The organism is Streptomyces echinoruber, assembly GCF_014651135.1.
Classification (GTDB): Bacteria; Actinomycetota; Actinomycetes; order Streptomycetales; family Streptomycetaceae; genus Streptomyces; species Streptomyces echinoruber.
This window is the reverse complement of the sequence record NZ_BMWH01000021.1, coordinates 57,672-115,094: the sequence shown is the minus strand read 5'-3', so window position 1 is coordinate 115,094 and position 57,423 is coordinate 57,672. Positions and strand designations below refer to the sequence as shown.

The 57,423-nt window shown below is 74.1% G+C and carries 47 protein-coding genes, 5 tRNA genes, 1 other RNA gene and 1 pseudogene (2 of these 54 running past the window's edge); 27 read left to right on the top strand and 27 right to left on the bottom strand.

What is annotated here, in order from left to right; all coding sequences use genetic code 11:
• The 5 genes from IE225_RS22920 to IE225_RS22900 form a co-directional block, all read left to right on the top strand.
• Positions 1 to 444, top strand: partial view of a response regulator transcription factor gene (locus IE225_RS22920; protein WP_190059478.1) — the 3' portion only. It extends 297 nt beyond the left edge of the window; only the last 444 of its 741 coding nucleotides appear in the window; the start codon falls outside the window, past its left edge; it ends in the stop codon at positions 442 to 444.
• Positions 441 to 2,228, top strand: coding sequence for a HAMP domain-containing sensor histidine kinase (locus tag IE225_RS22915; RefSeq protein ID WP_229879915.1), 1,788 nt, complete (start codon positions 441 to 443; stop codon positions 2,226 to 2,228). Before IE225_RS22920 ends, IE225_RS22915 begins: the two co-directional genes overlap by 4 nt.
• A gap of 14 nt (positions 2,229 to 2,242) precedes the next feature.
• Entirely contained in the window at positions 2,243 to 3,826 is a 1,584-nt protein-coding gene (locus IE225_RS22910; protein ID WP_190059477.1) for a bifunctional glycosyltransferase family 2/GtrA family protein, read from the top strand.
• Positions 3,823 to 6,192 carry a glycosyltransferase family 39 protein gene (locus tag IE225_RS22905; RefSeq protein ID WP_190059476.1) on the top strand — a complete coding sequence of 790 codons (2,370 nt, stop codon included), beginning with the start codon at positions 3,823 to 3,825 and terminating at the stop codon, positions 6,190 to 6,192. The genes IE225_RS22910 and IE225_RS22905 overlap by 4 nt, the downstream gene beginning before the upstream one ends.
• A 225-nt stretch (positions 6,193 to 6,417) precedes the next feature.
• Positions 6,418 to 7,149, top strand: a complete 732-nt coding sequence (locus IE225_RS22900) for a DUF7873 family protein (protein WP_190059475.1) — start codon at positions 6,418 to 6,420, stop codon at positions 7,147 to 7,149.
• Between the two features lie 638 nt (positions 7,150 to 7,787).
• Here the strand turns inward: IE225_RS22900 and IE225_RS22895 are convergent.
• A complete protein-coding gene (locus IE225_RS22895; protein ID WP_190059474.1) occupies positions 7,788 to 8,261 on the bottom strand; it encodes a PPOX class F420-dependent oxidoreductase in 474 nt (157 codons plus the stop codon).
• Between the two features lie 206 nt (positions 8,262 to 8,467).
• A complete protein-coding gene (locus tag IE225_RS22890) occupies positions 8,468 to 8,848 on the bottom strand; it encodes an STAS domain-containing protein (RefSeq protein WP_308432541.1) in 381 nt (126 codons plus the stop codon).
• Positions 8,849 to 9,176: 328 nt separating this feature from the next.
• Here IE225_RS22890 and IE225_RS22885 point away from each other — a divergent pair, with 328 nt between their 5' ends.
• Together IE225_RS22885 and IE225_RS22880 are read left to right on the top strand one after the other, a co-directional pair.
• Complete coding sequence (locus IE225_RS22885) at positions 9,177 to 9,917, top strand: ANTAR domain-containing protein (RefSeq protein WP_190059498.1); 741 nt, start codon at positions 9,177 to 9,179, stop codon at positions 9,915 to 9,917.
• 190 nt (positions 9,918 to 10,107) lie between these two features.
• Positions 10,108 to 10,845, top strand: a complete 738-nt coding sequence (locus IE225_RS22880; RefSeq protein ID WP_190059473.1) for a GAF and ANTAR domain-containing protein — start codon at positions 10,108 to 10,110, stop codon at positions 10,843 to 10,845.
• 88 nt (positions 10,846 to 10,933) lie between these two features.
• Here the strand turns inward: IE225_RS22880 and IE225_RS22875 are convergent, their stop codons facing one another.
• From IE225_RS22875 to IE225_RS22865, 3 genes are all read right to left on the bottom strand, one after another.
• Entirely contained in the window at positions 10,934 to 11,755 is an 822-nt protein-coding gene (locus IE225_RS22875; RefSeq protein WP_190059472.1) for a YceI family protein, read from the bottom strand.
• Positions 11,756 to 11,858: 103 nt separating this feature from the next.
• Complete coding sequence (locus tag IE225_RS22870) at positions 11,859 to 14,366, bottom strand: MFS transporter (protein WP_506004985.1); 2,508 nt, start codon at positions 14,364 to 14,366, stop codon at positions 11,859 to 11,861.
• A gap of 100 nt (positions 14,367 to 14,466) precedes the next feature.
• Entirely contained in the window at positions 14,467 to 14,949 is a 483-nt protein-coding gene (locus tag IE225_RS22865; protein ID WP_190059470.1) for a MarR family winged helix-turn-helix transcriptional regulator, read from the bottom strand.
• Between the two features lie 206 nt (positions 14,950 to 15,155).
• Between IE225_RS22865 and IE225_RS22860 the strand changes: the two genes are divergently transcribed.
• A complete protein-coding gene (locus IE225_RS22860; protein ID WP_190059469.1) occupies positions 15,156 to 15,347 on the top strand; it encodes a hypothetical protein in 192 nt (63 codons plus the stop codon).
• Between the two features lie 460 nt (positions 15,348 to 15,807).
• On the opposite strand, the gene IE225_RS22855 is transcribed toward IE225_RS22860, so the two are convergent.
• The 8 genes from IE225_RS22855 to IE225_RS22820 form a co-directional block, all read right to left on the bottom strand.
• A complete protein-coding gene (locus IE225_RS22855; protein ID WP_190059468.1) occupies positions 15,808 to 16,713 on the bottom strand; it encodes an RNA polymerase sigma factor SigF in 906 nt (301 codons plus the stop codon).
• A gap of 463 nt (positions 16,714 to 17,176) precedes the next feature.
• Positions 17,177 to 18,184 (bottom strand): RNA polymerase sigma factor SigF, encoded by a 1,008-nt coding sequence (locus tag IE225_RS22850; RefSeq protein ID WP_190059467.1) that lies wholly within the window; start codon positions 18,182 to 18,184, stop codon positions 17,177 to 17,179.
• Between the two features lie 219 nt (positions 18,185 to 18,403).
• Positions 18,404 to 18,697, bottom strand: coding sequence for a Dabb family protein (locus tag IE225_RS22845; RefSeq protein WP_190059466.1), 294 nt, complete (start codon positions 18,695 to 18,697; stop codon positions 18,404 to 18,406).
• A complete protein-coding gene (locus tag IE225_RS22840; protein WP_190059465.1) occupies positions 18,694 to 18,873 on the bottom strand; it encodes a hypothetical protein in 180 nt (59 codons plus the stop codon). Before IE225_RS22840 ends, IE225_RS22845 begins: the two co-directional genes overlap by 4 nt.
• Positions 18,874 to 18,940: 67 nt before the next feature.
• A tRNA-Ser gene (locus IE225_RS22835) sits at positions 18,941 to 19,025 on the bottom strand.
• Between the two features lie 126 nt (positions 19,026 to 19,151).
• Positions 19,152 to 19,622, bottom strand: coding sequence for a tRNA adenosine(34) deaminase TadA (gene tadA / locus IE225_RS22830; RefSeq protein WP_190059464.1), 471 nt, complete (start codon positions 19,620 to 19,622; stop codon positions 19,152 to 19,154).
• Between the two features lie 18 nt (positions 19,623 to 19,640).
• The gene (locus tag IE225_RS22825; RefSeq protein WP_190059497.1) at positions 19,641 to 20,156 is read right to left on the bottom strand and encodes a tRNA adenosine deaminase-associated protein; all 516 of its coding nucleotides are present in this window, start codon (positions 20,154 to 20,156) and stop codon (positions 19,641 to 19,643) included.
• 405 nt (positions 20,157 to 20,561) lie between these two features.
• Complete coding sequence (locus IE225_RS22820) at positions 20,562 to 20,768, bottom strand: hypothetical protein (RefSeq protein ID WP_190059463.1); 207 nt, start codon at positions 20,766 to 20,768, stop codon at positions 20,562 to 20,564.
• Positions 20,769 to 20,924: 156 nt separating this feature from the next.
• Between IE225_RS22820 and upp the strand changes: the two genes are divergently transcribed.
• Positions 20,925 to 21,560: a uracil phosphoribosyltransferase gene (upp, locus tag IE225_RS22815; RefSeq protein ID WP_190059462.1), complete on the top strand. Its 636-nt coding sequence runs from the start codon at positions 20,925 to 20,927 to the stop codon at positions 21,558 to 21,560.
• Between the two features lie 63 nt (positions 21,561 to 21,623).
• Here the strand turns inward: upp and IE225_RS22810 are convergent, their stop codons facing one another.
• The 3 genes from IE225_RS22810 to IE225_RS22800 form a co-directional block, all read right to left on the bottom strand.
• Positions 21,624 to 22,283 carry a LytR C-terminal domain-containing protein gene (locus tag IE225_RS22810; protein WP_229879914.1) on the bottom strand — a complete coding sequence of 220 codons (660 nt, stop codon included), beginning with the start codon at positions 22,281 to 22,283 and terminating at the stop codon, positions 21,624 to 21,626.
• A 171-nt stretch (positions 22,284 to 22,454) separates the two neighbouring features.
• Positions 22,455 to 22,751, bottom strand: a complete 297-nt coding sequence (locus IE225_RS22805) for a type II toxin-antitoxin system VapB family antitoxin (RefSeq protein WP_190059461.1) — start codon at positions 22,749 to 22,751, stop codon at positions 22,455 to 22,457.
• 478 nt (positions 22,752 to 23,229) lie between these two features.
• A complete protein-coding gene (locus IE225_RS22800) occupies positions 23,230 to 23,589 on the bottom strand; it encodes a hypothetical protein (protein WP_190059460.1) in 360 nt (119 codons plus the stop codon).
• 368 nt (positions 23,590 to 23,957) lie between these two features.
• On the opposite strand from IE225_RS22800, the gene IE225_RS22795 reads away from it, so the two are divergent.
• Positions 23,958 to 25,952, top strand: a complete 1,995-nt coding sequence (locus IE225_RS22795) for a copper resistance CopC/CopD family protein (protein ID WP_190059495.1) — start codon at positions 23,958 to 23,960, stop codon at positions 25,950 to 25,952.
• Between the two features lie 188 nt (positions 25,953 to 26,140).
• Here IE225_RS22795 and IE225_RS22790 read toward each other — a convergent pair whose 3' ends face one another.
• From IE225_RS22790 to IE225_RS22775, 4 genes are all read right to left on the bottom strand, one after another.
• Entirely contained in the window at positions 26,141 to 27,019 is an 879-nt protein-coding gene (locus IE225_RS22790; protein WP_190059459.1) for a DUF72 domain-containing protein, read from the bottom strand.
• A gap of 63 nt (positions 27,020 to 27,082) precedes the next feature.
• The gene (locus IE225_RS22785) at positions 27,083 to 28,921 is read right to left on the bottom strand and encodes an ABC-ATPase domain-containing protein (RefSeq protein ID WP_229879911.1); all 1,839 of its coding nucleotides are present in this window, start codon (positions 28,919 to 28,921) and stop codon (positions 27,083 to 27,085) included.
• A 259-nt stretch (positions 28,922 to 29,180) separates the two neighbouring features.
• Entirely contained in the window at positions 29,181 to 29,378 is a 198-nt protein-coding gene (locus tag IE225_RS33920; RefSeq protein WP_190059458.1) for a hypothetical protein, read from the bottom strand.
• A gap of 486 nt (positions 29,379 to 29,864) precedes the next feature.
• Positions 29,865 to 31,397, bottom strand: coding sequence for a lipase/acyltransferase domain-containing protein (locus tag IE225_RS22775; RefSeq protein ID WP_308432539.1), 1,533 nt, complete (start codon positions 31,395 to 31,397; stop codon positions 29,865 to 29,867).
• Between the two features lie 19 nt (positions 31,398 to 31,416).
• Here IE225_RS22775 and IE225_RS33375 point away from each other — a divergent pair, with 19 nt between their 5' ends.
• From IE225_RS33375 to IE225_RS22760, 4 genes are all read left to right on the top strand, one after another.
• Positions 31,417 to 33,723, top strand: a complete 2,307-nt coding sequence (locus tag IE225_RS33375) for a P-loop NTPase family protein (protein ID WP_229879908.1) — start codon at positions 31,417 to 31,419, stop codon at positions 33,721 to 33,723.
• On the top strand, positions 33,720 to 36,227 hold the full coding sequence (locus tag IE225_RS22770; RefSeq protein WP_229879905.1) for a WD40 repeat domain-containing protein: 2,508 nt from the start codon (positions 33,720 to 33,722) through the stop codon (positions 36,225 to 36,227). The genes IE225_RS33375 and IE225_RS22770 overlap by 4 nt, the downstream gene beginning before the upstream one ends.
• A 393-nt stretch (positions 36,228 to 36,620) precedes the next feature.
• Positions 36,621 to 37,331, top strand: coding sequence for an RES family NAD+ phosphorylase (locus IE225_RS22765; protein ID WP_190059456.1), 711 nt, complete (start codon positions 36,621 to 36,623; stop codon positions 37,329 to 37,331).
• 697 nt (positions 37,332 to 38,028) lie between these two features.
• Positions 38,029 to 38,412 carry an XRE family transcriptional regulator gene (locus IE225_RS22760; protein WP_190059455.1) on the top strand — a complete coding sequence of 128 codons (384 nt, stop codon included), beginning with the start codon at positions 38,029 to 38,031 and terminating at the stop codon, positions 38,410 to 38,412.
• Positions 38,413 to 38,592: 180 nt separating this feature from the next.
• On the opposite strand, the gene IE225_RS22755 is transcribed toward IE225_RS22760, so the two are convergent.
• Together IE225_RS22755 and IE225_RS22750 are read right to left on the bottom strand one after the other, a co-directional pair.
• On the bottom strand, positions 38,593 to 39,006 hold the full coding sequence (locus tag IE225_RS22755) for a cytidine deaminase family protein (RefSeq protein ID WP_190059454.1): 414 nt from the start codon (positions 39,004 to 39,006) through the stop codon (positions 38,593 to 38,595).
• A 118-nt stretch (positions 39,007 to 39,124) separates the two neighbouring features.
• Positions 39,125 to 39,523, bottom strand: coding sequence for a cobalamin-dependent protein (locus tag IE225_RS22750; RefSeq protein ID WP_229879902.1), 399 nt, complete (start codon positions 39,521 to 39,523; stop codon positions 39,125 to 39,127).
• Between the two features lie 59 nt (positions 39,524 to 39,582).
• Here IE225_RS22750 and IE225_RS22745 point away from each other — a divergent pair.
• Positions 39,583 to 39,741, top strand: a pseudogene (locus IE225_RS22745) (site-specific integrase); the annotation flags it as partial.
• Between the two features lie 66 nt (positions 39,742 to 39,807).
• Here IE225_RS22745 and IE225_RS22740 read toward each other — a convergent pair.
• Positions 39,808 to 39,892 (bottom strand) — tRNA-Ser (locus IE225_RS22740).
• Between the two features lie 72 nt (positions 39,893 to 39,964).
• On the opposite strand from IE225_RS22740, the gene ffs reads away from it, so the two are divergent.
• The 6 genes from ffs to IE225_RS22710 all read left to right on the top strand — a co-directional run bounded on the left by ffs (position 39,965) and on the right by IE225_RS22710 (position 49,347).
• An RNA gene (gene ffs, locus IE225_RS22735) (signal recognition particle sRNA small type) lies at positions 39,965 to 40,063 on the top strand.
• Between the two features lie 49 nt (positions 40,064 to 40,112).
• Positions 40,113 to 42,437: a DNA polymerase III subunit gamma and tau gene (locus tag IE225_RS22730; protein WP_190059453.1), complete on the top strand. Its 2,325-nt coding sequence runs from the start codon at positions 40,113 to 40,115 to the stop codon at positions 42,435 to 42,437.
• A 233-nt stretch (positions 42,438 to 42,670) separates the two neighbouring features.
• Positions 42,671 to 43,957, top strand: a complete 1,287-nt coding sequence (gene purD / locus IE225_RS22725) for a phosphoribosylamine--glycine ligase (protein WP_190059452.1) — start codon at positions 42,671 to 42,673, stop codon at positions 43,955 to 43,957.
• A gap of 376 nt (positions 43,958 to 44,333) precedes the next feature.
• On the top strand, positions 44,334 to 46,433 hold the full coding sequence (locus IE225_RS22720; protein WP_190059451.1) for a hypothetical protein: 2,100 nt from the start codon (positions 44,334 to 44,336) through the stop codon (positions 46,431 to 46,433).
• A gap of 351 nt (positions 46,434 to 46,784) precedes the next feature.
• A complete protein-coding gene (locus tag IE225_RS22715) occupies positions 46,785 to 48,290 on the top strand; it encodes a N,N-dimethylformamidase beta subunit family domain-containing protein (RefSeq protein WP_190059450.1) in 1,506 nt (501 codons plus the stop codon).
• 157 nt (positions 48,291 to 48,447) lie between these two features.
• The gene (locus tag IE225_RS22710; RefSeq protein WP_190059449.1) at positions 48,448 to 49,347 is read left to right on the top strand and encodes a phosphoribosylaminoimidazolesuccinocarboxamide synthase; all 900 of its coding nucleotides are present in this window, start codon (positions 48,448 to 48,450) and stop codon (positions 49,345 to 49,347) included.
• 127 nt (positions 49,348 to 49,474) lie between these two features.
• Here the strand turns inward: IE225_RS22710 and IE225_RS22705 are convergent.
• From IE225_RS22705 to IE225_RS22690, 4 genes are all read right to left on the bottom strand, one after another.
• Positions 49,475 to 49,550, bottom strand: a tRNA-Gly gene (locus IE225_RS22705).
• A 208-nt stretch (positions 49,551 to 49,758) separates the two neighbouring features.
• Positions 49,759 to 49,831, bottom strand: a tRNA-Gly gene (locus IE225_RS22700).
• An 80-nt stretch (positions 49,832 to 49,911) separates the two neighbouring features.
• Positions 49,912 to 49,983 (bottom strand) — tRNA-Gly (locus tag IE225_RS22695).
• Between the two features lie 169 nt (positions 49,984 to 50,152).
• On the bottom strand, positions 50,153 to 50,470 hold the full coding sequence (locus IE225_RS22690) for a histone-like nucleoid-structuring protein Lsr2 (RefSeq protein ID WP_190059448.1): 318 nt from the start codon (positions 50,468 to 50,470) through the stop codon (positions 50,153 to 50,155).
• A gap of 338 nt (positions 50,471 to 50,808) precedes the next feature.
• Here IE225_RS22690 and purS point away from each other — a divergent pair, with 338 nt between their 5' ends.
• The 6 genes from purS to purF all read left to right on the top strand — a co-directional run.
• The gene (purS, locus tag IE225_RS22685) at positions 50,809 to 51,081 is read left to right on the top strand and encodes a phosphoribosylformylglycinamidine synthase subunit PurS (RefSeq protein ID WP_190059447.1); all 273 of its coding nucleotides are present in this window, start codon (positions 50,809 to 50,811) and stop codon (positions 51,079 to 51,081) included.
• Positions 51,078 to 51,758: a phosphoribosylformylglycinamidine synthase subunit PurQ gene (gene purQ / locus IE225_RS22680; RefSeq protein ID WP_190059446.1), complete on the top strand. Its 681-nt coding sequence runs from the start codon at positions 51,078 to 51,080 to the stop codon at positions 51,756 to 51,758. The genes purS and purQ overlap by 4 nt, the downstream gene beginning before the upstream one ends.
• A complete protein-coding gene (gene purL, locus IE225_RS22675) occupies positions 51,755 to 54,013 on the top strand; it encodes a phosphoribosylformylglycinamidine synthase subunit PurL (RefSeq protein ID WP_190059445.1) in 2,259 nt (752 codons plus the stop codon). The genes purQ and purL overlap by 4 nt, the downstream gene beginning before the upstream one ends.
• A gap of 550 nt (positions 54,014 to 54,563) precedes the next feature.
• Entirely contained in the window at positions 54,564 to 55,805 is a 1,242-nt protein-coding gene (locus IE225_RS22670; RefSeq protein ID WP_229879895.1) for a hypothetical protein, read from the top strand.
• A 10-nt stretch (positions 55,806 to 55,815) separates the two neighbouring features.
• Entirely contained in the window at positions 55,816 to 56,613 is a 798-nt protein-coding gene (locus IE225_RS22665) for a maleylpyruvate isomerase family mycothiol-dependent enzyme (protein ID WP_190059444.1), read from the top strand.
• Positions 56,614 to 56,865: 252 nt separating this feature from the next.
• Positions 56,866 to 57,423, top strand: partial view of an amidophosphoribosyltransferase gene (gene purF, locus IE225_RS22660; RefSeq protein ID WP_190059443.1) — the 5' portion only. Its footprint extends 969 nt past the window's final position; 558 of the gene's 1,527 nt are visible here — the first part of the coding sequence; the start codon lies at positions 56,866 to 56,868; its stop codon lies beyond the right edge, outside the window.

The window sequence follows — 57,423 nt, the reverse complement described above, 5'->3', positions numbered from 1 at the left end:
AAGGACGCCGTGGAGGACCGGATCGCCGGGCTGACCGCCGGCGGCGACGACTACGTCACCAAGCCGTTCTCCCTGGAGGAGGTCGTCGCGCGGCTGCGCGGGCTCATCCGCCGGTCGGGTGCCGCCGACCGGCGGTCCGACTCCGTGCTCGTCGTCGGTGACCTGATGCTCGACGAGGACAGCCACGAGGTGTCGCGGGGCGGGGAGAGCATCCACCTCACCGCCACCGAGTTCGAACTGCTGCGCTTCCTGATGCGCAACCCGCGGCGGGTGCTGAGCAAGGCGCAGATCCTGGACCGCGTGTGGTCGTACGACTTCGGCGGCCAGGCCAACGTCGTCGAGCTGTACATCTCCTACCTGCGGCGCAAGATCGACGCGGGCCGGGAGCCGATGATCCACACCCGGCGGGGCGCCGGTTACCTGATCAAGCCGGCGGGCTCGTGAGCGGGCGGCGACGGCCGCGTACGCAGAGGCGGCGCCGACGGCAGCCGCGCACCCTGCGGACCCGGCTGGTCGTCGCTTCCGTGGTGCTGATCGCCGTGGTGTGCACGGTGATCGGCACGGTGACGACGCTCGCGCTGCGCTCCCACCTGTACGAGCAACTGGACGGCCACCTGGGCGAGGTGGCGGCGCGGGCGTCGGGCATCTTCCACCCGCCGGGCAAGCTCGGGCAGACCGGAAAGACCGGGCAGACCGGGAAGACCGGGAAGACCGGTGAGGGTGGGGAGACCGGGGGGACCGGCGGCGGCAGGTTCGGGCAGCGGCAGGGCACGGGGCCCGACCTGGGCGAGTTCGTCCGGCAGGGCCCCCAGCCGCCGGGCACGATCGCGGCGAAGGTCGAGGACGGCGGGATCACCGACGCGAGGATCGGCGAGAAGTCGAAGGACGACAACGACATCCCGCAGATGAGCGTCAAGAAGCTGACCTCCGCCGAGCGGCGGGCGCTCGGCGCCGTCGCCAGGGACGGCCGGGAGCACACGGCGGAGATCGCGGACCTGGGCTCGTACCGGGTGAAGTACGCCACCGGCCCGAACGGCAGCTATTACGTCGCCATTCCGACCAAGGACGCCGACGGCACGATCAGCACGCTGATCCTCGTCGAGGTCAGTGTCACCGCCGCCGGACTGATCGCGGCCTCGCTCGCCGGTTCCGTGCTGGTCGGCATCGCCACCCGCCCCCTGCGCCGCGTCGCCGCCACCGCCACCCGGGTCTCCGAACTCCCCCTGCACAGCGGCGAGGTGACCCTCGACGAGCGGGTGCCGGAGGCGGAGTGCGACCCGCACACCGAGGTCGGCCAGGTGGGCGCCGCGCTCAACCGGATGCTGGACCACATCCACGGCGCGCTGCACGCCCGCCAGCAGAGCGAGACGCGGGTACGGCAGTTCGTGGCCGACGCCAGCCACGAGCTGAGAACCCCCCTCGCCTCCATCCGCGGGTACGCGGAGCTGACCCGGCGCGGGCGCGAGCGGGTCGGCCCGGACACGCGGCACGCGCTGGGCCGCATCGAGTCCGAGGCGAGCCGGATGACGCTGCTGGTGGAGGACCTGCTGCTGCTCGCCCGGCTGGACGCGGGCCGGCCGCTGCGGTTCGAGCGGACCGACCTGGTGCCGCTGGTGGTGGACACGGTCAGTGACGCGCGGGCGGCCGGACCGGAGCACGTGTGGCGCCTCGAACTGCCCGACGAGCCCGCACTGGTGGCGGCGGACGCGGCCCGCCTGCAGCAGGTTCTCGTCAACCTGCTGGCCAATGCCCGCACCCACACCCCGCCCGGGACGACCGTCACCGCGCGCGTGCGGCACAGCGGGCCGTGGGTGTGCGTGGACGTGCAGGACAACGGCCAGGGCATCCCGCCGGATCTGCTGCCGCACGTCTTCGAACGGTTCGCGCGGGGCGACTCGGCGCGCTCGCGGGCCACCGGGTCGACGGGCCTGGGCCTGGCCATCGTGCAGGCCGTGGCGGCCGCGCACGGTGGTGCCGTGACCGTGGACAGCGTGCCGGGGCGGACGGTGTTCACCGTGCACCTGCCCGCGCTGGTCCCGCAGATCCGGGAAGTGCCGCGGGTCTCGCAGATGCCACGGGTCTCGCAGATGCCACGGGTCTCGCAGGTGTCGCAGGTCTCGCAGGTGCCGCTGGCCCCGCAGGTGCCGCGGCCGGTCCCCGAGGCCGGCCGGCGGCCGCGTTCACAGGCACGCCACAGCGTCAACACACGGGCGCGACAGGGCAGTTGACGAGAGTCGGCGCCATGCGAACCGACTCTTCTCCCGGCACCCTGCCGGCGCGGGAGCCCCTCCCGGCCGCAGGCGCCGGCGCACCCGTCCTGGATGTCGTGATCCCCGTCCACAACGAGGAGAAGGACCTCGAACGCTGCGTGCGCAGACTGCACGAGCACCTCACGCGCACCTTCCCGTACGCGTTCCGCATCACGGTCGCGGACAACGCCTCCACCGACACCACCCCGCAGGTGGCGGCCCGGCTGGCGGCTCAGATCACCGAGGTGACGTCCTTCCGGCTGGAGCAGAAGGGCCGCGGCCGCGCGCTGCGCACCGTCTGGTCGGCCTCGAACGCCCCGGTCCTCGCCTACATGGACGTCGACCTGTCCACCGACCTCAACGCCCTGCTCCCGCTGGTCGCGCCGCTGATCTCGGGCCACTCCGACCTGGCGATCGGCTCGCGGCTGACCCGCAGCTCCCGGGTGGTGCGCGGACCCAAGCGGGAGATCGTCAGCCGCGCCTACAACCTGATCCTGCGCGGCTCGCTGCAGGCCCGGTTCTCCGACGCGCAGTGCGGCTTCAAGGCGATCCGCGGGGACGTCGCGCGGGTGCTGCTGCCGCTGGTGGAGGACACCGGCTGGTTCTTCGACACCGAGATGCTGGTGCTCGCCGAGCGCGCGGGGCTGCGCATCCACGAGGTGCCGGTCGACTGGGTCGACGACCCCGACTCCACCGTCGACATCGTCAGGACCGCGATGGACGACCTCAAGGGCGTGTGGCGGGTCGGCAGGGCGCTGGCCACCGGCTCGCTGCCGCTGGACCGGCTGGCCCGGCCCTTCGGCGACGACCCGCGCGATCGCGAACTGACCGACGTGCCCAAGGGGTTGGCCCGCCAGCTCGTCGGCTTCTGCGCCGTCGGCGCCCTGTCCACCCTCTTCTACCTGCTGCTCTACAGCGGCTTCCGGACGTTCACCGGGGCGCAGCCCGCCAACGCGCTGGCGCTGCTGGTCTCCGCCGTCGCCAACACCGCCGCCAACCGGCGCCTGACCTTCGGTGTGCGCGGCCGGCCCGGCGCGGTCCGGCACCAGGCGCAGGGCCTGGCCGTCTTCGGCATCGGCCTGGCACTGACCAGCGGATCGCTGGCGGCCCTGAACGCGGCCGGAGCCCACACCGCCCACTCCACCGAACTGGCGGTCCTGGTGGCCGCCAACCTCGCCGCGACCGTGCTGCGCTTCCTGCTCTTCCGCGCCTGGGTCTTCCCCGACCGGCGCGACGGCGACCGCGGGCGGTCCGCCGTGGCGGCCGGGCACACGCCGCCCTCGCCGCCGTACACCACCGCTCCGGCGATGGCGCGGCAGCGCGGCGAGCACGGCTCGTACGGCGAACACGGCCCGTACGGCGGGCAGAGCCTGTACGGCGGGCAGAGCTTGTACGGCGAGCACGGCAGCCCGTGCGGCGAGCGGAGCCCATACGGCGGGCAGAGCCCATACGGCGGGCAGAGCCCATACGGCGGGCAGAGCCCGTACACGCGTCAGGGCAACAGCGCCTGGCGGGAGTCGACGATGCGTCTGCAGCCGGTGCACCCGCACGACACCGACCCGAGGGATCAGCGATGAGCACCCACCACGAGCAGTCGACGCACCCGGGGAGTGCGGGTCCCGGCATCTGGGGACCGCCCCAGGCGCCGCCCCCTGCGGCGACCCCGGCGCCCTCGGCGCCCTCGGCGCCCCCGGCGACCCGGATGACCCCGGTGGACACGCACACCGCCGAGCCGCAGGCGCTCGCGCTCGCATCCGCACCTGCATCCGCACCCGCGCCCGCACCCGAGGCCGGTGAGCCCCGTCGGCCGCTGCTCAGGCGGCTGTGGCGGGGCCGGCCGCAGGATCCGCGCTGGGCGCGTCCGGCCCTCCTCGGTCTGCTGCTGGCCACCGGCCTGCTCTACCTGTACGACCTGAGCGCCTCCGGATACGCCAACTCCTTCTACTCCGCGGCCGTTCAGGCCGGCAGCAGGAGCTGGAAGGCGTTCTTCTTCGGCTCGCTGGACGCGGGCAACGCCATCACCGTCGACAAGCCCCCGGCCGCCCTGTGGCCGATGGCGCTGTCGGTGCGGATCTTCGGCCTGAACTCGTGGGCGATCCTCGTCCCCGAGGTGCTGATGGGCGTCGCCACGGTCGCCGTGGTCCACGCGGCCGTCCGCCGCCGTGTCGGCCCCGCCGCCGGTCTGCTCGCGGGCGCGGTGCTGGCGCTGACGCCGGTCGCGGCGCTGATGTTCCGGTTCAACAACCCGGACGCGCTGCTGGCGCTGCTGATGGCGCTCACCGTGCACCTCGTGGTCCGCGGCGTGGAGGACGGGCGCACCAGGTGGCTGGTGTGGGCCGGTGCCGCGGTCGGCCTGGCGTTCCTGACGAAGACCCTGCAGGCCTTCCTGATCCTGCCCGCGCTCGCCGTCGTGTACGGCGTGTGCGCGCCGGTGAGGCCGCGCAGGCGGCTGGCGCAACTGGCCCTGGCGGCCGTCGCGATGGTGGTCTCCGGCGGCTGGTGGGTGGCGATCGTCGAGCTGTGGCCCGCCGCGTCGCGGCCGTACATCGGCGGCTCGCAGCACAACAGCTTCCTGGAGCTGACCTTCGGCTACAACGGCCTCGGCCGCCTCAACGGCGACGAGACCGGCAGCGTGGGCGGCGGTGGTGCCGGCGGCACCGGCAGGTGGGGCGAGACCGGCTGGGACCGGATGTTCGACGCCGAGGTCGGCGGCCAGATCTCGTGGCTGCTGCCGGCCGCGCTGATCCTGCTGGCCGGTGCTCTGGTGCTGACCAGGAAGGCCCGGCGCACCGACGCGACCCGCGCGTCGCTGCTCGCCTGGGGCGGCTCGCTGCTGATGACGGCGGTCGTCTTCAGCTACATGGCGGGCATCTTCCACCAGTACTACACGGTCGCCCTCGCCCCCTACGTCGCGGCCGTCGTCGGCATGGGCGCGGCCCTGCTGTGGGCGCACCGCGACCGGACGTGGGTGTCGCTCACCCTCGCCGCGGCCGTCACGGCGACCGCGGCCTGGGGCTACGTCCTGCTCCACCGCACCCCCGCCTACCTGCCCTGGCTGAAGTGGCTGGTCCTCGTCGGCGGCCTGGCCGGCGCGCTCGGCCTGGTCTTCGCCGCGCGGCTCGGCCGGCGGCTCGCCCTCGCCACGGCGGCCGTGGGCGTCGCGGCCTCGCTGGCCGGCCCGACGGCCTACACCCTGAGCACGCTGCGGCAGGGACACACCGGCTCCATCGTCACGGCCGGCCCGGCGGGCGCGAGCATGCGGGGCGGTCCCGGCGGCCGGGGCGGCATACGGGGCGGCGCGGGCGGTTTCGGCGGTGGCCTGCCGGGCGGTGGGAGCCGGCAGAACGGCGGCCAAAGCTTCCCGGGTGGTGGCCAAGGCTTCCCGGGCGGCGGTCAGGGCTTCCCGGGCGGCGGCGCGGGCGGCTTCGGCGGCGGCCTGCCGGGGCAGCAGAACCAGCCGGACCAGCCGAACGGCAACGGAAACACCCCGGGGCAGCAGAACGGCCGGTCCTTCCCGGGCGCCGACCGGACGGGCGGCGCGGGCGGCCCGGGCGGCGCCGGCGGTCTGCTCAACGGCGCCCAGGTCGGCTCCGAGGCCAGGAAACTGCTGGAGAAGGACGCCGGCACGTACACGTGGGTCGCCGCGTCCGTCGGCTCGCAGAACGCGGCGAGCTACCAACTGGCCACCGGCGACCCGGTCATGGCGCTCGGCGGCTTCAACGGCACCGACCCGTCCCCGACGCTCGCCCAATTCCGGAAGTACGTCGCCGAGGGCAGGATCCACTACTTCATCGCCGGCGGCGGCAGAGGAGGCGGCAGGGGAGGCGGCGGCACCGGCACCGCCGCGCAGATCACCTCCTGGGTGGAGAAGAACTTCAGGAAGGTGACGGTCGGTTCGGCCACCTTCTACGACCTCACGCGGAAGACGTCCGGCAGCGGCTGACGTCCGCCGACGTCGGCTGACGTCCCCAATGTCCGTCGACGTCCGCCGACGTCCGTTCACCGGTTCGCACGGCGGGGCGGTGGCCCGGGGTTCACCCGCCCCGGGCCACCGCCTTCTTCGTCCGGGACCGCGGGCGGCCCGGGACCGCGGGCCGCGGCGGTGAAAAACCGGAGGACCCGACGGTGCCGGGTGGGATACGTTTCCGGCGTTCGAAGGGGGACCGCAGTGGCGAAGCTGAACCAGATCATCGCTGTCGAGAAGGGTGTCAAGAGCAAGGCGCTCCAGGACATCACCGCGGCGCACCACAAGGTGCAGAAGCCCGCGCTGCTGGCCGGCATCTCGCGCACGTACCGGCCGAAGGACGAGGAGGGCGAGCAGCTGCCGCCCGAGTCCACGCGGGTGCAGGTGCAGGCCGAGGACGTGCTGCGGGAGATGGCCGCCTCGCTGACGCGGCTGTTCGACGTGACCGCCACCAAGGACTGGGCGAACCGCACGGCCCGCGCGGACGTCACCGTCGACGGGCGGACCGTCCTCGCCGACGTCCCGGTCAGCTACCTCCTCTTCCTGGAGAAGCAGCTCGCCGACCTGCACGCCTTCGTCAAGAAGCTCCCCACGCTCGACGCCGCCGAGTCCTGGACCCTCGACCCGTCCACGGACTGGTGGAAGACGGACCCGGTCCGCACGATCCGTACGAAGAAGGTCCCCCGCAACCACGTCAAGGCGGAGGCGACCGACAAGCACCCGGCGCAGGTCGAGGTGTACTACGAGGACGTGCCCATCGGGTACTGGACGACCGTGAAGTTCTCCGGAGCGCTTCCGGCGCGGCGGGTCAACGAACTGGTGGAGCGGGTCGAGAAGCTCCAGCAGGCGGTGAAGTTCGCCCGTGAGGAGGCCAACGGCGTCGAGGTCACCGACCAGCGGGTCGGCGACGCGGTGTTCGGCTACCTGCTCGGCTGACGCCGGTCACAGGTGGCATCCACGATCGCCCCCGCGTGCGAGCGCGGGGGTGCGCGACAGGCGCGGGCCGGATGGAGAACCCGGTTCGCGTGAGGAGCGCAAGCTGACACTGAAGCTCAGCCTGAAGAAGCGGTGACAGTGAAGGTTCGAGTCCTTCCCCCGGCACGGCACACCGCCGGGCCGGGGTGGCCCAACACGGCAGAGGCAGCCGCGGTCAGTCTCAGACTCTCGCTCCAGTCTCAGCATCGCCGCCGATCGCCGGACCGACCGAGGCCGGACGGACGCCGTCGGATGCGAGTTCGACTCTCGCCTGCACCTCTCGCACGGTGCGGTAGTTCAAAGGAAGAACACGACGGCCTGACAACTGATCCGTCCTCTTGAACGCGCCGGCGTGCGCATCGGGTGGCATCCCCAGGGGCCCGGGAGCTGGATACGACTCCCGGGCTCCGCCATGCCCGGCGGTACCGCCGTGTCCGGCCGTACCGCCGTGTCCGGCCGTACCGCCGTGTCCGGCCGTACGGCCGTACCGGGCCGGGAAGCGGTGCGGGACGCGGGCGAACCACCGGTCCCCGGAACCACCGGTCCCCGGAACCACAGGTCCCCGGAACCACCGGCTCCCGGAACCACAGGTCCCCGGATCAGTCCTGCTGCTCCACCAGGCGGGCCGGGAAGCCGCCCGTGGCCACCGGGCCCCACCGCTCCGGTGTGACGCGGATGATCGACTTGCCCTGGCGGATCATCGCCTGCCGGTACTCGTCCCAGTCGGGGTGCTCGCCGGCGATGTTGCGGTAGTACTCGACCAGCGGTTCCACGGAGTCCGGCGCGTCGATGACCTCGGCCGTGCCGTCGATCTGCACCCACGGCCCGTTCCAGTCGTCGCTCAGCACCAGGACGCTGACCCGCGGATCCCGCTTGGCGTTCCGGGTCTTGGCCCGCTCCGGGTACGTCGAGATCACGATGCGTCCCGAGTCGTCGACCCCGCAGGTCAGCGGCGAGGCCTGGGGGCTGCCGTCGGAGCGCCGGGTGAGCAGGACGGCGCGGTGGCGGGGGCGTACGAAGTCCAGCAACTCGTCCAGCGTCACGCGGGTGTTCGTCGCGATGTTCGGAGCCATGGCCGCAGCCTAGGACCTCGCGGGGGCGGTGTGGCGGACCCTGCCGTGCGTACCACTGCTGGGGTCGCCCTCGGCGGATGGGGGGCGGAGGGCGGCGGACAGCGGACGGCAGGTGCGGTCGGCGGGCGTGGGCGGCGGGATGTGGTCGGCGGATGTGGGCGGCGGGATGTGGTCGGCGGATGTGGTCGGCGGGCGCGGTCGGCGGCTCAGAGCAGGGCCTCGGCGAGGCTGTCGCACACGGGTACGTCGCGGCGGACCCGGGTCAGTTCCAGCACCCGGCCGGGGCTGCCGTGGGGCCGGGCCGCGACCCGGACGCGGGTGTGCGGGGCCAGCAGCCGGCGCAGGTCCTCGACGAGCCGGGCGCCCTGGGAGTCCATGAACTCGGTTCCGGTCAGGTCCAGGACGAGGACGTCCGGCGGGGTGGTACGGGCGGCAGGGGCCTGGGCGGCGGCCAGGACGGCGTCGCGCAGGGCGTCGGCGTTGGAGAGATCTATCTCCTCGGGCAGCACGGCGAGCAGGACACGGCCGGGCAGCTCGCGCATCCGGCACGGGCCCGGGGTGCGGGGGACGCTCGGGAAGGTGGCCACGGCACTCACCTGCGGAGGGGAGAGGGACGGGGGACTTCGGGATGCGGCCGCTTCCTGACCGGTGGACCACCTCCGGAGCACTGCTCGGAGCGCCGCGCGCAGGACGCGCCGGAGCACCTCCCGGAGGAGTTCCGCGGTCATTCCACCACTGTCGGGGCCGTGTTCCAAGAGGGGGAGCGAGAAGGGGAGGCGGACTTCCGGGGCCGGGCGGCCGAGCGTCAGGCGGGCGTCACCTCGACGCAACGAAGCAGCTAAAGTGGCGTCCGTCCTGTGCTCGCAGTCGGGAATGTGCTGCGGAGCTCTCCTGCGCATGGCCGTACGGCCGTGCATGCCGAAGAGGTTCGTGGTGCCTGCGTCCGACTTTTCTGATGTGCCCCGTTTCGCGGCGGGCCTGGAGCTCGCCGAGGCCCTGACGGCGGCGGCTCGGCAGTTGCACGGCACGGACACCCCCCACGGCACGATGCGCACCGCCGCCCGGCTCGCCGTGGACCTGCTGCCGGGGGCCGAGTACGCCGGCATCTCCGTGCTCGAGCGCGGCGATCAGCGCCGTACGGTCGCCTGGAGCGACGACGTCGTGCGCGTCGCCGAGGAGGCGGACGCGCGGGAGGCGGACGCGCGGGGGGCGGAGCGGTCCCCGTACTGGGCCGGGCTGTGGCAGACCCCCGTGGTGCAGGTGCGGGACAGCGAGGCCGACGACGGCGACCCCCTCCTCGCCGGGCTCGGGCTGCGCTCCGCGCTCGGGCTGCGGCTGCGGGCGGACCGGCGGCGGCTGACCGTCCTCACCGTCTACTCCCGTAAACCGCGCGCCTTCGACGAGACCACCGTCCGCATCGGGCGCCTGCTCACCGTGCACGTCAGCCTCGCCCTCGACTCCACCACCGAGCGCGAGCAGCTCACCGAGGCGATGCGCACCCGGGACCTCATCGGCCAGGCCACCGGCATCCTCATGGAACGCCTCGACACCGACGCCGCCGAGGCGTTCAAGAGCCTCGTCCGCGCCTCCCAGCGCGAGAACGTCAAACTCCGCGACATCGCCCGCCGCATCGTCGACGCCCACAGCGCGACGTGACGCGCCCGCGGGGCGGCCGGCCCGCGAAGGCAGGGAAACGACCGGTTCCGCGAAGGCGTGGAAACGGCCGGTCCGCACCGCCTTCCGAGCCGCACCGCCGCGGCCGGTCCCGGTGCCCGTGGCCGCGCGCGGCGCCGGGGCAGCACCGGGGGGCGGCGTCAATCCGTGGCCGCGGGGCATCCGTACCCGCATGAGCACCGAGACGTCGAAGACGCTGGAGGACGCCCTGGCGGGCAGCGGCGGGCTGGACACGCTGCTGCGGGACCTGACGGACCGGGCGGTGCAGGCGGTGCCGGGGGCCGTGGCGTGCAGCGTGACCGTGCGCCGGGAGGGACGGCTGATGACCCTGGCGGGCAGCGCGGGGCTGCCCAGCGGCCTGGACCTGCGGCAGTACGAGCACGCGTCGGGTCCGTGCGTGGCGGCGGCCGAGGAGAACGCCGAGCAGTACGCGGCCGACCTGGAGAGGGAGACGCGCTGGCCGGAGTACCGGCGCTACGCGCTGTCGGTGGGCGTGCGCAGCGTGCTGGCGGTGCCGCTCGCCGTCGAGGGCGAGACGGGCGCGGCGATCAACTTCTACGCGCTCCGGCCGGGCGCGCTCGATGCGGGCCGGGACCGGGCGCGGGCGTTCGCCGAGCGGGCCGGGGAGGCGATCGGTGCGGCGCTGCGCCTGGAGCGCGCGCAGGCGTCGGCGGCCGACGTGCGCACCGCCCTGCTCACCCGCAGCGTCATCGACCAGGCGATCGGCATCCTCATGGCGCAGGACCGCATCAGCGCCCGTACGGCCATGGAACGGCTGCGCCGCGTCTCCCAGCAGACCAACGTCAAGCTGCGCGACCTGTGCACCGACCTGGTCGCCCGCGTCTCCGGTGCCGGTGCCGGTGCCAGTACCGGCCCCGGTTCCGCCCGTCCCCAGCCGCGCGGCCGCTGACCGCTCACCCCAGCCGCGCGGCCGCTGACCGCTCACCCCAGCCGCGCGGCCGCTGACCGCTCACCCCAGCCGCGCGGCCGCTGACCGTTCAGCCCTGCGGCAGCGACTCCCCCCGCACGGCCTGGATGTCCAGTTCCACCCGCAGTGTGGTGCCGATGGCGGCGATGCCCGCCTGCAGCACCTGGTTGTAGTTCATGGCGAAGTCCTCCCGGCGCAGTTCGGTGGTCGCGCGGAAGGCGGCCCGGGTGCCGCCCCACGGGTCGTCTCCGGTGCCGAGGTAGGCCAGGTCCAGGTCGATTGGGCGGACGACGCCGTGCAGGCCGAGTTCGCCGTGGACGGTCCAGCGGTCGGTGCCGGTCCGCGTCAGGCCGGTGGAGCGGTAGGTGATCTCGGGGAAGCGTTCCACGTCGAGGAAGTCCGCGGAGCGCAGGTGGGTGTCGCGCATGCCGTTGCCGGTGTCGATGGACGCGGCTTTGATCACCGCCTGCACGCGGGACTTGGTGACGTCGTCCGGCGCGATCTCGACGGTGCCGGAGAAGTCGGTGAACCGGCCGTGCACGCTGGAGATCCCCAGGTGCCGGGCGACCGCGGCCACCGAGGAGTGCGCCGGGTCGATGGTCCACGGACCCGGCGGCGGCAGCTCGGTGCCGCCCTGCCGGGCCAGCGTCACCGTGCCCACCTCGGCCCGCCCGCTCGCGGTGACGAGCGCGCCGACGGCAACGGGCGCGTAGCCCACGGCCGTGACGATGACGGTGTACGCCCCCGGTTCGAGCGGTGTCGCGTCCCGCACCGCGCCCTCGGCGTCGGCCTCGGCGCGCAGCACCTGCCCGCCCGCCCTGTCGGTCACCGTGACGACCGCGTGCGACACGGCCCAGCCGTCCCGCGTGCGGATCCGCGCGGTCAGTCCCATCCCCGTCATCTCCCTGCACAGCATCGGAAAGTGGTCGTCGAGAGGCCGGCCCGGGGCGGGGCGCGTCCCCACCGGGCGCGCCCGCCCCGGGCCGGCGGGTGAACTACTCGCTCGGGTGGGCGAGTTCGATGTCGTGGCCGTCCACGCCGGGACCGGTCACCGTCAGCGCGGTGGCCACCGGCGGGTAACCGGTCGCGATGACGGTGTACTCACCGCCGTCCAGGTCGGTGAAGGCGTACGCCCCGTCCGCGCCGGTGGTGGCCGTGCCGACCACGTTCCCGGCCGCGTCCACCAGCGTCACGCGGGCGTCGGCCAGCGGCCCGTGCGGCGAGCGGATCACGCCCCGCACGCGGGCGCCGGGGGCGAGGTCCACCTCGATACGGGTCACGCCGGTGGCGCCGATCTCGACGGGCAGCGCCCGCGGCCGGAACCCGTCGGCGTTCACCGCGACGGTCACCGTGCCCGGCACCAGCTCGGTGAAGGAGAACTCGCCGTGCTCCCCGGTGGTCGCGCCGGCCAGCAGCTCACCGCGCACGTCGGTGACGACGACCATCGCGTCCTTCACCGGCTGCCGCGTCTGCGCGGCCCGCACCACACCGCTCAGCCCGCTGGTGCCGCTGAGCAGGACGTCGTACGACACCGGCTCCCCGCCCACGACCACCGTGGACGCCTGCGGCTGGAACCCGTCGGCGGAGGCGATGAGGACGTACGATCCCGCGCCCGGCGCGTCCAGGGCGTAGGAGCCGTCGGCCTGCGCGACCGAGCGGCCCAACTGGCGCCCGGCCAAAGAGATCAGCGTGACCGCGGCCTGCGGCACGGGCGCGCCCTCGGCGCCGCGGACGAAGCCGCGCACCGGCACCCCGCCGCCCGGCCCGCCGGCCGCGCCGGGGGCCGCCGTCGCCACCGCCGCGAGCCGCTGCGCGCCCTCGGCGCCGGTCCCGGCGGGGCCGGCGCCGGAGGCGGTCGCCGCCGGCACCGGCGCCTGCGCACCGGCCGGCGCGGCCGCGGCGGCGGCCGGGGACTGCGCCTCGGCGACGGCCGGGGTGGCGGCGGTCTCCACCGGCGCCCCCGCCTGCGCGGACTCGGCCTCGGCGGCCTGCGCCAGCGCGCCCTTGGTGCGCAGCGGGACCTCCTTGATGAACAGGGTGACCAGGAAGGCGACCGCGGCGAGGCAGGCGGCGATGAGGAAGACGTCGGCGATGCCGTGGCCGTAGGCGCTCTCCATGACGGTGCGCAGCGGCGCCGGCAGCTTGTCCATGTCCGGCAGGCTGCTGCCGGAGGAGTCGCCGCCGGAGGCCAGTGCCGCGTACTTCGGGCCGAGGGCGGCCAGGCCGTCCTTGACGTAGTCGGTGATCCGGTGGGCCATCACCGCGCCGAGGGCGGAGACGCCGACCGCACCGCCCAGGGAGCGGAAGAAGGTGACCGTGGAGCTGGCCGAGCCGAGGTCGGTGGGGGCGACCTGGTTCTGCGTACACAGCACCAGGTTCTGCATCATCATGCCGATGCCCAGGCCCAGCAGGGCCATGAAGACGGCCGTCTTCCCGTAGGCGGTGTCGTACCGGATGGTGCCGAGCAGGCCCAGGCCGGCCGTCACCAGCACGCCACCGCTGACCAGCCATGCCTTCCAGCGGCCGGTGCGGGTGATGAACTGGCCGGAGACGGTGGAGGAGACGAACAGGCCGCCGATCATCGGGATCGTCATGACACCCGACATGGTCGGGGACTTGTCGCGCGCGAGCTGGAAGTACTGGCTGAAGAAGACCGTGCCGCTGAACATCGCGATGCCCACGAAGAGCGAGGCCAGCGAGGCCAGCGTGATGGTGCGGTTGCGGAACAGCCGCAGCGGGATGATCGGCTCGCTCGCCTTCGCCTCCACGAGCACGAACAGCGCGCCGAGCACGACCGAGCCGGCGACCATCGCGCAGGTCTGCCAGGACAGCCAGTCGTATTTGTCGCCGGCGAACGTCACCCAGACCAGCAGCAGGGAGACGGCGGCGGAGATGAGGAACGCCCCGCCCCAGTCGACCTTCACGTCCCGCTTCACCACGGGCAGGTGCAGGGTCTTCTGCAGCACGATCAGCGCGATCACGGCGAAGGGCACGCCGACGTAGAAGCACCAGCGCCAGCCCAGCCAGGAGGTGTCGGTGATGACACCGCCGAGCAGCGGGCCGCCGACGGTGGCGACGGCGAACGTGGCGCCCAGGTAGCCGGAGTAGCGGCCGCGCTCCCGCGGGGAGATCATCGCGGCCATCACGATCTGCGCCAGGGCGGACAGGCCGCCGGTGCCGATGCCCTGCAGGACGCGGCAGGCGATCAGCATGCCGGGGTTCTGCGACAGGCCCGCGGCCGCCGAGCCGACCACGAAGACGACGAGCGCTATCTGGACCAGGACCTTCTTGCTGAACAGGTCGGCGAGCTTGCCCCACAGGGGCGTGGACGCGGTCATCGACAGCAGGGCGGCGGTGACGACCCAGGTGTAGGCGGACTGGCCGCCGCCCAGGTCGGTGATGATGCGCGGCAGGGCGTTGGAGACGATCGTGGACGACAGGATCGCCACGAACATGCCGAGCAGCAGCCCGGAGAGCGCCTCCATGATCTGCCGGTGCGTCATCGGAGCGCCGCCGGAGGAGCCTCCCCCGTGCTTGGCGTGAGCCCGCACACCGGCTGGTGTGGTCGTTGCCATGGGCTTCCTTTTCTTACGTCTACGTCTGTTACGCGGGTGTACGGGTGGTCATGTCGACTACGGGTGCGGGAGCCGGTGCGGTCCGGCAGTCGCCGAAGCTCTCCCGCAGGCGGGTCATCAGCCGGATGAGCTGGCCGACCTCGTCGTCCGACCAGTCCGCCAGCCGGCTGGCCAGCAGCCGGGTGGTGCGCCGGGACAGCTCCGCGAGCTCGGCCCGGCCCGCGGGCGTCAGGCGCAGGATGCGCGAGCGCTTGTCCGCCGGGTCGGGGGACCGCTCGATCCAGCCCCGGGCGGCGGCGTGCGCGACATGGCGGCTGGTGACCGACAGGTCCACGGAGAGCAGCTCCGCGAGCCTGCTCATGCGCATGTCGCCGTGGCGGCCGAGGAGGGCCAGAACGGTGGCCGAGCCGGCCGGGCACTCGGACGGCAGGATCCGCTCCATGTCTCGTTTCACGGCTCCGACGGCGCTGAGCTGGCGCGCCAGTTCCTCGTACTGCGCCTGCTCGGCCATCCCACCTCCCGTATTCGTTGCTTAGGGCAACCATAGATGAGGTTGGTTGCTGCAGGCAAACAAGTGGAGGGGGGTGGGGTCAAAAACTTGGCAAAGGCAAGTATCGCGGCGGTAAAGGCGCAGGCGGGACGGTCCGCCCCCGGGCCGGGCCGGGGGCCGGTCCCCCACTTGGGCGTGCCCCGGCGGATTCGCTAGTGTCTCGGGCCATGGCTAACACCCAGGGCCCCCAGGGCAACTACGACCCCGCTGGCAGCACCCAGATGTTCCGCGCGTTCGTCGACGAGGCCCCGCAGACCCGCCGGCAGCAGACCTCCTCCGGTCCCCGCGTCGGTCTCGTCATCGGCATCGTCGTCGCCGTCGCGATCGTGGCGGCGGTGGCCTGGCTGGCGCTGAAGTAACGGCACCGCGCGGGGCGGTGTGCGGACGTCAGTCGCTCCCACCGCCCTCGTGGCCGCCGTGGGGAAAGAGACGCGGCGCCCACGGCGGGAACGGCGTCCGCGGCGGCGGCCAGGGCGGCCGCACCACCCGGACCCCGGCTGCCGGGACCACGGAGACGGAGACGGGGAGGGGACCGGACCGCCGCGCCCCGTCCTGCGCAGTCGGCCGTCGGTCACCTGCTTCCGGCGCGGCCGACCGTCCCCGGTCGGCCGCGCCTTCGTGCTCGACGCGGTACGCACACCGACCGCGGCAGCCGCAGCCTGGCGGGCCGTCAGTTCCACGGCCGGGCGGCGAAGGTATTCGTAGTTCGTAGTTCGTGGCCCGCGGCCCGGTGTCCGATGACCGCGGCCCGGCAGGCGGCGACCGCCGGCCCGGCCCCGGAGGGCGGTCCGGCGGCCGTGACGCCGCGCCGGGGAGCGGTCAGTCGTTGATGAGCCCCTCCCGCAGCTGGGCCAGCGTGCGGGTGAGGAGGCGGGAGACGTGCATCTGGGAGATGCCGACCTCCTCGCCGATCTGCGACTGCGTCATGTTGGAGAAGAAGCGCAGCATGATGATGCGCCGCTCGCGGGGCGGGAGCTTGGCGAGCAGAGGCTTGAGGGACTCGCGGTACTCGACGCCCTCCAGCGCGCTGTCCTCGTAGCCGAGGCGGTCCGCGAGGGAGCCCTCGGTGCCGTCCTCCTCGGGGGTCGGCGAGTCGAGCGAGGACGCGGTGTAGGCGTTGCCCACCGCGAGGCCGTCGACCACGTCCTCCTCCGACACGCCCAGTTCGGCGGCGAGTTCGGCCACCGTCGGGGAGCGGTCCAGCCGCTGGGACAGCTCGTCGCTGGCCTTGGTCAGGGCCAGGCGCAGCTCCTGCAGCCGGCGCGGGACGCGCACCGACCACGACGTGTCGCGGAAGAAGCGCTTGATCTCGCCGACCACGGTGGGCATCGCGAAGGTCGGGAACTCCACGCCCCGGTCGGGGTCGAAGCGGTCGATCGCCTTGATCAGGCCGATGGTGCCGACCTGGACGATGTCCTCCATGGGCTCGTTGCGGGAGCGGAAGCGGGCCGCCGCGTAGCGCACGAGCGGGAGGTTGAGCTCGATCAGGGTGTCACGGACGTACGCGCGCTCGGGGCTGTTCTCGTCCAGCGCGGCCAGCCGCAGGAACAGGGAGCGGGACAGGGTGCGGGTGTCGATGGCGTCCGGGGCCGGGAGCGCCGGGACCTCGGCGGCCTCCAGGCTCGGGATGTCGGCCGGGATGTCGTCGAGAACGTCGTGCGTCTCGGGCGCCGCCTCGCTCTTCGTGAGCGTCAGCACCTTCGAGCTGCCCTGGTCTGCGGACATGCCACCCCCTTTGGGTCGCGGGACGGTCGCGGCGCGGACGCTCCCGGGGAGGAACGCGCAGCCTTCACCTGAATACCGGAGCCGAAGCCGCGGCAAACGCACTTCCCGCAGAATGTCACATGTCGGCAACGCGCTGTAGTGACATGTCGACATGCGAGACACGAATCGGCCCTGGAAATCGGGGGTCTGACGGTTATTGAGGTGATGGGTGTCGGCAACGGCGCAGGTCAGCGATTCGCCCGTGACGGTTATCACTCGATCGCCCATGCGACCCTGTGCGCCTGTGTGTTTCTGTGCGCCGATGGTGCAACCGATGCATCCGCCGGCACCGGCCGGCTTCCACATCCCGGTCCGTCGGCTCCCGCATGCCGGTCCCGCCGGCTTTCAGCCCTGAGCCCGGCCGGCCGCTGTGTCTTGCCGGCCGCTGTGCCCGGATACCGGCTGGCCGCTACGCCTCGATCCGCTACGCCTCGATCCGGTTCGCCGACCGCAATCGCTGGAAGCTGCGTGCGAGCAGCCGCGAGACGTGCATCTGCGAGACGCCGAGCTCGGCGCTGATCTGGGACTGGGTGAGGTTGCTGTAGTAGCGCAGCAGCAGGATGCGCTGCTCCCGTTCGGGGAGCTGGACGAGGAGGTGGCGCACCAGGTCGCGGTGCTCGACGCCGTCCAGGGCCGGGTCCTCGTAGCCGAGCCGGTCCAGCAGGCCCGGGAGCCCGTCGCTCTCCTGCGCGGCCTCCAGCGAGGTGGCGTGGTACGACCGTCCGGCCTCGATGCAGGCCAGCACCTCCTCCTCGCCGATGCGCAGCCGCTCGGCGATCTCCGCGGTGGTCGGGGAGCGGCCGAGGGCCGTGGTGAGGTCCTCGGTCGCGCTGTTGACCTGCACCCACAGCTCATGCAGCCGGCGCGGGACGTGGACGGTGCGGACGTTGTCGCGGAAGTACCGCTTGATCTCGCCGACGACGGTGGGCATCGCGAAGGTCGGGAACTGCACGCCCCGGTCGGGGTCGAAGCGGTCGATGGCGTTGATCAGGCCGATGGTGCCGACCTGGACCACGTCCTCCATGGGCTCGTTGCGGGAGCGGAAGCGGGCGGCGGCGTAGCGCACGAGCGGGAGGTTGGCCTCGATGAGCGCCCCGCGCACCCGGTCGTGCTCCGGCGTGCCCGGCTCCAGCTGCTTGAGCTGGGTGAACAGCACCTGCGTCAGGGCCCGGGTGTCGGCACCGCGCCGCTTCTGGGCGGTCTGGGCTTCCTGAGCGTCCTCCGCGTCTTGTGCGTCTTGTGCGTCTTGTGCGCCTTGTACGTTCTGTACGTCCTGTACGTCCTGTGTCTCTTGGGTGTGCTGGGCGTGCTGGGCGTTCGGATCGTTCCGGATGCTCTGGGCGTTCTGACCGTGCCGGGCGTTCTGGCCGTGCTGGGTGTTTCGAGCCGGATTCTCCTCCTGGGGCGGCGCAGTACTGGCCGACACGGTCAACGCCACCTCACTCGTCGATCAACTCGTCCGGCAAAAGCGGTCATAGCATCACAACACAGTGCATCGTGCGCAAGCACCGCATAGCGCCGTGTTGGGTGGCAAATTGCGGCGCAACAGGTCGGGAAAGCACGCCGAAAAGCCCCCCGCCGTCGGGCGGAGGGCTGGGGGCGAGGAGGGGCCGGGACCGTGCGAGCGGACCGCGTGGAGTCAGAAGTGGAGTCAGAACTCGTAGTCGGCGATCACCCACGTGGCGAACTCCCGCCACAGGGCGACGCCCGCCTGGTGCTCGGGGTGCTCGACGTACCGGCGCAGCGCGGCGGTGTCGTCGAAGGCGGAGTTGAGGGCGAAGTCGTGGGCGATGGGGCGGTCGCTGAGGTTCCAGCCCAGCTCCCAGAAGCGGATCTCGGGGATCTTGTCCTTCAGCGCGCGGAAGACCTCGACGCCCTTCACCACGCGCGGGTCGTCGCGCTCGACGCCCTCGTTCAGCTTGAAGAGGACCAGATGGCGGATCACGACTTTCCTCCGTGGGCGACCCAGGTCATGAACTCCCCGATCGCCTTGGCGGCGTCCGAGATGCCCTCGAACACCACCTGGACGTAGTCGGCGGCCTTCGCCGGGTCCGTGATGATCACGTAGAGCACGAAGACGACGAGTGCATAGACCGCGATCTTCCTCGCGTTCACCGCCATCGCGGCCTCCCCTGTGACCGGTTGCTCGCACGAAGGGCCCCGCGCTGACGCGGGGCCCTTCACTCTGCGGTAGCGGAGGGATTTGAACCCTCGGTGACTTGCGCCACACTCGCTTTCGAGGCGAGCTCCTTCGGCCGCTCGGACACGCTACCGAGGGAGACCTTACAGCACGGCGGGCCGTGGTTCTAAATCCGTTTCCCGGCCGCCCGGCATTCCGCGGGTGCCACGGATGCCACGGATGCCACGGGTGCCACGGGTGCCACGGGCCGGCGGCCGGCTCACCGGGCGCGGAAGAAGTCGCTCAGGAGCCGGGCGCACTCGTCGGGGAGCACGTCCCCGATCACCTCGGGGCGGTGGTTGAGCCGCCGGTCCCGTACGACGTCCCAGAGTGAGCCGGCCGCTCCCGCCTTCTCGTCGCGGGCGCCGTAGACGACGCGGTCCACGCGGGACTGCACGAGCGCGCCCGCGCACATCGTGCAGGGCTCCAGCGTGACCACGAGGGTGCAGCCCGTCAGGCGCCACTGCCCCGTCTTCGCGGCGGCGCGCCGCAGGGCGAGGACCTCGGCGTGCGCGGTCGGATCGCCGGTGGCCTCGCGCTCGTTGTGGCCGGCCGCGAGCACGGTCGTGCCGTCCGGGGACAGCACGACCGCGCCGACGGGGACGTCCCCGCCCCGGGCGGCCTGCTCGGCCTCCTCGAGGGCGAGGCGCATCGCGGCCCGCCAGCGGTCGCGTACCGGGTCCGGTGCCATGGCCTGGTGCGGGAGAGGTCAGCGGACGGTCTCGAGCACCTCCGACGCTCCGAGGGCCTCGGCGATCTCGGTCAGCGCGTCGCCGTTCAGCGCGCGCAGTTCCTTCTCGCCAACGCCCAGGTCCTCGAGGATCTCGCCGTCGCCGACCGGGCCGTTCGGGGCCGTCTCGCCGGACGCGGCGTCGGCGCCGTCGTCCTCCGGCTCACCGTCCTCGGTCCCGTCCAGGTCGAGGGCGTCCAGGTCGGTGTCGGCGGAGTCCTCGCCCAGCAGCTCCGACAGCAGGATCTCGCCGTAGGAGCTGCGCGCGGCGACGGCCGCGTTGGAGACGTAGACACGAGGGTCGTCCTCGCCGTCCACGCGGACGACGCCGAACCAGGCGTCCTCCTGCTCGATCAGCACGAGCACCGTGTCGTCGTCAACCGAGGCTTCCCGGGCCAGGTCGGCCAGATCCGTCAGGGTCTCCACGTCGTCGAGCTCTGTGTCGCTCGCTTCCCACCCGTCTTCGGTGCGCGCGAGCAGTGCGGCGAAGTACACCGTGACTCTCCCACTGGTCATAGGCGTGCCGGTTGGGGGTCCCCCCGGCGGAGGTTCTGGGCGGAGAGAGCGCTGGCTCCGAGCCCCACCCACTCGGAATCGTGGCAGAAACAAGGCGTTGAGGGGACATCTTCGGCCCCCTGTGTCCGGCAGTTTTGATCGTGCGTCCGCAAAGGACTCACCAGCGCGCTCGTTGCCGCCACCTGCGGATCGTACGCGGCTTTCGCCGAAGTCCGCGCATGCCCACCCCTCGCAACGCCCCGGTGGCCGGGAAAGCTTCCCGTACGGCGGTACGCGCCACCCTCCGACGGCCCTACGGCGGTCCTCCGACCGCCCTACGGCGGTTCCACGGCGGCTCGTTCGGCCCAGTCGGCCGGTCGGTCCGGTCGGCCGGTCGGTCGGCCGTCACCAGCGGAACGTTCGCATGCGCATCGCATGCCGCAGGCGGGCCACCTTGGCGCGGCGCGGCTGGACGCGGGCGCGCAGTTCCCTCGCCTCGGCGAGTTCCCGCAGGAACTGGGCCCGGCGGCGGCGCCGCTCGGCCTCGCTCTCCGGTTGTCGCCGCTGCTCCGCGGACGTGTCGTCGGACGCGTGAGCGGGCTCGTCAGGCATGGGCACACCACCCCAGTCCGTTCCCTCCGCTTCCCTCCCGCCTTCCCCCGGACGGACGCTTCGATGCCGACACGCGGCGTACGGTCCGGGCCAAGGGATCACGCAGGGTGCCGGTGCGCGCGGGTGGGACTCCGGTCACTGGTTACTGTGGTGCTCATGCGTCTCCATGTCGTCGACCACCCCCTGGTCGCCCACAAGCTCACCACGCTGCGCGACCGCCGCACCGACTCCGCGACCTTCCGCCGGCTCGCCGACGAACTGGTCACCCTGCTCGCCTACGAGGCCACGCGGGACGTGCGCACCGAACAGGTCGGCATCGAAACCCCCGTCGCCCCCACCACGGGCGTCAAGCTGTCCCACCCGCGCCCGCTGGTGGTGCCGATCCTGCGCGCCGGCCTCGGCATGCTGGACGGTATGGTCCGGCTGCTGCCGACCGCCGAGGTGGGCTTCCTCGGCATGATCCGCAACGAGGAGACGCTGCAGGCCTCCACGTACGCCACCCGGATGCCGGAGGACCTCTCCGGCCGTCAGGTCTACGTCCTCGACCCCATGCTCGCCACCGGCGGCACCCTGGTCGCCGCCATCCGCGAACTCATCAGGCGCGGCGCCGACGACGTCACCGCGGTGGTGCTGCTGGCTGCCCCCGAGGGCGTCGAGGTCATGGAGCGCGAGCTGGCCGGCGCCCCGGTGACCGTCGTGACGGCCTCCGTCGACGAACGCCTCAACGAGAACGGCTACATCGTCCCCGGGCTCGGCGACGCGGGCGACCGGATGTACGGGCTGGCCGGCTGACACTCCGTACCCCGTACCTCCCCATACCCCGCACCCCCGTACCTCCGTACCCCGTCCTCCGGCTCACCGGCCGGAGGCGCTCCCGCACCGCTTCGTCTTCGTCCCGCCCGTCGCCGCGGGCTTCGGGTGGGCGAGGGCGGTCAGCGCCCGGTCCGCGGCCGCCTTGTCGGTGAGACGGGTGAAGGCGTCACCGATGATCAGGTCGACGGTGCCGTCCTTGCGGGCGGCGTCGGTGCGGGACTCGGCGCCCGTGAGCTGGGTGGCGAGGACCGGGAGCGAGGTGCGGCGGGCGGAGGCCGGGCCGAGCAGGACGGCGGTGCCCTTCACCTTCTTGTCGTACTCCTTGGTCGCGTTGCCGACGTCACCGATGCGGAAGCCGCGCTTCTTCAGCTCCTCGGCGGTCTTCTTCGCCAGGCCGCTGCGGGGCGTGGCGTTGAGGACGTTGACGGTGATCTGCGCGGGCCGGGGCAGCGCGACGACGCCGGGCGAGGGGCTCGCCTTGGTCGTGCAGGCGGTGCGGGAACCGGTGGCCGCGGCCTTCGTGCCGCCGGTGAAGACGTCGATGAGCTGCAGGGTGCCCCAGCCGAGCACGCCGAGGGCCGCCAGGCAGCAGGCGGCCAGGAGGGCGAGCCTGCCGTGCCGCCGGGGCCGGCGCATCCGCGGGTACTTGTTCCCCGTGATCCGGTACTGCCCACCCATGCCGGGGGGAGTCAGCATGCTCATGAGCGCAGCGTAGTGCGCCCGAGCGGCCATGCCTACTGGATGATCATCGGATGCCGCTCGGTTGCCGCCCGGTCCGACCCGAAAGGGGCAAACCCGTGACGCGCGACCCCGCGTCGAACCCGTGAGCGCGACCCCGCGCCGAACCTGTGACGCGCGCCCCGCCCGGGACCGTCAGTCCAGCTCCAGCACGCGCGCGTGCAGCACCTGCCGCTGCTGCAGCGCCGCCCGCACCGCCCGGTGGAGACCGTCCTCCAGGTACAGGTCGCCCTGCCACTTCACGACGTGCGCGAAGAGGTCGCCGTAGAACGTGGAGTCCTCGGCGAGGAGCGTCTCCAGGTCGAGTTGCTGCTTGGTCGTCACGAGCTGATCAAGGCGGACCGGGCGCGGCGCGACATCCGCCCACTTCCGGGTGCTGTCCCGGCCGTGGTCGGGGTACGGCCGGCCGTTTCCGATGCGCTTGAAGATCACACGGAAAGCCTACCGGTCCCCACGTTCCGGGCGCAGCCATGGCGACGGAGTGCGACGCCGGAAAAGATGGGGCGAATGGGGCCGAACGGGGGAAACGGGGGAGTCCGAGGCGGGCGGCCGCGGCCGCTTTCCGTCCGGCTCGCCCTCCGCCGGCGCGGCGGTTCCGGGCGTGGCGCGGCGTGGCGCGGCGGTTCCGGGCGTGGTGGTTCCGGGCGTGGCGGGGCGTGGCGCGGCGGTTCCGGGCGTGGTGGTTCCGGGCGTGGCGGGGCGGGGCGTACTGCGCACGGCCTCGGCGCGCAGCAGGGCGCGCATGACCGCGTAAGGGTCCCTGGACATGGGGGGCATGGGGGCGTTCCTCGCGTGGGTCGCGTCGTACGGACGAATCGGTGACCTATGACCGGTGACCGGCGCGCAGGCGCACTGGAGCGCGCCGGAGCGCGCTGGGGCGCGCCGGTGGTGCCGGGCGGGACCGGCGTCGTCAGCAGCGCAGAACCACGCAGGCGAGGGCGTGCGAGGCGGACGGGGGCGGCGGAAGCACGGCGGCCGGCCCGGGACGGCCGCTCGCCGCGCGGACGGGCGCCGGGCCGGGGAGGGACGCGGGCCGCAGGCGTACGACGGGGCGCCGCACCTCCCGTGCGGAGGGCCGCAGCGCGGCGTCGAGGAGGTCGGGCCGCTCGGCGGCGGCGCCGGAGTCGCCGGCCGCCGCGGTCAGGGGAGCGGCGTACGCCTCCGCGTGCGCGCCGCCCGGTACGAGCAGCGCGAGCAGCAGCACCAGCGTCCGCAGCCACGCGCACCGGAGGCCGGCGCGGCGGGCGTGCGGGGCGGTACCGGTACTCACGCCGTGACTGTCCCCGCCGCGGCCGCCCGTCCCGCCCGGCACGCCCGAGAACCGCCCGTTCGGGCCACGCCCCGAGGGGCGGGGCGCCGGGGCGTCGCCTCCGGCACCCGCCGTGAGCGATCCGCCACCGGGGTCCGTACGTACCGGGAGACCGGTGAGAGGGTCCGGGACGGAGGAACGACGTGGTCCGACGGGGCAACACAGGAGGCGCGGGAGGTGCGGGAGGCGCGGGAGGTGCGGGAGGCACGGAAGGCGCGGCGCGGGAGGCCGAGGGGCGCGCGGGGCAGCGGGACCGCGGGCGCCGGGCGCGCGGCGGCGGACGCCCGGGGCGCCGGCGGCTGCGGGTCCCGGCACCGCTCGGCCCGTTGCTGGTGCTGGTCCCCCTCGTCCTCCTCGCCCTCCTGGGCGGTGCGGGCAGCGCGTCGGCCCACGCCGCCCTCCGCTCCACCGACCCCGCGGACGGAAGCGTCGTCAGATCCGCGCCCCGCGCCCTGACGCTGAGGTTCACCGAGTCGGTCGGGCTGCTCGACGACTCCGTGCGCGTCTTCGGACCCGACGGCCGGCAGGTGCGCACCGGACCGCCGCAGCACGCGGCGGGCGACTCCGACACCGTCCGCGTCACCCTCCCGGCGCGGCCGGGCACCGGCACGTTCACGGTGGCCTGGCGGGTGGTGTCGGCGGACAGCCACCCGGTGGCCGGCGCGTTCACCTTCTCCGTCGGCAAACCGTCCCCGCCGGTCGCCGTGGACACCGACCGCACCGGGGACCCGGTCACGGAGCGCCTGTACGGCATCGCCCGCTACCTCTCCTACGGCGGCCTCGCGCTGCTCGTCGGCACGGCCGTCTTCCTCGTCGTCTGCCGCCCGCCGACCGCGGCGCCGCTGCGCCGGCTGCTGCGGGCGGGCTGGTGGGCGCTGCTCGGGGCGAGCGTCGCGCTGTTCGTGCTGCGCGCCCCGTACGAGGCCGGGACGGGGCCCACGGCGGGCCTCGACGTCTCCGCCCTGGGCCGTACGGCGGCCGGCCGGCCCGGCCTGGCGCTGCTGGCGCGGCTCGCGCTGCTGCCCGCCGTCGCCGCCGTCCTCGTACGGCTCGTCCGGCGCCGCCCGCCCCACCCCCGGCCGCTGTCGGCCGCCGCCGGTGCGCTGGCCGTGGCGCTGGCGGTGACGTGGGCGTCCGCCGAGCACGCGTCGGCCGGCCTCCAGGTGCCGTTGGCGATGGCGAGCACGGTGCTGCACCTGCTGGCGATGGCCGTCTGGCTGGGCGGCCTGGCCGCGCTGCTGGTCCTGCTGCACCGGCGGGAGGGCGCGCCCGCCGCTGTCGTCGCCCGCTTCTCGCGGCTGGCCTTCGGCGCGGTGACCGTGCTGGCCGTCACCGGCGTCTACCAGTCCTGGCGCGGCCTGGGCTCCGTCGACGCGCTCACCGGCACCTCCTACGGCCGCCTCCTGCTGCTCAAACTCGCCGGGGTGGTGCTGCTGCTGACGGTGGCGGGCTGGTCGCGGCAGTGGACGGCGCGGCTGGGGACGGCGGACGCGAAGGGCGCGGAGGGCACGGAGGGTACGGAGGGTACGGAGGGCGCGGCCGACGCGGAGCACGCGGCGGAGGGGAACCGTGCCACCGAGGCGGCCGTGCGGCCACGGGAACGGGTGCTGCAGCGGACGGGAGGCGCGGCGGCGGCCGAGGGGACAGCGGCGGCCGAGGGGACAGCGGCGGCCGAGGGGACGGTGACGGCCGAGGAAGCGGAGACGGTCGGGGACGCGGAGACGGTCGGGGACGCGGAGACGGCGTCCCGGAGGGAGCCCGCGGACGCGCCGCCCGCCGGTCCCGCCACCGCCCGGCCGCCCCACTCCCCGGCCCCCGAGCCGGACGGCCACCGCGGGCTGCGCCGGGCCGTGCTGGCCGAGGTCACCGTCGGCATCGTGGTGCTGATGCTGTCCACGGTGCTGTCGGGGACGCTGCCGGGCCGGGCGGCCGTCCAGGAGGCGAGGGCCGAGCGGACGGCGTCGGCCGCGGCGGGCGGGACCGGGGCGGTCGTCGCCACGGTCCCGTTCGACGTCGGCACCCCCGGCGCCTACGGCAAGGTGCAGGTCACCCTGGAGCCGGGCCGTGTCGGCGAGAACTCCGTCGAGGCGGTCGTGTACGGGCCCGACGGCGGCCTGTCCAGCGTGCCCGAACTGCGTCTGGCCTTCTCGCTGCCGGCCAAGGGGATCGGCCCGATCGACGCCCGGCTCACCGACCGCGGCGGCTACTGGGCGGCCGACGCCGTCCGGCTGCCCCTGCCCGGCACCTGGACGATGAAGGTGACGGTGCGCACCTCGGAACTGGACCAGGTGACGGAGTCGCGGCCGCTGCGGATCGCGCGCTGAGGACCCCGCCGGGGCGTACCTCGCGGCCCACTGAGCCGGCCCACCGAGCCGCGCGTCGGGCCCGCCCGGGCGCCCGGCCGGGACTCACCGGCCCGTCAGGGGCCCGCTTCGGCTCACCCGGGGGCCGCCTCAACCGGGGGCCGCTCAGCCAGGGCCGACTCAGCCAGGGCCGACTCACCCGGGCCGGCTCAGCCGAAGAGCGTGCCGGACGGTGCGGGCCGCGGCAGGTCCAGCAGGCGGGTCATGTGCGCGGCGGCGCGGACGGCGGCGTCGGCGCAGCAGTTGTTGAACAGCACGTGCAGCCGCTCCACCCGGTCGGCCAGGCGGAGCAGCCGCGGCACCCACTCGGCGAGTTCGTCCTCGCCGTAGTCGTGCCGGAACCGGTCCTCCTTGCTGCCGGTGCCCCAGGCCGTGCTGCGCCCGTGGAAGCGGACCACCGACCGCTCGGGCGAGGTGACCGGCGTGACGGGCGGGATGGAGGTGGGCAGCGTCTGCGTCATGTCCACGGCCACCGCGGCGAACCCGCAGCGGGTCAGCAGCGCCCGCGTCGCCGCCTCCCGCCCCGCGGCCCACCACTGCGGATGCCGGAACTCCACGCACACCGGCCAGCCGGCCGTCCGCTCGGCGCACGCCCGCAGGAACGCCTCCGCGCCCGCCCCGGGCCGGAACCACGGCGGGAACTGGAACAGCACGTTCCCGAGCCGCCCCGCGTGCCGCAGCGGGGCGATCCCCGCGGCGAACCGGGCCCACACCTCGTCCAGCGTCCGCGGGTCACGGGCGTCGCCCGGCAGCCCGTCCGGCAGCGCCCCGCGCCGCACCGGGTGCCCGGTGAGCAGCGCGAACGCCTTCACGTCGAACACGAACCCGTCCGGCGTGCGCTCCACCCACAGGCGGCTGTTGCGCTCGGCGGGCAGGGCGTAGTAGGTCGCGTCGACCTCCACGACGGGGAAGCGGCTCGCGTAGTACCGCAGCCGCCCCTCGGCGTCCCGGCACCCGGGCGGGTACCAGCCGCTGCGCAGCAGCGCCGGATCGGTCCACGAACACGCGCCGACGAGAATCTCGCCCATGGCGGGCGGTTACCCGTGTTCGGCGTCCTCGCACGCGGCGGCCGCGGCCCCCACCCGGTCGCCTCAGCGCCGTACCCGCAGCCCGCGCAGCCGGTTGAGGGCGGCGGCGACCTCGTGGCGGCGGGGTACGGCGAAGTCCTCGTCGCGCACGGACAGCAGGGCGGCGACGCCGTCCGGGCCGTTCGGCCCGGCGCCCGGCTCGGCGCCCACTCCGGTGCCCAGTTCGGCGTCCAGCAGGTCGAGGGCCTCGGCGAGGGTGCGCCGCCCGTCGAGGTGGCCGCGCCGCACCAGCAGCTCCAGGGCCAGGCCGACACCGGTGAGGTGCGGGGCGTCGGCGAGCTGCTCGACGCCGCGCAGGTCGATCTCGTGCTCCCCCAGGACGAGGTGGTCGGTGCCGCGGACGCGGATCCGCGTCCGCCCGCGGGCGCCGGGGTCCGCGAAGGCGGGGTCGGGGCGCCGGTGCATGACGCCGGGGAAGGACTCGGCCTCGGCCCGCCGCCCCGTGGGCCGCGCGGCGATCCCGCGGGCGCGCTCGGTGACGTCGTACGGCCGGTAGCCGTCCATCATCACCACCCGGTCGGCCACGTCGAGGTAGTCGCCGCTGCCGCCCATGACCAGCACGGTGGAGACCCCGTGGTCGCGGTGGAGCGACCGGACGAGGTCCACGAGCGGGGTCAGCGGCTCGCGCTCCTTGGCCACCAGGGCCTGCATGCGCGCGTCGCGGATCATCAGGTTGGTCGCGGCGGTGTCCTCGTCGATGAGCAGGACGCGGGCGCCCGACTCCACGGCCTCGCACAGCGACGCCGCCTGGGAGGTGGAGCCGGAGGCGTTGGCGGTGGAGAAGTCGGCGGTGTCGGCGCCGTTGGGCAGGTGGCCGACGAAGGCGTGCACGTCGACGCGGGTCACCGGCCGCCCGTCCTCCGCGCGCAGCTTGACGGTGTCCCGGTGCGCGACGACCCGCTCCCGCCCGTCGCCGGGCACGTGGTCCCACACGCCGGCCTCCAGGGCGCGCAGCAGCGTCGACTTGCCGTGGAAGCCGCCGCCGACGATCAGGGTCACGCCCTCGGGGACGCCCATGCCGGTGACGGTCCCGGCGTTCGGCAGCTCCACGGTCACCCGCAGCTCCTCCGGCGCCCGGAACGGCACCACGCCGTCCCCGGCGGCGGGCCGGTCGTCGGCCCCGCTGCGCCGCGGCAGCAGCGCCCCGTCGGCGACGAACCCGACCAGCCCGAGCTCCGGCAGCCGCTCCCGCAGCACCGTGGCGTCCTCCACCGTCGCCACGAACTCCCGCAGCTCGCGCAGCCCTTCGTCGTCGTAGGCGGTACGGCACAGCGCGCGCCGGGCGATGTGCTCCAGCCCCTCGCACAACAGCCGCCGCGCCGCCCGCCCGTCGATCCGCCGCCGCGGCCCCGGCAGCGCGACACCCAGCCGCAGCGTCACCGCGCCGTCCGGCGCGACCGTGCACGAGCTGCGCGCCAGCACCTCCTGCCCGCCCGCGTCCACGCGGTACGCGCGCTCCCCGGCCGCCTCCCGCGCCGCCCGCCGCACCAGGAACCCGGCCAGCGCCCGCCGCCGTACCGGCGTGTCCCGCACCTCGGGGGCGAATCCCGCGCGCTGCGCGGGCACGTGCACCGCGACCCGCGCCGGCGGCGCGAACGGATCCGCCTGCGCCCGCACCAGCCGCACCACCACGCCCCCGGCCAGCTCCCAGGAGCCCACGAGCCCCCGGTAACGCCCGTACGGCGCCCCGTGCAGCCGCTCCAGCTCCCGCTCCAGCCCGGGCCGGGCGGCCGCGGCGGCCGCGTCGGCCGTGCCCGCCGCGTCGGCCGCGGCTGCCGCGTCGGCCTCGCCGGCCCCGTCCTGGCGTCCCCGCCGCTCCTGCCGTCCCTGCCGGTGCCTCACGTGGCGTCCCGTCCCGTCCCGGTGCTCCGCTCGATCTCTGCGCACGTCCGCCGGATTCTGCCAAACGGCGGGCCGGGGAAGGACGGTGCCGGGGCGGGCGGGTGCCGAGGGCGGGGTGCCGAGGGCGGGCGGATGCGCGCAGGGGCTCCGGGGGCGACCGACGACGGCCCCGGAGCCCCTGCGCGGATGCTCAGTCCTGCACGTGCTCAGCGCTCAGCGCTCCATGCTCAGCGCTCCATGCGCAGTGTCCAGGCTCGGCTCAGTGCTGCACGCCGGCCTCGGCGTGCACGCCCACCCCCACGCCCTCGGGCGAGACGGAGGTGAAGACGCCGGCGCAGGCGGCGGCGGTCAGCGACCCGGGCACACCGGCGGTGGCGTCGATCGTCGAACCACCGGCGACCAGGTCCAGCTCGGCGTCGGAGATCTCGGCCGTGGCGACCTGCGGAGTGGAGTTCATGACCTGCGTTTCCCTTCGAGTGATCACGTGCCCGGGGGGTGGGTGCGCAGGATCAAAGCACGTGGCGGGAACGGGTGACCAGCCGCCCGGACCCCGGCCGGGGCCCGCGCCGCGGCCGGTCTTCACGGTCCCGACCACGAGGTTCACCGCTGTGCCCGCGCGGTCACCGAACCCGTCGCCCCCTTCACACGCCCTGCGGCCCGGCCGCGCGGGGCGCTTCGCCGCGAACCCCGCATATCCCGACACACGCGTGCGGCGGCCCGCCGCTCCGGCGGGCCGGTCCCGCGCGCGTGTGCAGATTCGCGAAAGGTTCCGGCCCTGGCCCCGACGCCGCCGACGCGCCCGGTCATCGGCTCGGTGCGCGACTCGGTCCGTGGTGCAGCCACCGGCCCGGTCCACGGCCCGGTTCACGGACCGGTTCGCGGGCCGGCCCGCGAACCGGTCCGTAGCCAGATCCGCGGCTCGGTCCGTGGCCCGGTCCGCGGCTCAGTCCTCGGCGGCCGGCTCGTGCGGGCCCGCGAGGACGAGCTGCGTCAGCGGGGCCCCGTCACCGGAGTCGAGCACCACCCGGTACAGGCCGTCCGCCGGCACCCGGACCCGCGCGGCCAGCACATCGTCGTCACCGCCACCGCCACCGACATCGTCACCGTCGTCGGCGCCGTCGTCGGCGGACAGCGCGGCGCGGGTCCGGAACGCCGTCCCGCCGTCCACCGCCTCCACCACGCACTCCAGCCCCGCCGGGCTGTCCGCGCCGTGCACCCGCAGGGTCCACTCCGCGCCGGGAGCGACGTAGTCGGGCACCTGGAGGCCGAGTTCCGGCACCCCCTGGGCCGGGCCCAGGTGCTCGTCCTCCTGCAGGAACGCGGTCACCGCCTCCAGCGCGGCCTCCCCGGTGGCCAGCGCGCCGTGCTGGAGCGCGAACGGCACGGTGACGCGGGTGAGGGACGCCGACTCCCGGTGCACGGTGCCGTCCCCCGCCACGTCGAAGCACCGCGGGACACCGTCCGCGTCCCGCAGGAGTTCGCCGTTGCTGTGGTGCCGGTAGGAGTGCTCGTAGGGGACGACCACCCCCTGACGCAACGTCAGCGACTGCATCGTACGCTGGCCGACGCCGACCACCGCCCGGTGGCCGGGTGGCGTACGGCCGTCGAGACGGGCGTGGAACTCCTGCGCCGCCTGCGCCAGTTCCTTGTCCCCGCCGAGGTCGGCGACGTCCACCGGCGTCAACGGCCGCACGTTCAGGCCCTCGTCCAGACAGGCGAACGTCGGCAACAGGTCGTACAGGCCCGGCATGGCCGACGCCAGCCGCCGCAGCCTGCGGTGCGGCAGCGGAACCGGCGCGCCCCGGCCGGAGTTGAGGATGACGGCGGCGGCGACCGCCCCCCGGAAGGGCGTGCCGAGGGTGAGCACGCCCCGGGTGTCGCGCGCCAGGTCGCCGTCGGGGCCGTCGCACAGCGCGGCCAGTGTGAGCAGACCGCCCATGGAGTGGGCGACGAAGACCAGCCGGCCCTCCCGCTCGTCCACCCGGTGCCGGCGCGCCGCGGTGTGCGCCGGATGCCGCCGCCACTGCTCCAGGTGTCGGCGCGCCGCCTCGGCCAGCAGGCGCGCGTTGACGGCCACGGGCAGCCGCCAGTCGTAGGCGAACTCCAGGACCGCCTCGGGCGCGGCCACGCTTCCGGCGACCGTCCGCACCAGCGCGGTGTACGGCTCCAGACCGCGCAGCACCGGGCACCAGGCCGGAGTGCGCAGCAGCCGCCGGGCTTGTATGCGGCCGGTGCGGCCCTCCCGCTCGTCGGGCGTCAGGCGCAGGTCGCGCAGCCCGCCGGGCGTCGTCCACGCCCGCACCAGCCAGCCGGTGTCGGCCAGGCCCCAGACCACCCGGTCCCGCTCCGTGTCGTACAGCTCGCTGCCCATGATGCCCGGCACGACGACCACGGCGTCCTGCGTGGTGTCGGGCGAGATTCGGGGAAGCCCCTGGAGCAGCGGTGTGGCCGGATACGGCTGCGGGACCTGGTGCATGACGAGAAGAATAGGGAGCATGCAGCGGGGGGTGGAGGACCTTGTCGCGAACGGCGCGAAAGCGACGCCCGGCAACGGCGCGAGAGCGACGCCCGGCAACGGCACGGAAGCGGCACTCGGCCACGCCACGGAAGCGACGCCCGGCGAACGGGCGGCGCGGCGCACGCTGTTGACCGTAGCCGTCCGCGACTACCCGGACGCCGAACCGGAGTTCGCCGAGGGCATCGACGAGCAGCTGGCCGTCGTCACGCAGTGGTGGTGCGGCCCGGACCTTTCCGAGCCGTTCGACCTGGTGCCGCAGCCGGAACTGCGGCAGCGCCACGACGTGGAGCGGTTCCTGCACGAGGCCGGAGTGCGCGAGATGCGCGGGCAGGCCCTGGTCGTCTTCGTCACCGGACACGGCAGGCAGGGCTCCTCCGGCACCCACTTCCTGCAACTGCCGTGCACCGAACCGCGGCGCCAGCTCGCCACGGCCGTACGCACCAGCGAGATCGTCGCCGCCGCGCTCGACTCCCGGGTCGACAACGTCCTGGTCATCATCAACACCTGCTACGCGCGCGGCATCGCCGAGGAACTCGGCAGGCTCTACAAGGAGATCCCCGCGAGCCGGCGCGGCCGGGCCACCCTCGACGTCATCGCCACCTGCGACCACGACCAGGTCGTCCACGTCCGGCGCTTCCCGTCCGTGCTGCGCCGCGTCCTGGACCGGCTCCGCACCACCGCCCAGATCACCACCCCGTGGCTGAGCGTCGGCCACCTGATGACCGAGTTCGCCAACGAACTGGGCTCCGACGCCGAGCGGCGCCGGCACCGGCTGCACTACGTCCTCGACGGCGGCGCCCTGACCGTGCCCACCCCCTGCCTGCCCAACCCCGGCTACCGCCCGCAGCGCACCCTGGTCGGGCCCGCGCGCCGGCAGGTCGCCACCCCCGCCGACGACGTCGACGTGTGGCTCGACCGGGCCAGCGGGCGGCCGGAGGACAGCGACGGTGGCTGGTACTTCAGCGGACGGCAGCGGCTCAACCGCGACCTCACCGCGTTCCTCACCGGCCCCCAGGGCGTGCTGCTGCTGACCGGCACCGCCGGCAGCGGCAAGTCGGCCGTCCTGGGCCGGGCCGTGACGCTCAGCGACCCGCAGTTCCGCGCCAACCCCCGCTACCGGCACGCCGTCACCTCGGCACCGCCCGGCACCGTGCCGCCCGAGGGGGCCGTGTCCGTCGCCGTCCTGGCCCGGCAGCGCACGGCCGCCGACGTCCTGCGGGAGCTGCTCACCGGACTGGAGATCACCCCCCTGCCCGTCGGACCGGCGGACGACCCGGTGGAACGCTGGAGCGCCCAGCTCGGCGCCTTCCTGCGGGAGCCCGGCGACCCGGTCACCCTCGTGCTGGACGGCCTGGACGAGGCGGCGGAGCCGTTCCCCGTCGTCCAGCGCGTCCTCGCCCCGCTCACCGAGCACTGCGGCCCCCTGCCGGGACAGCGCCCGCTCGGCGGGGAGCGCAGACTGCGGCTGCTCGTCGGCGTCCGCAGCAGCCGCCACCGCGCCGGTACGGCCGCCGCCGCGCCGCCCGGGGCACGGGACCCGGGGCTGCTCGCCGCCCTGCGGGAGGTGTTCCCGTGGGCGACGGTGCTGCGCACGGACGAGGACGACAGCCGGGACGACATCGCCGACTACGTCCGCGCGCTCATCGGCCCCCGGGCGCCCGGGGACAGCGCCCGCCGCGCCGCCGAACTCGTCGCCGAGCAGGTGTGGCCGTCCTTCCTGGACGCCCGGCTCGCCGGCGACCAGCTCAGGGACGCGCCCGACCCCGCCGCCCGGGCCGGCGAACCGGACTGGCGCGCCGGGCTGCAGAACGGGACCAAGGGACTGCTCAGGCTCGACCTGGCGGCGGTGGCGGAGGACGGCCTGCCCGCGGACGTGGCCCTGGCCCTGCTGCGCGCCAGCGCCTACGCCCTCGGCGCCGGCGTCCCCTGGTCCACCGTGTGGCCCGCGATGGCCGGCGCCCTCCTGCGGCGGCCGATCCCGGACCCCGACCGGATGATCGACACGCTGCTGCGCGGCAGACTCGCCGGGTACCTGGCCCACGACCACGAGGACGACCGGCTCGTGTACCGCCCGGTCCACCAGCGGCTCGCGGACGTCCTGCAGCAGGACCGGGCGGACGAGCTGCTCGAGCCCCCGGCCGGCCCACGGGGCCGGGAGGGCCGGGAGGGCCGGGAGGATCGGGAGGGCCGGGAGGATCGGGAGGGCCGGGAGGATCGGGAGGGCCGGAGGGATCGGGAGGACCGGCGGGGCGCCGGAACCCGGGACGCGGAGGGCGCCGTATGAGCGACGCCGGGGCGTCCCGCGCGCCGGAGGACACCCACCCCCACCGGCTCATCGCCGAGGCGCTGGCGAAGCTGGTCGCCGAGGACCCGACCATCCCGCCGCACCCCTACCTCAGCCGGCACCTCGCCGACCACGCCTTCCGCGGCCGGGTCCTGGACGACGACCATGTGCCGCCGGCCCTGCTCCCCTGGGAGTCGAGCCGGAACGTACGGGTGCTGCTGCGCCGGGCCCGCTCCGCGGGGCGGACGCAGTGGCTGCGGGCCTGGGCCCGCATCGAGCCGTTCGTCGGGGACGCCGATCCGGAGTCCCGCCTGTCCAGCCTGCACCTCGCCCACCACGCCGCCACCCGCCGCCGGATCCCCCTCGCCGCCGGCTCCCCGCCGGACCCGGGCACGGCGGGGTCGCGCGTCACCCCTCTGTGGAGCGACTGGGCCGCCCCGGACAACGTCCTGGCCGTCACCGGCGCCCTCGTGGAGTCGCTGGCCCACACCACGGCCTCCGACGGCCGCACCCTGCTGGTCGGCGGGGACGGCAACGGGACGATCCGGGTGTGGGAGACGCACGGCGTCCCGGTCGGCCCGCCCCTGCACAGCTTCGGCGGCGCGGTGCAGCACCTGCTGCCCCTCGACGGCGACCTGCTGCTGTCCGGCGGGACCGACGGCGTCGTACGCGTCTGGCACCTCACCCGCGGCCAGTTGATCGGCGAGGCCGTGCACCGCCCCCGCACCTGGGTCAGCGGCCTCACCCTCTTCCGGCCGGCGGACGCACCGCCCCGCGTCCTCGCCGCCCACAGCGACGGCCACCTCACCGCCCTGGACACCGAGACCCTCCGCCCCGTCGACATGCCCCTGCCCGACCTCGACGAGGCCCCCGCCCTGGTGACGGGCGTCGACCTGCCCGAGGAAGACGGCGGCGGCGCGGCACTGGTCGTCGCCCAGGGCCGCCTGCTGCGCCTCTGGCGGCCCGGACAGGACCCGGTCGTCCTCGGCGAGCACGCGGGCGAGGTACGCCACGCCGTGGCCCTGCCCGGCACCGGCCGGTTCGCGACCTGCGACGACGCCGGCTCCCTCCGCTTCTGGGACGCCCGCACCCGCCGTGAGACGGCGGCGGCGACACCGCGGCCCGGCACAGCCGTCCTCTCCCTGACGGCCGCGACGGTGGACGGACACCGGGCCGTGGTCTCCGCCGGCCTCGACCACGCGCTGCGCGTGTGGGACGCCGACACCGGGCGCCCGATCGGCGCGGCCCTGGAGGGCCACACCGCTCCCGCCGTGGCCCTGACCACGCTGCCGCCGGACGGGACGGAGACCTACGTCGTCTCCGCGGGCGGCGACGGCACGCTGCGCCGCTGGGACCTCACCGGGCACGGCGGCCGGCCCGCCCGGCCCGCGCGCCGCCCCGTCACGGCGGCCGCGCTGCCCGGCCGGGCGATCCCCGCCCCCGGGCTTTCCGCCCCCGGCCTCCCTGCCTCCGGGCTCCTCGTCGCCGTGGCCGACGAGACCGAGGCCGCGCTGTGGGACGTGGAGACCGGCCGCCACGTGCCCGTGGCGGCCGGCGAGCGCCCCGTCACGGCCTTCGCCTGGGCCGCCGTCGGGGGCGAGACCCTCCTGCTGACCGCGCACACGGACGCCGGCGTGCAGATGTGGTCCCTGGACGGGCCGGGCGGCGCGCCGCCCGCGCGCCGCGGCAGGCTGCTCAACCACAGCCTGCCCGTCCGGGCCATGGCGGCCTTCCGCCACGGCGACCGCGCTCTTCTGGCCACCGGCGGCGCGGACGGCTCCGTGCGGCTGTGGGACCTGGAGCACCGGCGCGAGGCGGCCTGCTGGGACGACCACGGGCTGGGCGTCAGGGACCTCGCCGTGCTCCGCACCCGGGACGGCACGCTCGTGGTCTCGGCAGGGGCGGACGGCACCCTCCGGCTCGGCGACCCCGCCGACCCCGCCGACCCCGCAGCCCCGCGCCCGGTGATCCACTGCGGCCAGCAGGGCGTCCACGCCGTGGCGGCGGTACCGGCCGACGAAAACGGGTGCGGCGAGGGTGCCGGGTACGACGAGGGCGGTGAGGGCGCCGGGTACGGCGAGGACGGTGAGGGTGCCGGGTACGGCGAGGACGGCGAGGCTCCGCTCCTCGCCTCCGCCGGCGAGGACGGCACCGTACGGCTCTGGGACCCCGTGACGCGGCGGCCGGCCGGTGCCGCCCTGGACGCCGGCGACGGCCCCGTGACGGTGCTCGCGGCCTTCCGTACTCCAGCCGGCCGGCCCTGCCTGGCGGCCGGAGGCCCCGCCGGCACCGTTCACCTGTGGGACGTCGCGGCCCGCACCCGCCTGCTGAGCCTGGTCACCGGCAGCCCGCTGACCGCCCTCGCGGTCCGGCACCCGGGGCGGGAACCGGCAGGACGGCGGCCGGACCACCCGGGAGGGACGCCCACCGACCCGTACCCCGTCCTCCTGGCCGCGGGGAGGGCGGGGATCTGCCTTTTCGGCGTGCACCTGGAGCGCTATTGAGGTGAGCGTGCGCCGTGCCGATGCCTCAGCGCCCCCCTCCTGCGCCCCCGCGGACGCGCCGAAGCGGCCACCCCGCGACGCCCGTTACGCGACAATGATCGCTCGCGCGTGCCCGCTCACCACGCGTCACGTGCGGAACGCTCCGCGAGCCGGCCCGCACCGGGCGTCCGGCACGTCCGGCAAGCCGACCCCTCCGTACCCACCGGTCCAGCAGCGAGGACGTATGAACAGCGCCTCCACGGCGGCGGACGCCGCCGCCTTACCGTTCCGCGCCGCCCGCCCCTCGGGCGAAACCCCCGCGCCCGCCGGCCTCGCGTCCGCCGGCCTCGCGTCCGCCGGCCTCGCGTCCGCCGGTTCCGCCGGGTCTCTCGGGACGGGGGAGGCGACGGCCTGATGCGCCCCTCCGACGAGTCCTCCGCCACGCTCGCACCGGCGGTCACGCTGGTTCCGGCACCGGACCGCGGAGTGTGGCGCCTGGGCAAGAGGAAGAGCCCGATCGAGTACAACACGCTGCAACCGGAGAACAGCCAGGGCTCCGGCGCGGGCCGCTTCAGCCTCGCCACCTACGGCATGCTCTACTGCGCCACGGACCCGGCCGGCTGCTACGCCGAGGCGCTGGCCCACTTCCGGGTCAGCCCGGCACTGCGCCGGATCATCGGGGACGACTGGGACCACGTGCCCAACACCATGAGACTCGGCCACCTCGCCTCCGGCTGGCGGCAGGACCACGTCCTGGTGCGGATCGTGCCGCCCAAGGAGGCGCGCTTCCTGGACGTCGACGCGCCGGCCACGCGGGCCACGCTCGCCGAGGAACTCCGCCCGGAACTGAGCGCCTGGGGCGTCACCGGCCCCCTCACCGACGAGCACGTCCACGGCCGCGACCGCCGGATCGCCCGCCAGATGGCGGCCTGGGCCGTCGCCCAGCGCAACGGACTCGGCCACCGCCTGGTGCAGGGCATCACCTACCGCTCGGGCTACGGCGGCCGCCAGTGCTGGGCGGTCTTCAGCGACGTCGACCTGGAACAGGCGGAGCAGCGCCCCGTACGGCTGGAGGACCCGGCCCTGCAGGAGGTCGCGCAGGAGTACGGCCTCAGGGTCTTCTGACGGGTCTTCTGACGGGTTTTCTGATGGGTCTTCCGACGGATCTTCTGCCGGGCCTTCCGACGGGTCTGCCGCCGGACCTTCGGCCCGTGCGCCCGACGGGACGGTGCCTGCGGCCGGCGCCGGTCCGCCCGGCGCTGGCCCGCCCGGCCGTCGCCCGATCGGGCGACGGCCGGGGGCGCGCGGGCGCGGCGGCCGGGTGGCCGACCCCCCGACCGACCTGGGGCATTGCCCCTCACACGGGACCCCGTCGCGGACAAGGTGGGATTTCTCCGGGGATTCAAGGGGGGAAAGCGGTGGAGTAGCGGGGGGAGCGGCGGGTAGACTCGACACAACGGACAAGGAGAGAAGCCATGTTGACCATCCGACAGTCGTCTTCGGGACCACCGTTTCCGGACCTGAGTCAGCACCATCTCCTCCGGCTCACCGGCACGCCCGAACCCGGTGCAGGGGGCATCCGCCGCGGACGGCCCGCCGTACCGGCCTCCGGGAATTCGTGACCACCCATCACTTACGGCCTGCCTGAACCGCAACCGCACCCACGCTCGCCTGGAAACAGCAGACAGGCTTGAGCGGGTCGACGAGACGGACGACCGTGCCCCGCCTCCGCACCGAGCCGGACCCGGGCAGGCAGCGCCTCCAGCACCCTTCGCCGAGACGCCCGAGAGGCATCCGCCGGCGGGGAGGAAACGAGGAGACCATGCAGACCCTGCGCGAGCACGGCACCGACAAGGCGGCCCACGCCGACACCGTCAAGAGGTCCATCGCCGACATCGCCCGCTTCCTGCAGGAGAACTTCGGCCAGCGGCTGACCGCGTTCATCGCCGGCATCGAGGACCCCAAGCAAGTCGGCAAGTGGTGCACCGCCCAGAACAGCCCGCGGGTCGACTCCGAACTACGGCTGCGGGCGGCCTACCAGGTGTTCCAGATGATTTCGATCGAGGAGAACGCGCACACCGCGCGCGCCTGGATGATCGGCATGAACCCGCAGCTCGAGGACGACTCACCGATCCAGGCCATCGCCGAGGACCGCCACAAGGACGTCATGGCGGCCGCCCGCTCCTACCTCACCGGCGACCTCTGACCACACGCCCCGCACCGCCCCCCACCCGCACCCGCGGCGACCGACCGGCCCCCGGTTCCAGCCCGCGGGCGGGCCGCCCGGCCCAGCACTCTCAGGGGCGTTTCGGGGCGGCTGGTACCGCATCAGGCAACGTCTGCCCTGTTGTCGGTCGGCGATGCCGACGCGTGCTGAGGAGCGCGGTTACCCGGCGTCGAGCTGGTGGTCGGCCCAGACGTAGCTTTCGGGCAGCAGGTCGGTGATGAGGACGGTCCGGACGCGATCGCCTTCGCCGACGATGACCTTGAGGGCCGGGAAGTAGTCGAGGAGGACCTGGCGACACCGGCCGCACGGGGGAACAACCCCTCGGTCGCGGTCGCCCACCGCGACAATCGTGTTCAGCTCGTAGGCGCCCTGGGCGGCGGCCGTGCCGATCAGGACCAGCTCGGCGCAGGGCCCTCCCGTGAAGTGGTAGGCGTTCACCGCGGTGACGATCCGGCCGTCCTGGGCGCGGGCCGCGGCTGCCATGGTGTGGTTGTCGCCCCGGCAGCGAGTGCGAGCAACGTGTGCCGCTGCCTGGATGAGCTCGTGGTCGACGGGATGGGTCTGCGCGGTCATTCTCTCTGCCTTCGTCAGCGGCCCTCCTCGGTGTGGCTTCGGCGAAGGGCCCGGACGAAGGCAGCCAGGTCTTCTCTGCTGTCGACGTGATCAGGAGAAGCGGTCGTGAGCGGCCCTCTCACTTGGCGCGCCCGTGAAAGGAGAGCCCGTCTGTGCCGGTGAGGTCGGGTTCCCGGCGGTTGGTGAGGAGAGCGGCGGTCAGGTCCCGGAAGGTCGGCTCTCCCTCACCGTTGACGACGATGTCGACGGAGGGGCATGCGCGGAACACTTTCCGGCCCTGGTTGCCGACGTGGTTGCCGCCGAAGACGGTGATGCCGTCGGGCCTGAGCTGTTTGAAGAGTTCGGCGAGGCGGGCGAAGGTGCGGTAGTTCCAGCCGAGCACGGAGAAGGCCAGGACATCCGGTATGTCGCCGTCGCCGAAGATCATGCGGGCCATCTGCGTGAGGGACCATCCACCGCGCAGATGGTGGATCTTGACGTCGGTCTCGAGCCCGAGGCCCGGGTCGGCGTCCAGCACGGCCTCAGGTAGCCGGCCGCCAGCGGCATGGAGTCGATGGGCAGGTCCAAGGCGCTCTACTCATGGGGTGGGAGCCGGGGACCTCCGCGCGCATGCGAGCGCGGTACCTGCATGTGCCGGACGCCATGCTCAAGGACGTGGCCCGGAAGATCGCCGATGCCATCTGGGGAGGCCCCGAGACACCCTCTGTGGACAAAAACCAGGACAACGAGGTCTGACGGACAACGGCGAGGGGCCCCACCGGTGACCGGTGGGGCCCCTCGTTTCGCCTGTTCAGGCGGCTGCGGAGGATACGAGATTCGAACTCGTGAGGGGTTGCCCCCAACACGCTTTCCAAGCGTGCGCCCTAGGCCTCTAGGCGAATCCTCCGCCGGAAACATTACATGACTCGGGGGAGTGCTCGCGAACTCGTTCGCGGCTGGTGCGATCGGGTACTCTGGGCGAAGCCCCTCACGCGGCGCTATCTGACTGAACCCCCCCAGGGCCGGAAGGCAGCAAGGGTAGGTCGGCTCTGGCGGGTGCGTGAGGGGCGCTTGCGTTCCTCTCCGGGCCGCAGTCGTTGTCAGTCGGCGCCTATAACCTCGTAAGCGTGTCGTCTCTCGCGCTGTACCGCCGCTATCGCCCGGAGTCCTTCGCCGAGGTCATCGGGCAGGAGCATGTCACTGATCCGCTGCAGCAGGCGCTGCGGAACAACCGGGTCAACCACGCGTACCTGTTCAGCGGTCCGCGCGGCTGCGGCAAGACGACCAGCGCACGCATCCTGGCCCGCTGCCTGAACTGCGAGAAGGGCCCGACGCCGACCCCGTGCGGGGAGTGCCAGTCCTGCCGCGACCTGGCGCGCAACGGCCCGGGCTCGATCGACGTCATCGAGATCGACGCCGCCTCGCACGGCGGTGTGGACGACGCCCGTGACCTGCGCGAGAAGGCGTTCTTCGGGCCCGCCCGCAGCCGGTACAAGATCTACATCATCGACGAGGCCCACATGGTCACGTCGGCCGGCTTCAACGCCCTGCTGAAGGTGGTCGAGGAGCCCCCGGAGCACCTCAAGTTCATCTTCGCGACCACCGAGCCGGAGAAGGTCATCGGGACCATCCGGTCACGCACCCATCACTACCCCTTCCGGCTCGTGCCCCCGGGCACCCTGCGCGACTACCTCGCCGAGGTGTGCCGCAAGGAGAACATCCCGGTCGAGGACGGCGTGCTGCCCCTCGTGGTGCGCGCGGGCGGCGGTTCCGTGCGTGACTCCATGTCCGTCATGGACCAGCTTCTCGCCGGGGCGGGGGAGGACGGTGTGACCTACGCCATGGCCACCGCCCTCCTCGGCTACACCGACGGTTCCCTCCTCGACTCCGTCGTCGAGGCCTTCGCCACCGGCGACGGCGCCGCCGCCTTCGAGGTCGTCGACCGCGTCATCGAGAGCGGCAACGACCCGCGCCGCTTCGTCGCCGACCTGCTGGAGCGGCTGCGCGACCTGGTGATCCTGGCGGCCGTGCCGGACGCGGCCGAGAAGGGGCTCATCGACGCCCCCGCCGACGTCGTCGAACGCATGCAGGCCCAGGCCGAGACCTTCGGCGCCGCCGAACTCAGCCGCGCCGCCGACATCGTCAACCAGGGCCTCACCGAGATGCGCGGCGCCACCTCGCCCCGCCTGCAGCTCGAGCTCATCTGCGCCCGCGTCCTGCTGCCCGCCGCATACGGCGACGAGCGTTCCGTCATGGCCCGCCTCGACCGGCTCGAACGCGGCGTGCACTTCTCCGCGGGCGCCCCCGGCATGCCCGCCGCGGGATACGCGCCCGGGCCCGACGTCCACGGTGCGGCGGCCCCCGGCATGCCCGGCGGCGGCACCGGCGCGCCACCCGTTCCGCCCGGCGGCGGCCCCGCGGCGGCCCGCGCCGCGGTGCGTGCCGCGGGCGGTCCCGGCGCGTCCGGTGCGCCGGCACAGGCGGGCACGGGCGGTCCCGCCGGGCCGACGGGGGCCATGGGAGCCACGGGGAGCAACGGAGCCGCGGCGGCTGCGGCGGCCGCGGCGCCGACCCCCGCCCCGGCCGCCCCTGCCGCTTCCTCCGCTCCCGCCCCCGCTCCCGCCCCCGCTCCGGCGGCCCCCGGCGCCTGGCCCACCCCCGCCCCCGCGGGCGGCGCCCGCCGGCCCGGCGGCTGGCCGACGGCGGCTGCGCCGGGCGCCGGCGCTCCGTCCCCGGCGGGCGCCGCACCGGCCGGCCGGCCCGCCCCCGGCGCATCCGCCCCGGCCCCCACCGCACCGGCGGCACCCTCCGCTCCCGTTCCCGGCGGGCTCGACCCCCGGTCCCTCTGGCCGGACATCCTGGAGGCCGTCAAGAACCGCCGCCGCTTCACCTGGATCCTGCTCAGCCAGAACGCCCAGGTCACCGGCTTCGACGGCACCACCCTGCAACTCGGCTTCGTCAACTCCGGTGCCCGCGACAACTTCCTCAGCAGCGGGAGCGAGGACGTGCTGCGCCAGGCGCTGGCCGAGCAGTTCAACGTCCACTGGAAGATCGAGGCCCTCGTCGACCCGTCCGGCGGCGGCTCCGCCCCGGCACCCGGAGCCGGCGGCCGCGGCGGCAACCCCGGCTACGGCAGTCCCGGCTACGGCAGCCCCGGTCACGGGAACGGCGGCTTCGGCGGCGGTACGGCCGTACCGCGCCCGCCCGCGCCCCAGCCCCCGGCTGCCGCCCCCGGCGCCGCCCCGGCCGGAGGCGCCGCCCAGAGCCCGGCGCCTCCCGCCGCCCCTGCCCAGAGCCCGAAGCCCCCGGCGCCCGAGCCGGTCCATGTCGCCCCCGAGGACGACATCCCCGAGGACGACGACCCGGACCTCGAGGACTCGGCCCTCTCCGGCCACGAACTGATCGTCAGGGAACTGGGAGCGACGGTGGTGGAGGAGTACTCCACCGAGTAGTCGCCCGGGAGAGCCGGCAGGAAGTGAGACGGCGGGACGTGAGCCGGCAGGGCGTGAGCCGACAGAAAGTGGCCTGGCGGAAGGCGGAAGGCGGAAGGCGGAAGGCGGAAAGCGCAAGGCGGAAAGCGCAAGGCGGAAAGCGCAAGGCGGAAAGCGTTCGGAGGAAAGCACGATCCCCGGACTTCCGCCCCATCATTCGCCCGCACAAACACCCCCCGGTTAGGCTGACCCCCGTGAAGGTCCTCGTCATCGGCAGCGGCGCCCGCGAACACGCCCTGTGCCGCTCCCTCTCCCTCGACCCCGACGTCACCGCCCTGCACTGCGCCCCGGGCAACGCCGGCATCGCCGAGATCGCCGACCTGCACCAGGTCGACGTCCTCGACGGCGCGGCCGTCACGGCGCTGGCCAAGGACCTCGGCGCCGACCTGGTGGTCGTCGGCCCGGAGGCCCCGCTGGTCGCTGGCGTCGCCGACGCCGTGCGGGAGGCGGGCATCCCGGTCTTCGGACCGTCCGGACAGGCCGCGCGGATCGAGGGGTCGAAGGCGTTCGCCAAGGAGGTCATGGCGGCGGCCGGCGTGCCCACGGCACGGTCGTACGTGTGCACCACCCCCGAGGAGGTCGCGCGGGCCCTGGACGCCTTCGGGGCGCCGTACGTCGTCAAGGACGACGGTCTGGCCGCCGGCAAGGGCGTCGTCGTGACCGACGGCATCGAGGCGGCCAAGGCGCACGCGGCCGCGTGCCTGGGGGTACCTCCCGCGCCGTCCGGGCAGCGGGGGAGGGTCGTCGTGGAGGAGTACCTGGACGGGCCCGAGGTCTCCCTGTTCGCCGTCACCGACGGCGAGACGGTGCTGCCGCTGCAGCCCGCCCAGGACTTCAAGCGGGCGCTGGACGGCGACGAGGGCCCGAACACCGGCGGCATGGGCGCGTACTCCCCCCTGCCGTGGGCGGACCCGAAGCTCGTGGACGAGGTGCTGGCCACGGTCCTGCAGCCGACCGTGGACGAGATGCGCCGCCGCGGCACGCCGTTCTCCGGCCTGCTGTACGCCGGGCTCGCACTGACCAGCCGGGGGGTGCGCGTGGTGGAGTTCAACGCCCGCTTCGGCGACCCCGAGACGCAGGTCGTGCTGGCCCGCCTGAAGACCCCGCTCGCCGGGGTGCTGATGGCCGCCGCCCGGGGCCACCTCGCCGACCTGGAGCCGCTGCGCTGGAGCGAGGACGCCGCCGTCACGGTGGTGATCGCCTCGCAGAACTACCCCGGCACCCCGCGCACCGGCGACCCGATCACCGGCCTCGACGAGGTCGCCGCCCAGGACGTCCCGCACGCCTACGTCCTGCACGCCGGCACCCGGCGCGAGGGCGACGCCGTCGTCAGCGCGGGCGGTCGTGTGCTGTCCGTCACGGCGACCGGCAAGGACCTGGCCGAGGCGCGTGCGCGCGCGTACACCGCCGTGGGCCGCATCCGCCTCGACGGCTCCCACCACCGCACCGACATCGCGGCCCGCGCGGCACAGGGCGCCTGACCCCTCTCTCACTTCTCCGCCCGCGCAGGCGCTCTCCCTCCGCCCGCGCGGGCGATCTTCCTCTGCCCGCGCGGACGGCCTCCCACCTGCGCGGACGCCGCCGCCCCGCCCCCTCCGCAGGCCCCGGACCCGGCACGGGAACCCGGGGCCCGATCCTTGCCCACTGTCACCCAGCTCTGACCAAAGCCATTCCATCGAGTGACCGCTGCCGTATCCGGATGACGGGCGGCGAACCCCCAACTAGGGTGCCGCGCAGGCAGTCCGGCACTTGGCCCACCGGCATTGCGATGTCAGCGGCGGGTGCCACAGTGGGGGAGTGAGCAACGCCAGAACGGTGTCAGCACTGCGAGGCACGGGCAGGGGGTGAGGGACGGCGGTGACCGGCATGGATGCGGAGGTCGGCGCACAGGCGGCGCGCACCAGGGCCCTGGCCGTGCTGAGGGTCCGCAGCCGCGCCCTCGCCGCGGCCCTGCTCCCCGCTGCCGTCGCCGTGGTCCTGCTGGCCGGAGGCGCCACCGGACACCTCGTCGGCCCCGGCTGGGACGCGGCCCGCTGGGCCGTGACACCCGTCGCCGCCCTGGTGCTGCTCGCCGCGGCCGGCGTCGCGCTCGTCATCGCCCGCGCCCGGCCCGCCGTCAGCCCCACCGTCCCGGTCCCGGAACAGTCCGCCCCCGACCTGTACCGCCTGGTGCGCGACCTCGCCGACCGCCTCGACGTACCCGCGCCCTCCGCGATAGCCCTCACCCCCGACTGCGACAGCTGGCTGGAGGACCGCACCCACCCGGCCCACGGCCCGCCCCCGCCCGAGGAGCACGCCGCCCCGGGCATCCCCACCGGACCGTACGGCCGCGACGCCGACACGCGGTCGTACGGCACCGGCACCGGCACCGTCCCGGGCGGACGCTCCCGCGGCCACCGGTGGCCGCCGCGCCGCACGGACACGGCGCCGGTCCTGGTCATCGGCTCCCCGTTCCTGTGGTGGATGCGGGTCGGCGAGCTGCGCGCCCTCCTCGCCCCGGTCGTCGCCGGTACGGGACCCTCGGCGCACCCCGACATAGCCGCCGCCCGGCGGTTCGTGCGCGGGCTCGACGCGGCGGTGGCCGTGACGGCGGTGACCACCCGCTGCCCGCTGACGCGCTCGCTCTGCGCGGCCCTGGGCCGGGTGGTCCGCCTGCTGCTGCGCGGCTGCCGGGAGCACGCCGCCGAGATGGAGCGGGGCGTGGCGGCGGCCGCGGCCGAGCGCGCGCAGACCGTGGACTACGGCCTGCGGATCGTCGCGCAGGAGCAGGTGGGCCTGGCCTACGCGGGCTGGGACCGCCTCCTCACCCGGGTCGCCCTGCCCGCCTGGCGGATGGGCCGCTGGCCGGCGCGGCTGGACGCCGGGGTGGTGGCCGCCCTGACCGAGCTGTCCCGCCGGGACCGCCTGGCCGAGGGCTTCGCCTCCCGCCTCGGCGAGCGCCCCGCCTGCGACCTGCTGGAGGAACCCGGTGCGGTGGACGCGGCGGCCTCCCTGCTCGCCGCCCGCCTCTTCCACGGCGGCCCCGCCGCCCCGGACCGGGACTGGTCTCCGGTCGACTGGGACGCGTACCCGGAGGAGGTCGTCGACCGCAAGTGGCGCGCCGACGCCGCCCGTCTGCACCGCGCCCTGGACACCGTCGGCGCCCGCCGGGCCCCCGCCACCGGCGCCCCCACGCTGGCCCGCGTCCTGGACCACCTGACGACCGCCGACGCCCCCGCCCCGGCCCGGGACCAGGACGCCGGCTGCGGGAACACCGGCGAGAGCCCCGCCGAGAACGCCCCTTCGCATTCCGCCGAGAGCGCCGCCGAGAGGGCCCCCGCACATCCCGCCGAGAGCGCCACCGCGAGCCCCGCCGCGGACACCCGCGCGGCCGACGAGGAACACCTCCACGCCCCCCACGACCCCGCCGACGAAGGTCTCCGCACCCCCCACGACCCCGCCGACGAGGGCCTCCGCGCCCCCGGCGGCCTCGACGACGAGGACCTCCCCCGCCTCACCCCCCGCGGCGAGACCCTCGCCGCCGCTCTCAGCGCCGCACAGGCCCGCGAGGAGGTCGCGGCCCGCACCGGGCCGGCCGCTCCGGGCACGCCGGCCGCTTCCGCCTCCACCTCCACCACTCCGGCCGCGCCGACCCCCGTATCCGCCGCCGACATCCCGGACACCGCCCTCTACGACGACCGCGCCCTCCCCCTCTTCCCCCTCCAGCCCCCGCGCTCGGCCCGCGAGCTGCTCGCCGACCACGTCACGGCGATGGTGTGCTGCGCGGCCGTCGACACCGCCGGAGCCGCTCCCGGCCTGGACTGGCTGGACGGCCCGGTCCTTCTCGTACACGGCGAACGCGCGCCGGATCTGACCCCTCACGTCCTGCACCTGATCGAGCACGGCGACCCCGCCCCGCTCCGCTCCTGCATCGCCGACCTGGGCATACGCGCCGACAAGCCGGTCCGCCTGGTCTGAGACGGCCGGATGCCCTCCTTCCACTTCGGGCCATTTCACGACGAACGGTGACAGCACACGCGCGTGATGTGATGTGCTGGGAGCGCGGGCGCACATGCCAAAGGCGTAGGTCGCCACGAGCCGTCGGACCAGTCGCAGGCCGCTCCCACGACCGACCGCACCACGGCACGCACCCCGCACCACGCACCACGCACCACGCACCGCAGGCGAACGATCGCCGCACGCGGGCGGACGACCGCAGCGCCGCAGACGGGCGAGCGCGCACCGCAGGCGGACAAGAGCAGACAAGAGCAGACAAGAGCGCACCGCAGGCAGACGACCGTCGACGGGGGACGAGGGAGGGGAACGGCCATGGGGTCGGAGCAGATCCGCCGCTGGGAGTCGGGAGCACTCGCACACGCCGTGACGGATCCCTTCGGCCAGGGGCCCCTGCCCTGGCTGCGCGGCACCGAGACGTACTTCGGCGACACCGGCCGGCTCGTCCCCTGGTACGTGGATCCGGTCCCGGAGCAGCTCGCCGGTACCGCCCGGGACGGCACCCGCGGGATCCCCGCCTCCCGCCCCGCCGTCGGCCTCCGCTCCGCCGACGACGTGCACCGGCAGATCAAGGGCTTCACCTCCACCGGCGCGGTCGCGCCCGGCGAGGCGATCGACTTCCGCATCACGGTCGACCCGCCCCAGCCGTTCGGCATCGACGTCTACCGCATCGGCCACTACGGCGGCGACGGCGCCACGAAGATCACCAGCAGCCCGCGCCTGTCCGGCATCGTGCAGCCCCCGCCGCTCACCGCCGACCGCACGGTCTCCTGCCACCACTGGTGGCTGTCCTGGCGGCTGCAGGTCCCGTCGTACTGGAACCCGGGTGCGTACATCGCCGTGCTCACCACCGCCGACGGCTACCGCTCCCACGTGCCGTTCACCGTCCGCGACGACCGCCCGGCGGACCTGCTGCTGATCCTGCCGGACATCACGTGGCAGGCGTACAACCTCTACCCGGAGGACGGCCGCACCGGCGCCAGTTTCTACCACGCGTGGGACGAGGACGGCCGCCTGCTCGGCGAGGCGGACGCGGCGACGACCGTCTCCTTCGACCGGCCGTACGCGGGCGCGGGCCTGCCCCTGCACGTCGGCCACGCCTACGACGTCATCCGCTGGGCGGAGCGCTACGGCTACGACCTCGCCTACGCCGACGCCCGCGACCTGCACGCCGGCCGCGTCGACCCGGCCCGCTACCGGGGCCTGGTCTTCCCCGGCCACGACGAGTACTGGTCGCTCCCCATGCGCCGGGCCGCCGAGCGGGCTCGCGACCACGGCACGTCCCTGGTGTTCCTGTCCGCGAACACCCTGTACTGGCAGGTGGAGCTGGGCCCCTCCCCGTCCGGCGTGCCCGACCGGCTGCTGACCTGCCGCAAGCGCAGGGGCCCCGGCAGGCCGGCGCTGTGGCGGGAGATCGACCGGCCCGAGCAGGAGCTGCTCGGCATCCAGTACGCCGGCCGGGTGCCCGAGCCGCACCCGCTGATCGTGCGCAACGCCGGGCACTGGATGTGGGAGTCGACCGGCGCCCACGAGGGCGACCCGATCGACGGCCTGGTCGCCGGTGAGGCCGACCGCTACTTCCCGCGCGCCCCGCTGCCCGAGCACGACGGGCGGATCCTGCTCGCCCACTCCCCGTACACCGACGCGGACGGGGTCCGGCGCCACCAGGAGACGTCCCTGTACCGGGCTCCGTCGGGCGCCTGGGTCTTCGCCGCCGGCACGTTCGCCTGGTCCCCGGCGCTGGACCGCCCGGGCCATGTCGACGCCCGCATCCAGCGCGCCACGGCCAACCTCCTGGACCGCATCTGCAAACGGGACTGACCGCGCCCCGTCACTCCCGCCGTCCATGCCATTCCCGCCGTCCCCACCACTCCTGCCGTCCCCACCACTCCCGCAGTCCGTGCCACTCCCGCCGTCCGCCCCTGATGTCACGTACGCGAGAATCGAGAGGAGGCGGACAGAACTACGGGGAGGAACCGTGTCCGGATTTGTGGAAAAGCCCGAACCGCTGCAGGTGCCGGGCCTGACGCACCTGCATACGGGCAAGGTGCGCGACCTGTACCAGACCGAGGCGGGCGAGCTGGTGATGGTCGCCAGCGACCGCATCTCCGCCTACGACTGGGTGCTGCCGACCGAGATCCCCGACAAGGGGCGCATCCTCACCCAGCTGTCCCTGTGGTGGTTCGACCGGCTCGCCGACCTGGTGCCCCACCACGTCGTGAGCACCGAGCCGCCCGCCGGCGCCCCCGCCGACTGGGCCGGCCGCACCCTGGTGTGCAAGTCGCTGCGGATGGTGCCGGTGGAGTGCGTGGCCCGCGGCTACCTGACCGGCTCCGGCCTGGCCGAGTACAACGTCTCCCGCACCGTCTGCGGCCTCGCCCTCCCCGAGGGGCTCGTCGACGGCTCCGAGCTGCCCGCCCCGATCTTCACCCCGGCCACCAAGGCCGCCGTCGGCGAGCACGACGAGAACGTCTCCTACGAGGAGGTCGCCCGTCAGGTCGGCGCCGAGACCGCCGCCCAGCTGCGCCAGGCCACCCTCGCCGTCTACAGCCGGGCCCGCGACATCGCCCGCGACCGGGGCATCATCCTGGCCGACACCAAGTTCGAGTTCGGTTTCGACGGGGACCGGCTGGTCCTCGCCGACGAGGTGCTCACCCCGGACTCCTCCCGTTTCTGGCCGGCCGACCAGTGGCAGCCGGGGCGCCCGCAGCCGTCGTTCGACAAGCAGTACGTGCGCGACTGGCTGACCTCCGCCGAGTCCGGCTGGGACCGCGCGGGCGAGCAGCCCCCGCCGCCGCTGCCCGAGCACGTGGTGGAGGCGACGCGCGCCCGCTACGTGGAGGCGTACGAGCGCCTGACGGGCACGGGCTGGAGCTGACGGTCCACGCGCCGGTGCGGCGGGCGAGGCGGCGAGGCCGATCCGGCCCGCGCACGACGAAGGCCCCGGCACGACGAAGTCCCCGGCGCGACGAAGGCCCCGGTCGCAAGGACCGGGGCCTTCCCGTTGGAGCGGACGACGAGGCTCGAACTCGCGACCTCAACCTTGGCAAGGTTGCGCTCTACCAACTGAGCTACGTCCGCAGTGCGCCGTGGCGCGAGAGCCACTATACCCAACCTCGCCCGGGTGCGGGACGCGTCCCGGTGTGACGGTCCCTCCGCCCGGCTTCCGGCCGTGGCAGGGGAGAGAAGCGGGGCGCCCTCCCCGGGGACGAGGGACGGGGACGGGAGACAGCCGGGCCCGGTCGTGGAACGAAAAGACCCCGGCCACAAGGACCGGGGTCTCCTCCCGAGCGGACGACGAGGCTCGAACTCGCGACCTCAACCTTGGCAAGGTTGCGCTCTACCAACTGAGCTACGTCCGCAGTGCTCCCGACCGGCTCTCACCGACCGGTGCGGTCACCAGCCTACCTGATCCACAGGAGTGGTCGGAACGCTGGTTCAGAGCGGGTGACAGGAATCGCACACTGCGCCTTCCCCCTGGAAGGGGGATGTTCTACTACTGAACTACACCCGCGTGTCCGGTGGCTTCGGCCTTTTCGGCCTCGCCCCTCGGCGCGCTCAGACATTAGCTGATCACCAGGGGGGTTGCGCAAGTCGGCTGTTCCCGGGGCCCTTCGGCGGGCCCCGGGGCGGCCGGCGGGGCCGGTGGAGCCGGTGTGGGTGGAGCCGGTGGGTGGGGTGCGTCAGTGGGCCGCGGCGAACGCCTCGTAGACCTTCTTGGGGATGCGCCCGCGTGCGGGGATGTCCATCTTGTGGGCCTGGGCCCAGGCCCGGACGGCGGCGGGGTCGGGAGCGACCTCGGTCTGCCGGTACGCCTTGCCGGAGCGCGCCTTCTTGCGGCCCGCCTCGACGTACGGGGCGAGGGCCTTGCGCAGTTCCCTGGCGTTGGCCTGGTTGAGGTCGATCTCGTAGTACCTGCCGTCGAGTCCGAAGGCGATCGTTTCCGCCGCTTCCGAGCCGTCGATGTCGTCAAAGAGAGTGACCACGACCTTCTGCGCCACGAATATCGGTCCCTTCGTGCGACATCTCCGCCGTGACGTGCCGGGACGCCAGGGGGATGCCGACTGTCCGCCTGTTTTCGGCAAAGTATCGGCATGTGCCAATTCATTTGTACAGTGCCGGGCATTGTCCGGTGAAGCCCGAGCAAATCCGTCCGCGTGTCCCCGTGCAATAAGCTCCGCGGTACGTCGCCGGAACTTTCCCAGAACTTTTCGCCCGATGGCGGCTCCGATGCCGGATCGTGACCCCTGTCACGTAGATTCCTACGACTCTATGCGCGTAGAAATTTTGTGTGGGTACTCTGAGAGAACCTGCTCAGCACCACACACCGGGAGTGCCAGTGGCACGCGTCGTAGTCGACGTCATGCTCAAGCCGGAGATCCTCGACCCCCAGGGCCAGGCGGTGCAGCGCGCGCTGCCGCGGCTGGGCTTCGACGGGATCTCCGACGTACGTCAGGGAAAGCGTTTCGAACTCGAGGTGGACGGCCCCGTCGACGACGCCGTCCTCGCCCGCATCCGTGAACTGGCGGAATCCTTCCTCGCCAACACCGTGATCGAGGACTTCACCGTTCGGGTGGAGGACCCCGCCGAGATCGCGGAGGCCGTGAAGTGACCGCTCGTATCGGCGTCGTCACTTTTCCCGGCAGCCTCGACGACCGGGACACGCAGCGCGCGATCCGCCTGGCGGGTGCCGAGCCCGTCGCCCTGTGGCACAAGGACAAAGACCTCAAGCAGGTCGACGCCGTGGTGCTGTGCGGCGGTTTCTCCTACGGCGACTATCTGCGCGCCGGCGCCATCGCCCGTTTCTCGCCGGTGATGGACACGATCATCGAGCAGGCCAGGGCCGGTCTCCCGGTGCTCGGCATCTGCAACGGCTTCCAGATCCTCACCGAGGCCCACCTGCTGCCCGGCGCCATGCTCGGCAACGACCACCTGCACTTCATCTGCCGCGACCAGAAGCTGCGGGTGGAGAACGCGGACACCGCCTGGACCGCCGACTACGAGGCCGGGCAGGAGATCCACATCCCGTTGAAGAACATGGACGGCCGGTACGTGGCCGACCGGTACACCCTCGACCAGCTCGAGGCCGAGGGCCGCGTCGCCTTCCGCTACCTGGACTTCAACCCCAACGGCTCGCTCAACGACATCGCTGGCATCACCAACGAGGCCGGCAACGTCGTGGGCCTGATGCCGCACCCGGAGCACGCCGTGGAGCCGCTGATCGGCACCGGCCGCACCGACGGTCTCCCCTTCTTCACCTCGATCCTCAAGAAGCTGGTCACCGCATGAGCAGGACCCCCCTGGACACGGTCGAGCACGCGGCCGCGACCCCCGACGTCGAGCTGCCCTGGGCCGAACTCGGCCTGAAGAAGGACGAGTACGAGCGGATCGTGGAGATCCTCGGCCGCCGGCCCACCGGCGCCGAACTCGCCATGTACTCGGTCATGTGGTCCGAGCACTGCTCCTACAAGAGCAGCAAGGTCCACCTGCGCCAGTTCGGCGAGAAGGCCCCCGAGAACGACGCCCTGCTCGTCGGCATCGGCGAGAACGCCGGCGTCGTCGACGTCGGCCAGGGCTACGCGGTCACCTTCAAGGTCGAGTCGCACAACCACCCCTCCTACGTCGAGCCCTACCAGGGCGCGGCCACCGGCGTCGGCGGCATCGTGCGCGACATCATCGCCATGGGCGCCCGCCCGGTCGCCGTCGTGGACCCGCTGCGCTTCGGCGCCGCCGACCACCCCGACACCAAGCGCGTCCTGCCGGGCGTGGTCGCGGGCATCGGCGGCTACGGCAACTGCCTGGGCCTGCCCAACATCGGCGGCGAGGTCGTCTTCGACGCCTGCTACCAGGGCAACCCGCTGGTCAACGCGGGCTGCATCGGCGTGATGCGGCACGAGGACATCCACCTGGCCAAGGCCTCCGGCCCCGGCAACAAGGTCGTCCTCTACGGCGCCCGCACCGGCGGCGACGGCATCGGCGGCGCGTCGATCCTCGCCTCCGAGACCTTCGACGACGCCAAGCCGAGCAAGCGGCCCGCCGTGCAGGTCGGCGACCCCTTCCAGGAGAAGCTGCTCATCGAGTGCACCCTGGAGGCGTTCCGCGAGAAGCTCGTCGTCGGCATCCAGGACCTCGGCGCGGCCGGCCTGTCCTGCGCCACCAGCGAGCTGGCCTCCAACGGCTCCGGCGGCATGCGGATCACCCTGGACGACGTGCCGCTGCGCGACTCCACGCTCTCGCCGGAGGAGATCCTCATGAGCGAGTCGCAGGAGCGCATGTGCGCGGTGGTCGAGCCGGACAAGGTCGACCGCTTCCTGGAGATCTGCGACAAGTGGGACGTCATCGCCACCGTCATCGGCGAGGTGACCGACGGCGACCGCCTGGAGATCTACTGGCACGGCGAGAAGATCGTCGACGTCGACCCGCGCACGGTCGCGCACGAGGGCCCGGTGTACGAGCGGCCGTACGCGCGCCCGGAGTGGCAGGACGCGCTGCAGGCCGACGACGCGAACAAGCTGCCCCGGCCGCGGACCTCCGAGGAGCTGAAGGACCAGGTCCTGAAGCTGGTCGCCTCCCCCAACCAGGCGTCCAAGTCCTGGATCACGTCGCAGTACGACCGGTTCGTGCAGGGCAACACCGTCCTCGCCCAGCCCGAGGACTCCGGCATGATCCGCATCGACGAGGAGACCGGCCTCGGCGTGGCCATCGCCACCGACGGCAACGGCCGCTACGCCAAGCTCGACCCGTACACGGGCGCGCAGCTGGCGCTGGCGGAGGCGTACCGGAACGTGGCGACGACCGGCGCCAGGCCGCTCGCCGTCTCCGACTGCCTGAACTTCGGCTCGCCCGAGGACCCGGCGGTGATGTGGCAGTTCGCGGAGGCCGTGCGCGGCCTGGCGGACGGCTGCCAGAAACTCGGCACCCCGGTGACCGGCGGCAACGTCTCCCTCTACAACCAGACCGGTGACGTCGCCATCCACCCGACGCCGGTCGTCGCCGTGCTCGGCGTGATCGACGACGTGGCGCGCCGTACCCCGGCCGGCTTCCGGGAGGAGGGGCAGCTGATCTACCTCCTGGGCGACACGCGGGAGGAGTTCGGCGGCTCGGCGTGGGCGCAGGTGATCCACGACCACCTCGGCGGCCTGCCCCCGCAGGTCGACCTGGAGCGGGAGCGGCTGCTGGGCGAGATCCTGATCGCCGCCTCCCGCGACGGCATGATCGACTCCGCGCACGACCTGTCCGACGGCGGCCTGATCCAGGCGGTCGTGGAGTCGGCGCTGCTGGGGAACCTCGGCGCGCGCCTGGTCGTACCGGACGGGCTGGACGCCTTCACGTTCCTGTTCTCCGAGTCCGCGGGCCGCGCGATCGTCGCCGTGCCGCGCTCGGAGGAGCTGCGCTTCACCGACATGTGCCGGGCCCGCGACCTGCCCGCCACCCGCATCGGCGTCGTCGACGGCGACACGATCGAGGTGCAGGGCGAGTTCACGCTGACCCTGGCCGAGCTGCGCGAGGCGCACGAGGGGACGATCCCGGCGCTGCTGGCGTAGCCCCTTTTCGGCCGTACGGGCCCCGCCCGGTGCACCCACCGGGCGGGGCCCGCGCCGCCCTCAGGCGGCCACGACCCGCCTCGGGGGCTCCGCGGGCGCCTGAGGGGGGGGCGGGCGGCGGGCAGCCGCAGCGCCAGGAGCAGGCACAGGGCCATCACCGCGGTCCCGCCCGGGAACACCGTGTCCCTCGCGGAGGCGTACGCCGCCGGCCCCGCCGTACGGGCCGCGCCGGTCGGCGAGGGCAGGGCGGCGAGGGCAGGGCGGACACCTCGCCGGGACCGTCGTAGAGCCGGGAGAGGAGGGTGCCGAAGAGAGCGGCGCCGCCCGCGCGTCGGTCGGCCCGCACGCCGAGCCGTTCGCCCGACAGGTCCGGCAACTGGTCGCGCAGACGCCCGTGCTGAGGGAGCGCGCCCTCCTCATACGCACGCAAGGCGTGAGGGGCCGGTGCGGCCGGAGGCCGAGCCGCCGCGTTGTTGTCAGTGGCGGTTGGTACTTTCGGCAGTGCTCGGATCTTCACGGGGACACGGGGACACGGGGGGGCGGGGGAGCGGTGCGGGTACCGGAGAGCGTGCGGAAGTCCGTCAACGTACTGCTGTGCCTGGCCGCCATGGCCGGGATCGGCTGGAGCGGCAAGGAGATCTGGGAGGTCCTGAGCGGCCGCCGGCAGATCGACGAGGCCTGCGCCGGGCTGGTCCCGGCCGGGCGCGTGCTGGCGCTGTCCCCGGCCGGCGGCACCCTCTCGCACCGCGCCGCCGACGAGGGCACGATCGACCTGGACGCCGGCCTTCCCCAGGACTGCGAGATATTCAGCACCGAGGCGGGCGGGAGAAGCGGCTCGCACAGCGGTGAACGCTGGTTCTTCACGGGCGCGGTGGGAGCCGTGGGGCAAGGCGAGGAGCTCAGCCCCGAGGGCCCGTGGGACGAGGTCGTCGACCCGGACGGCCCGTACAGCGACCACACCTACCCCGCGCAGCCGCTCGGCGGCGGGATCGCGGGCATCGTCACGGACACCGGCGTGACCGTCGAAATCCCCTGCGCCAAGGGTGAGTCCAACGGCCGGCCGGTCAAGGCGCTGTGGGCCCGGGCCTCCTTCGCGGAGCCGCAGACCCCCTTCAGCGAGCACGGCCGGCCCACCGCCCACGACCGCGGCATCCTCGCCGAGACCGCCGTGACCACCGCCAACCGCCTCGCCGCCCGTCTCGGCTGCACCGAGCGACTGCCCGACCCGCCGGAGCACATACCCGCCCTCGTCGAGGGTCCGACCCCGGTGGCGAAGGCGGAGGGCACCTGCGCCTGGTACCGCAGGTCCGGCCTCGCGGACCACGCCCCCTACGCCGACCAGGTCCTCGAAAGCCGCACCGACCCCCAGGTGTGGGACGAGCGCTGCGTCCTCGTGCTCGGCCGGAGCCGCGCGCACACTCTTCACGACGCCCACGACGGCGAGCTGCCCGGCGTCCACCGCCCGGACCGGCCGGGCCGGTACTTCGCCGCCTTCCACACCTACGCCGGTGAGACGGCGCTGCACATCCGGCTCCCGAGCCTCGATTCCGACGAGGCCGTCGCCGTGGAGCCCGGCACGGCGGGCCGCAGCGGCGGTGAACCGGTCTGGTGGGCCTCCTCCGTCTGCCGCGGAAAGCCCCAGATCCACACCATGACCCTGTCCGACGGGTACGCGAAGGTGGCCGCGCCCGCCCACGAGAAGGTCTTCCGCGCCTACGTCGACGATGTCACCGCACGCCGTGGCTGCACCGGCGTCAGGTTCCCCGCCGCGTCCGCCTTCCGCGCGGACTAGGCTCACCGCCATGCCCGCGACCAGGAAGCGCTCCCGCACGTACGACCCCGCCAAGACCCGTACGGCCGTCCTGGCCCAGTTCGCGCACGTGCGGGACGCCGTCGCCGGCCTCGCGCCGGAGCAGCTCGCGCTGCCCACCCGGCTCGGCGAGTGGACCGTGCGGGACCTGGCCGCCCACCTCACCCTGGCCGTCGAGAGCGTCAGCCTCGCCCTGGAGCGCCCGGAGCCGCCCGCCGCGGAGCTCGGCCCGCTGGACTACGCCTCCGCCACGGCGCGGTACGCCGACGCCGTCGCCGAGGGCAGCCACGCGCTCGCCGAGGCCAACCCCGACCTCGCCGCGCTGTACGCGCGCGTGGAGCGGCGCATCGCCGGGCACCTCGCCGACGCCCCGCACGAGCGGCTCGTCGCCACCCGCGCCGGCGGCATGACCCTGACCGACTACCTGGTGACCCGCACCGTCGAGCTGGTCGTGCACACCGACGACCTCAACGCCGCCGTGCCCGGCCTCGACGTGCCCCTCGACCGGCAGGCGCTCGCCGCCTGCACCCGCCTCCTCGCCGACACCCTCGCCGTGCGCGCCCCCGGCGCCGCCACGGAGGTGCGCGTCCCGCCGTACGCCGTCGTGCAGTGCGTCGAGGGGCCCCGGCACACCCGCGGCACGCCCCCCAACGTCGTCGAGACCGATCCGCTCACCTGGATCCGCCTCGCCACCGGGCGGCTGGCCTGGAAGGACGCGCTGAGCGAGGCGAAGGTGAGCGCGAGCGGGGAGCGGGCCGACCTGGCGGGGCTGCTGCCGCTGCTGGTCTGATCCGCCGCGCACGCCCCGCCGCGCCCCGGTGCGGCGGCCGGGGCGCGGGCGGTGTGCGACGCCTCACTCGCGCGGCTCCCGGAAGCGCCTCGTGGACCTCTTGCGTCACACCACCGCCCGTCGCTTCGCCCCGTACCTCAGCGCTGACCTGCGGAAACGGCGCACCTGTGACGGTCGTCGCGGACGAGTGGCCCGCCCGTGCCCGGCATCCCCAATTCGGACCAGTGGTCGGCCTCGCCTACACTCGGTGGCGTGCCACGTGGTGACGGACGACTCAACCACGACCTGCTCCCCGGCGAGAAAGGCCCCCAGGACGCGTGCGGCGTCTTCGGTGTCTGGGCTCCGGGCGAAGAGGTCGCAAAGCTCACATACTTCGGGCTCTACGCCCTTCAGCACCGGGGCCAGGAGTCCGCGGGCATCGCGGTCAGCAACGGCTCCCAGATCCTCGTCTTCAAGGACATGGGCCTGGTCTCCCAGGTCTTCGACGAGACCTCCCTCAGCTCGCTGCAGGGACACATCGCGGTCGGTCACGCCCGCTACTCGACCACCGGCGCCTCGGTGTGGGAGAACGCCCAGCCGACGTTCCGCGCCACCGCGCACGGCTCCATCGCGCTCGGCCACAACGGCAACCTGGTCAACACGGCGCACCTCGCCGAGCTGGTCGCCGCCCTGCCCAAGGACAACGGCCGCTCCACCCGCGTCGCCGCCACCAACGACACCGACCTCGTCACCGCGCTGCTGGCCGGCCAGGTCGACGACGACGGCAAGCCGCTGACCGTCGAGCAGGCCGCGCCGAAGGTGCTGCCGCAG

Bases quoted from the DNA above. Each gene is read 5' to 3' on its own strand.
- IE225_RS22910 (WP_190059477.1), top strand. From the start codon at position 2,243: ATGCGAACCGACTCTTCTCCCGGCACCCTGCCGGCGCGGGAGCCCCTC.
- IE225_RS22905 (WP_190059476.1), top strand. From the start codon at position 3,823: ATGAGCACCCACCACGAGCAGTCGACGCACCCGGGGAGTGCGGGTCCC.
- IE225_RS22895 (WP_190059474.1), bottom strand. From the start codon at position 8,261: ATGGCTCCGAACATCGCGACGAACACCCGCGTGACGCTGGACGAGTTG.
- IE225_RS22885 (WP_190059498.1), top strand. From the start codon at position 9,177: ATGCCGAAGAGGTTCGTGGTGCCTGCGTCCGACTTTTCTGATGTGCCC.
- IE225_RS22880 (WP_190059473.1), top strand. From the start codon at position 10,108: ATGAGCACCGAGACGTCGAAGACGCTGGAGGACGCCCTGGCGGGCAGC.
- IE225_RS22875 (WP_190059472.1), bottom strand. From the start codon at position 11,755: ATGGGACTGACCGCGCGGATCCGCACGCGGGACGGCTGGGCCGTGTCG.
- IE225_RS22870 (WP_506004985.1), bottom strand. From the start codon at position 14,366: ATGACGCACCGGCAGATCATGGAGGCGCTCTCCGGGCTGCTGCTCGGC.
- IE225_RS22865 (WP_190059470.1), bottom strand. From the start codon at position 14,949: ATGGCCGAGCAGGCGCAGTACGAGGAACTGGCGCGCCAGCTCAGCGCC.
- IE225_RS22860 (WP_190059469.1), top strand. From the start codon at position 15,156: ATGGCTAACACCCAGGGCCCCCAGGGCAACTACGACCCCGCTGGCAGC.
- IE225_RS22855 (WP_190059468.1), bottom strand. From the start codon at position 16,713: ATGTCCGCAGACCAGGGCAGCTCGAAGGTGCTGACGCTCACGAAGAGC.
- IE225_RS22840 (WP_190059465.1), bottom strand. From the start codon at position 18,873: ATGGCGGTGAACGCGAGGAAGATCGCGGTCTATGCACTCGTCGTCTTC.
- tadA (WP_190059464.1), bottom strand. From the start codon at position 19,622: ATGGCACCGGACCCGGTACGCGACCGCTGGCGGGCCGCGATGCGCCTC.
- IE225_RS22820 (WP_190059463.1), bottom strand. From the start codon at position 20,768: ATGCCTGACGAGCCCGCTCACGCGTCCGACGACACGTCCGCGGAGCAG.
- upp (WP_190059462.1), top strand. From the start codon at position 20,925: ATGCGTCTCCATGTCGTCGACCACCCCCTGGTCGCCCACAAGCTCACC.
- IE225_RS22810 (WP_229879914.1), bottom strand. From the start codon at position 22,283: ATGAGCATGCTGACTCCCCCCGGCATGGGTGGGCAGTACCGGATCACG.
- IE225_RS22790 (WP_190059459.1), bottom strand. From the start codon at position 27,019: ATGGGCGAGATTCTCGTCGGCGCGTGTTCGTGGACCGATCCGGCGCTG.
- IE225_RS33920 (WP_190059458.1), bottom strand. From the start codon at position 29,378: ATGAACTCCACTCCGCAGGTCGCCACGGCCGAGATCTCCGACGCCGAG.
- IE225_RS22775 (WP_308432539.1), bottom strand. From the start codon at position 31,397: ATGCACCAGGTCCCGCAGCCGTATCCGGCCACACCGCTGCTCCAGGGG.
- IE225_RS33375 (WP_229879908.1), top strand. From the start codon at position 31,417: ATGCAGCGGGGGGTGGAGGACCTTGTCGCGAACGGCGCGAAAGCGACG.
- IE225_RS22770 (WP_229879905.1), top strand. From the start codon at position 33,720: ATGAGCGACGCCGGGGCGTCCCGCGCGCCGGAGGACACCCACCCCCAC.
- IE225_RS22765 (WP_190059456.1), top strand. From the start codon at position 36,621: ATGCGCCCCTCCGACGAGTCCTCCGCCACGCTCGCACCGGCGGTCACG.
- IE225_RS22760 (WP_190059455.1), top strand. From the start codon at position 38,029: ATGCAGACCCTGCGCGAGCACGGCACCGACAAGGCGGCCCACGCCGAC.
- IE225_RS22755 (WP_190059454.1), bottom strand. From the start codon at position 39,006: ATGACCGCGCAGACCCATCCCGTCGACCACGAGCTCATCCAGGCAGCG.
- IE225_RS22715 (WP_190059450.1), top strand. From the start codon at position 46,785: ATGGGGTCGGAGCAGATCCGCCGCTGGGAGTCGGGAGCACTCGCACAC.
- purL (WP_190059445.1), top strand. From the start codon at position 51,755: ATGAGCAGGACCCCCCTGGACACGGTCGAGCACGCGGCCGCGACCCCC.
- IE225_RS22665 (WP_190059444.1), top strand. From the start codon at position 55,816: ATGCCCGCGACCAGGAAGCGCTCCCGCACGTACGACCCCGCCAAGACC.